This window comes from Desulfomicrobium salsuginis (assembly GCF_054657795.1).
Genome location: NZ_BAAHYA010000001.1, coordinates 226,378 through 284,048, shown reverse-complemented (window position 1 = coordinate 284,048; position 57,671 = coordinate 226,378). Strand labels below are relative to the sequence as shown.

42 protein-coding genes and 2 pseudogenes (1 of these 44 running past the window's edge) are annotated in these 57,671 nt (G+C 53.6%); 19 read left to right on the top strand and 25 right to left on the bottom strand.

Annotated features, from left to right (window positions below; all coding sequences use genetic code 11):
* Window positions 1-295: 295 nt before the first annotated feature.
* Genes brxL through ACYQ3G_RS01185 form a run of 5 tightly spaced genes read right to left on the bottom strand, consistent with a single transcriptional unit; the run spans window position 296 to window position 12,299 of the window.
* A complete protein-coding gene (gene brxL, locus ACYQ3G_RS01205) occupies window positions 296-1,783 on the bottom strand; it encodes a BREX system Lon protease-like protein BrxL (RefSeq protein WP_459821598.1) in 1,488 nt (495 codons plus the stop codon).
* Between the two features lie 12 nt (window positions 1,784-1,795).
* The gene (pglZ, locus tag ACYQ3G_RS01200; protein WP_459821596.1) at window positions 1,796-4,036 is read right to left on the bottom strand and encodes a BREX-4 system phosphatase PglZ; all 2,241 of its coding nucleotides are present in this window, start codon (window positions 4,034-4,036) and stop codon (window positions 1,796-1,798) included.
* 1 nt (window position 4,037) lies between these two features.
* On the bottom strand, window positions 4,038-8,183 hold the full coding sequence (locus ACYQ3G_RS01195; protein WP_459821594.1) for a hypothetical protein: 4,146 nt from the start codon (window positions 8,181-8,183) through the stop codon (window positions 4,038-4,040).
* Complete coding sequence (locus tag ACYQ3G_RS01190; RefSeq protein WP_459821592.1) at window positions 8,176-10,527, bottom strand: phosphoadenosine phosphosulfate reductase domain-containing protein; 2,352 nt, start codon at window positions 10,525-10,527, stop codon at window positions 8,176-8,178. Before ACYQ3G_RS01190 ends, ACYQ3G_RS01195 begins: the two co-directional genes overlap by 8 nt.
* Window positions 10,528-10,529: 2 nt before the next feature.
* Window positions 10,530-12,299, bottom strand: a complete 1,770-nt coding sequence (locus tag ACYQ3G_RS01185) for a hypothetical protein (protein ID WP_459821590.1) — start codon at window positions 12,297-12,299, stop codon at window positions 10,530-10,532.
* A gap of 1,308 nt (window positions 12,300-13,607) precedes the next feature.
* On the opposite strand from ACYQ3G_RS01185, the gene ACYQ3G_RS01180 reads away from it, so the two are divergent.
* The 7 genes from ACYQ3G_RS01180 (at window position 13,608) to ACYQ3G_RS01150 (ending at window position 20,576) form a co-directional block, all read left to right on the top strand.
* Window positions 13,608-14,276, top strand: coding sequence for an ERF family protein (locus ACYQ3G_RS01180; RefSeq protein WP_459821588.1), 669 nt, complete (start codon window positions 13,608-13,610; stop codon window positions 14,274-14,276).
* Window positions 14,277-14,346: 70 nt separating this feature from the next.
* On the top strand, window positions 14,347-15,549 hold the full coding sequence (locus tag ACYQ3G_RS01175; RefSeq protein WP_459821586.1) for a hypothetical protein: 1,203 nt from the start codon (window positions 14,347-14,349) through the stop codon (window positions 15,547-15,549).
* Window positions 15,550-15,624: 75 nt separating this feature from the next.
* On the top strand, window positions 15,625-16,611 hold the full coding sequence (locus ACYQ3G_RS01170) for an AAA family ATPase (protein WP_459821584.1): 987 nt from the start codon (window positions 15,625-15,627) through the stop codon (window positions 16,609-16,611).
* Between the two features lie 388 nt (window positions 16,612-16,999).
* The gene (locus tag ACYQ3G_RS01165) at window positions 17,000-17,281 is read left to right on the top strand and encodes a hypothetical protein (RefSeq protein WP_459821582.1); all 282 of its coding nucleotides are present in this window, start codon (window positions 17,000-17,002) and stop codon (window positions 17,279-17,281) included.
* Between the two features lie 40 nt (window positions 17,282-17,321).
* Window positions 17,322-18,320: a DUF3150 domain-containing protein gene (locus ACYQ3G_RS01160; protein WP_459821580.1), complete on the top strand. Its 999-nt coding sequence runs from the start codon at window positions 17,322-17,324 to the stop codon at window positions 18,318-18,320.
* A gap of 69 nt (window positions 18,321-18,389) precedes the next feature.
* Entirely contained in the window at window positions 18,390-20,132 is a 1,743-nt protein-coding gene (locus tag ACYQ3G_RS01155; RefSeq protein WP_459821578.1) for a cobaltochelatase CobT-related protein, read from the top strand.
* Window positions 20,133-20,390: 258 nt separating this feature from the next.
* Window positions 20,391-20,576 (top strand): hypothetical protein, encoded by a 186-nt coding sequence (locus ACYQ3G_RS01150; protein ID WP_459821576.1) that lies wholly within the window; start codon window positions 20,391-20,393, stop codon window positions 20,574-20,576.
* A 97-nt stretch (window positions 20,577-20,673) separates the two neighbouring features.
* On the opposite strand, the gene ACYQ3G_RS01145 is transcribed toward ACYQ3G_RS01150, so the two are convergent.
* Together ACYQ3G_RS01145 and ACYQ3G_RS01140 are read right to left on the bottom strand one after the other, a co-directional pair.
* Window positions 20,674-21,549: a viperin family antiviral radical SAM protein gene (locus ACYQ3G_RS01145; RefSeq protein ID WP_459821574.1), complete on the bottom strand. Its 876-nt coding sequence runs from the start codon at window positions 21,547-21,549 to the stop codon at window positions 20,674-20,676.
* Window positions 21,550-21,621: 72 nt separating this feature from the next.
* Entirely contained in the window at window positions 21,622-23,685 is a 2,064-nt protein-coding gene (locus ACYQ3G_RS01140; protein ID WP_459821572.1) for a hypothetical protein, read from the bottom strand.
* Between the two features lie 679 nt (window positions 23,686-24,364).
* Here ACYQ3G_RS01140 and ACYQ3G_RS01135 point away from each other — a divergent pair.
* The 4 genes from ACYQ3G_RS01135 (at window position 24,365) to ACYQ3G_RS01120 (ending at window position 27,463) form a co-directional block, all read left to right on the top strand.
* On the top strand, window positions 24,365-24,991 hold the full coding sequence (locus ACYQ3G_RS01135; RefSeq protein WP_459821570.1) for a S24 family peptidase: 627 nt from the start codon (window positions 24,365-24,367) through the stop codon (window positions 24,989-24,991).
* Between the two features lie 112 nt (window positions 24,992-25,103).
* Entirely contained in the window at window positions 25,104-25,586 is a 483-nt protein-coding gene (locus ACYQ3G_RS01130; RefSeq protein ID WP_459821568.1) for a LexA family protein, read from the top strand.
* On the top strand, window positions 25,586-26,875 hold the full coding sequence (locus ACYQ3G_RS01125) for a Y-family DNA polymerase (RefSeq protein WP_459821566.1): 1,290 nt from the start codon (window positions 25,586-25,588) through the stop codon (window positions 26,873-26,875). Before ACYQ3G_RS01130 ends, ACYQ3G_RS01125 begins: the two co-directional genes overlap by 1 nt.
* A 45-nt stretch (window positions 26,876-26,920) precedes the next feature.
* Complete coding sequence (locus tag ACYQ3G_RS01120) at window positions 26,921-27,463, top strand: thermonuclease family protein (RefSeq protein ID WP_459821564.1); 543 nt, start codon at window positions 26,921-26,923, stop codon at window positions 27,461-27,463.
* 78 nt (window positions 27,464-27,541) lie between these two features.
* On the opposite strand, the gene ACYQ3G_RS01115 is transcribed toward ACYQ3G_RS01120, so the two are convergent.
* The 4 genes and pseudogenes from ACYQ3G_RS01115 to ACYQ3G_RS01100 form a co-directional block, all read right to left on the bottom strand.
* Window positions 27,542-28,234, bottom strand: a complete 693-nt coding sequence (locus ACYQ3G_RS01115) for an SOS response-associated peptidase (protein ID WP_459821562.1) — start codon at window positions 28,232-28,234, stop codon at window positions 27,542-27,544.
* A gap of 102 nt (window positions 28,235-28,336) precedes the next feature.
* Entirely contained in the window at window positions 28,337-28,738 is a 402-nt protein-coding gene (locus ACYQ3G_RS01110; RefSeq protein ID WP_459821560.1) for a Ros/MucR family transcriptional regulator, read from the bottom strand.
* 116 nt (window positions 28,739-28,854) lie between these two features.
* Window positions 28,855-29,007: pseudogene (locus tag ACYQ3G_RS01105) on the bottom strand (helix-turn-helix domain-containing protein); the annotation flags it as partial.
* Between the two features lie 33 nt (window positions 29,008-29,040).
* Window positions 29,041-29,349 (bottom strand): annotated as a pseudogene (locus tag ACYQ3G_RS01100) (recombinase family protein); the annotation flags it as partial.
* A gap of 446 nt (window positions 29,350-29,795) precedes the next feature.
* On the opposite strand from ACYQ3G_RS01100, the gene ACYQ3G_RS01095 reads away from it, so the two are divergent.
* The 3 genes from ACYQ3G_RS01095 to ACYQ3G_RS01085 all read left to right on the top strand — a co-directional run bounded on the left by ACYQ3G_RS01095 (window position 29,796) and on the right by ACYQ3G_RS01085 (window position 32,168).
* Complete coding sequence (locus ACYQ3G_RS01095) at window positions 29,796-30,641, top strand: phosphoribosyltransferase (protein WP_459821558.1); 846 nt, start codon at window positions 29,796-29,798, stop codon at window positions 30,639-30,641.
* The gene (locus ACYQ3G_RS01090; RefSeq protein ID WP_459821556.1) at window positions 30,617-30,937 is read left to right on the top strand and encodes a hypothetical protein; all 321 of its coding nucleotides are present in this window, start codon (window positions 30,617-30,619) and stop codon (window positions 30,935-30,937) included. Before ACYQ3G_RS01095 ends, ACYQ3G_RS01090 begins: the two co-directional genes overlap by 25 nt.
* A gap of 214 nt (window positions 30,938-31,151) precedes the next feature.
* Window positions 31,152-32,168 (top strand): reverse transcriptase family protein, encoded by a 1,017-nt coding sequence (locus tag ACYQ3G_RS01085; RefSeq protein ID WP_459821554.1) that lies wholly within the window; start codon window positions 31,152-31,154, stop codon window positions 32,166-32,168.
* Between the two features lie 532 nt (window positions 32,169-32,700).
* Here ACYQ3G_RS01085 and ACYQ3G_RS01080 read toward each other — a convergent pair.
* The 5 genes from ACYQ3G_RS01080 to ACYQ3G_RS01060 all read right to left on the bottom strand — a co-directional run bounded on the left by ACYQ3G_RS01080 (window position 32,701) and on the right by ACYQ3G_RS01060 (window position 42,445).
* A complete protein-coding gene (locus ACYQ3G_RS01080; RefSeq protein ID WP_459821552.1) occupies window positions 32,701-33,978 on the bottom strand; it encodes a tyrosine-type recombinase/integrase in 1,278 nt (425 codons plus the stop codon).
* A 313-nt stretch (window positions 33,979-34,291) separates the two neighbouring features.
* The gene (locus ACYQ3G_RS01075; RefSeq protein ID WP_459821550.1) at window positions 34,292-35,146 is read right to left on the bottom strand and encodes a pirin family protein; all 855 of its coding nucleotides are present in this window, start codon (window positions 35,144-35,146) and stop codon (window positions 34,292-34,294) included.
* A gap of 691 nt (window positions 35,147-35,837) precedes the next feature.
* Window positions 35,838-39,833: a PAS domain S-box protein gene (locus ACYQ3G_RS01070; protein WP_459821548.1), complete on the bottom strand. Its 3,996-nt coding sequence runs from the start codon at window positions 39,831-39,833 to the stop codon at window positions 35,838-35,840.
* 840 nt (window positions 39,834-40,673) lie between these two features.
* Window positions 40,674-42,152, bottom strand: coding sequence for a sodium/pantothenate symporter (gene panF, locus ACYQ3G_RS01065; protein WP_459821546.1), 1,479 nt, complete (start codon window positions 42,150-42,152; stop codon window positions 40,674-40,676).
* Window positions 42,149-42,445 (bottom strand): YhdT family protein, encoded by a 297-nt coding sequence (locus tag ACYQ3G_RS01060; RefSeq protein WP_459821544.1) that lies wholly within the window; start codon window positions 42,443-42,445, stop codon window positions 42,149-42,151. The genes panF and ACYQ3G_RS01060 overlap by 4 nt, the downstream gene beginning before the upstream one ends.
* A 1,282-nt stretch (window positions 42,446-43,727) precedes the next feature.
* On the opposite strand from ACYQ3G_RS01060, the gene ACYQ3G_RS01055 reads away from it, so the two are divergent.
* Genes ACYQ3G_RS01055 through ACYQ3G_RS01045 form a run of 3 tightly spaced genes read left to right on the top strand, consistent with a single transcriptional unit; the run spans window position 43,728 to window position 46,672 of the window.
* Window positions 43,728-44,717, top strand: a complete 990-nt coding sequence (locus ACYQ3G_RS01055) for a TRAP transporter substrate-binding protein (RefSeq protein WP_459821542.1) — start codon at window positions 43,728-43,730, stop codon at window positions 44,715-44,717.
* Between the two features lie 12 nt (window positions 44,718-44,729).
* The gene (locus ACYQ3G_RS01050; RefSeq protein WP_459821540.1) at window positions 44,730-45,278 is read left to right on the top strand and encodes a TRAP transporter small permease; all 549 of its coding nucleotides are present in this window, start codon (window positions 44,730-44,732) and stop codon (window positions 45,276-45,278) included.
* Window positions 45,275-46,672 (top strand): TRAP transporter large permease, encoded by a 1,398-nt coding sequence (locus tag ACYQ3G_RS01045; RefSeq protein WP_459821538.1) that lies wholly within the window; start codon window positions 45,275-45,277, stop codon window positions 46,670-46,672. The genes ACYQ3G_RS01050 and ACYQ3G_RS01045 overlap by 4 nt, the downstream gene beginning before the upstream one ends.
* Window positions 46,673-46,781: 109 nt before the next feature.
* On the opposite strand, the gene ACYQ3G_RS01040 is transcribed toward ACYQ3G_RS01045, so the two are convergent.
* The 7 genes from ACYQ3G_RS01040 to ACYQ3G_RS01010 form a co-directional block, all read right to left on the bottom strand.
* Window positions 46,782-48,518, bottom strand: coding sequence for an alpha/beta hydrolase (locus ACYQ3G_RS01040; protein WP_459821536.1), 1,737 nt, complete (start codon window positions 48,516-48,518; stop codon window positions 46,782-46,784).
* 3 nt (window positions 48,519-48,521) lie between these two features.
* On the bottom strand, window positions 48,522-49,478 hold the full coding sequence (locus ACYQ3G_RS01035) for a T6SS immunity protein Tli4 family protein (RefSeq protein ID WP_459821534.1): 957 nt from the start codon (window positions 49,476-49,478) through the stop codon (window positions 48,522-48,524).
* Between the two features lie 62 nt (window positions 49,479-49,540).
* On the bottom strand, window positions 49,541-49,861 hold the full coding sequence (locus ACYQ3G_RS01030; protein WP_459821532.1) for a hypothetical protein: 321 nt from the start codon (window positions 49,859-49,861) through the stop codon (window positions 49,541-49,543).
* A complete protein-coding gene (locus ACYQ3G_RS01025) occupies window positions 49,854-50,762 on the bottom strand; it encodes a DUF4123 domain-containing protein (RefSeq protein ID WP_459821530.1) in 909 nt (302 codons plus the stop codon). The genes ACYQ3G_RS01030 and ACYQ3G_RS01025 overlap by 8 nt, the downstream gene beginning before the upstream one ends.
* 326 nt (window positions 50,763-51,088) lie before the next feature.
* A complete protein-coding gene (locus tag ACYQ3G_RS01020) occupies window positions 51,089-51,526 on the bottom strand; it encodes a Fur family transcriptional regulator (RefSeq protein ID WP_459821528.1) in 438 nt (145 codons plus the stop codon).
* Window positions 51,523-52,332 (bottom strand): metal ABC transporter permease, encoded by an 810-nt coding sequence (locus ACYQ3G_RS01015; RefSeq protein ID WP_459821526.1) that lies wholly within the window; start codon window positions 52,330-52,332, stop codon window positions 51,523-51,525. The genes ACYQ3G_RS01020 and ACYQ3G_RS01015 overlap by 4 nt, the downstream gene beginning before the upstream one ends.
* The gene (locus tag ACYQ3G_RS01010; protein ID WP_459821524.1) at window positions 52,329-53,210 is read right to left on the bottom strand and encodes a metal ABC transporter ATP-binding protein; all 882 of its coding nucleotides are present in this window, start codon (window positions 53,208-53,210) and stop codon (window positions 52,329-52,331) included. The genes ACYQ3G_RS01015 and ACYQ3G_RS01010 overlap by 4 nt, the downstream gene beginning before the upstream one ends.
* 238 nt (window positions 53,211-53,448) lie before the next feature.
* Between ACYQ3G_RS01010 and ACYQ3G_RS01005 the strand changes: the two genes are divergently transcribed.
* Together ACYQ3G_RS01005 and ACYQ3G_RS01000 are read left to right on the top strand one after the other, a co-directional pair.
* The gene (locus tag ACYQ3G_RS01005; protein WP_459821522.1) at window positions 53,449-54,288 is read left to right on the top strand and encodes a nitroreductase family protein; all 840 of its coding nucleotides are present in this window, start codon (window positions 53,449-53,451) and stop codon (window positions 54,286-54,288) included.
* Window positions 54,285-56,090 (top strand): bifunctional homocysteine S-methyltransferase/methylenetetrahydrofolate reductase, encoded by a 1,806-nt coding sequence (locus ACYQ3G_RS01000; RefSeq protein ID WP_459821520.1) that lies wholly within the window; start codon window positions 54,285-54,287, stop codon window positions 56,088-56,090. The genes ACYQ3G_RS01005 and ACYQ3G_RS01000 overlap by 4 nt, the downstream gene beginning before the upstream one ends.
* A gap of 61 nt (window positions 56,091-56,151) precedes the next feature.
* Here the strand turns inward: ACYQ3G_RS01000 and ACYQ3G_RS00995 are convergent, their stop codons facing one another.
* Together ACYQ3G_RS00995 and ACYQ3G_RS00990 are read right to left on the bottom strand one after the other, a co-directional pair.
* Window positions 56,152-57,198, bottom strand: a complete 1,047-nt coding sequence (locus ACYQ3G_RS00995; RefSeq protein WP_459821518.1) for a DUF6515 family protein — start codon at window positions 57,196-57,198, stop codon at window positions 56,152-56,154.
* Window positions 57,199-57,370: 172 nt separating this feature from the next.
* Window positions 57,371-57,671: the end of a sigma-54-dependent transcriptional regulator gene (locus tag ACYQ3G_RS00990; RefSeq protein ID WP_459821516.1), read on the bottom strand. The gene runs 1,040 nt beyond the window's last position; 301 of the gene's 1,341 nt are visible here — the last part of the coding sequence; the start codon falls outside the window, past its right edge; it ends in the stop codon at window positions 57,371-57,373.

Genomic DNA, 57,671 nt, shown 5'->3' with positions numbered 1-57,671 from the left:
TTAATGATTGGATCTCTGATCTGGTAATCTATTTGCCGTCGTTGGATTTTTCATTGCCTTGGGTTGATAACGTTATTCACGACTTCGCCATTCTCAGAATAGTGTGCATCCCTGCTCTTTGAGTTCCGCAACCCTAGCGTGCAGGAAATCAGTGTCGACCTCTAAATACTCAGCAAGGCAATCAAAGCAATAGAACCGCTTTGAATCCTTGTTGATCAGTATCTTGGTCAGCCCAATTTCGTTTTTGCTTAAGTTCCCCCTCCGACAAATATAACAGCTTCTATTGTTCATGTAATCACTCGACTTCTTCCCCGCAAAGTCTAACGCAAAATGCAGGAATATCTTTTCCTCGATATTCAACATCGAGAATACCTAGTTGATACTTAATTGTATCTCGCATCTTTCTAGCTCTGTCAAGGCAATAACGCTTGAACTCACGTGCGGTAATATCTTCTGAACTACGGACTTGCGGGAATAAAAGTTTTAAATAAGCTGTAGCAATACGCTTAACTGCTTCTGTGTCACGGGTATCTGCAGCTTCAGGGACTTCAATTAAATCATCGACTATTGCGCGATAACTCATGTCATCGCGAAGTTCATGCATGATCGAGCAGAAGTATTCTGAGTTTAATGCCCAACCCGCAATTTTGAGATCATCATTCATGCGGGGGATATTCCAGCCTTTAATAAAGCCGTGAAAGCGTTCGATCAAGGCTGACTCATGGAATACAGATGGTAATTCCTCAAACATATTTCCGAAACCATCCTCATCCATTGTTTCTTTTTTAATGTTACCACACAGAATAACACCCGCTTCGGCGGTTCCCTCATAGTTGCCGACTGTAAAGATTCCCGATTCAAGATAACCCTTCAGCGCAGCGCGCATTTCGTCCATATCGGTAAATGAAATGGTCTGCACTTCATCAAGAGTGATAAAGTCGTTGCCTGACACTAAACCCTCGACACGCTTGTTCTGGTCATAGAACATTTTTGCACGGCTCATAACACCACCGCTTGAAAGCCACCCGAAGCGACTGACGCGACCGAATAGATATGACTTTCCCGTTCCTTTTGGGGCTAGTTCGATGAGATTTAGCCTTTTTTCAACAAACGGAAGTAAGCGGGTAAGCATTGTAAGTTTCTTTTCCTCATCGCCGAGGTAGCCGCTTGCATTGTAGTCTACAGCACCAAGTAACACATCAAGCCATTCCTCTGTACTGAATTCTCGACGTGCATCTTTGTAGTAATCAAGATCAATGGTATACGGGCAAAAAGTCTTAAATCCAGTCAGCTTGATTTTACCCCAGCTAGCACTCTTTGCCCTATTTCTTGAAGAGACCATGCCGTAGTCATCAGGCTGACGGTGCGCGATTTCTAGCATTCCCCAAATTTCACGACCGCCCAGTAAGTCGTTTTTGCAGGTTTGCCACACGGAGTCTTCAATGATGGTATCTTTGTGTGACAACCCGAAGTCTGGCAATGCAAATGAAACCTCGCTTGTCCTGATGTCGATATCTACCGACACTTTGGCAAGGAACTTCACTCGTTCTTGTTCGATTATTACCTTATCCTTTATTGTCTTCCAGTCGTCCTTTCGCGGCAAGTACGTTCGTACAAAGTTAACCAACTCGTCTGAGTTGAAGCGACCGTTTTCGTCCTCAAACTTCTTTAAAAGCCAGTCACGCATGAAGGAAGGCAGGCTCAGAGCGGAAAAGAAGTTGCTTTTCTTGAGGTCTTTATACACGACCATCTCGTCAAAGCAATTTCTGAGTTTTTCAATCATCAATCGTACCTCCTAAAACAAGTCATCAAAAGCGTCATTGATCTTACCGCTCTTGCCTTGTGCCTTAATCATAATATTTCCAATCAGGTTGTCCCCTGCGTATACATCCGCTTGGTAGCCGCCAGCTCGTTTTATATCTGGTAACTTCACGGAGTAGTGGTTTATGTCCATCTTCGTAGCCAAGTAGGACTTTCCATTCAGGATGACAGAAACATCTTGCATCGGCGAATTGAGGAACAGCTTAATCTCCGTTCCGGTTCGGAAATCTACGGTCACAGTTTCGTCGACCAGCTTGACTGTTACGCTTTCGGCTTTCAGCGAAAGTTCAATAACTGGAACTACGACCTCTTCCAACGACGCCCCGCCATGAACCTCCACATTTGCCGCACGGCTTCCCTTGAAGCGTCCGTAATCGGCAAGAATAAGATATCCGTTTTCCTCTGCGGCGAACGGGAGTTCATAGGGCTGGAACAGCTTACAGCAACGCCCAGAATGTTTGCCAGTGGTATCCGTGTCATATTTTTCCTCTTTGCGACGCAGTACTGCAAGTCGAGATGCGCCATGATCGCTTACAATCAAGAAGTGCTTACAATGCCTTAGCGTAAGTTTTGTAGCTGCTTTTTCAATTAGTGTAGTGATGATATTCAACTCTTTGGCAAGATGGATAGGTAATTCATTATTGGTGAAGTTAAAGCCACCGGAGTCACTGTGCTTGATATCATCAAGTTCATTGTTTTTTTCTTTCAAACCATGCCACGCATCAAAAAAGTCACGGTTTATAGCTGTTATTGTCGGAAGCTTCGCACGAGCAATTTTAACCTTGAACGACAAACCGCGCTTTTGTGCCAAGTCTTCAATTAAAGCTAAATATTCAACACCTAGGGCGTCAAGCCAGTAGAGGAATGTGTCATTATTATCCGCGCTATCCAAAATTTCATTTCGCGTCGGTAATCTGTTGAACTCCCGCGAAAGAGCAAGTGTATCGACTTTATTTAAGAATTCAGGCTCGAGTTTGTTAAATAGTTTTTGTCGTTTATATGCTTCGAAGTACTCAGTCAGCAAATCAGAGAGCTCAGAGCCTTTAAAAACGTATTTTTTAAGGTAGGCTGCCAGTACAGGATAGATGCGATCAAGTACAGAAACAATTCCGTTTCTTGAGATCCAAGCGATAATCTCTTCACGTTCTACACTAGTTCTATCCGTCAGCTTATAAATGCTTTCGGACATTGTTTGTCGATTATTTACGACGAAGTCTGCGATATCTGACTCTGGGAATTTGTCGACCAACGCCTTGCGCTCAGAATAAAACGAGAGAAATCGCTTATCCATGTGTGAGACATCAATTATTGTGTTCAGGATATTCCGAGTAAATTCTTCAAAAAGATTTGTTTTTTCTAGTACGAACCGTAGATATCCATTTTGTAATACGCCTACGTTACTCTTCAGGCAAATAAAATAGAGCCAGTTGCGGTAGTCGCTCCCTGCAATGCGGGTGTAAAAATCTGACTCCAAATTGTTGCAAAAATCGTGTTTTTCGAAAACTTTTTCAAGCGAGCAGTTGCTCTGGTTGAGCTCTATCAGCAGCTCTGCCCAGTGTTCATCGTTTCCGCAGCAACGCGCCAAGGTAAAGCCCTTTGTTAAGAACTTAACGCCTTCGTAAGCGTTGCTGATTTGATGTATGGTGAATAATGCCTTATCTAGTTTGACAGATGTGTTCACGACAACGTTGCCACAACGTCCATCTTCGAGTTCAGCAAGCATTGCTTTGAAACCACATAAAGTCGACAATCCGACAAATGGTGCTGCAAGGGTAAATGATAAATCGCATTCAGCCTGGTCAACGATACCGAGCCGACGGCTGTCAAAGCGTGGGTCGGTTTGCAACCCGGCAATCATCAAGGAAAGCCCTCTTAGTAACAGCACAACTTTTGCGTTGCCGACATTATAGTCTTTCAGTCGTGACAAGGTGCGTGTTGCCTCATCACTCCCGCGAAGCGCGAGAAACTCGCCAAGTCCGGTTATAACAAATTTTTTCCCGTTAGAGTTTGCGCCTACACCCTGTATGAAGGTGAGGAGTTCGTCGATGTCAGGTATTTTGTCGTCATTGGTGCAAAAACGACTTATAGGGGTGAAATCAAGTCCTAACGCCGATAGCTCATTTTTTGCAGTTGCATACTGGCCGTCGCTAATAAAAAGAAAATATGGTGTATTGACGGAAGATGTCAGATATTTCTTTATCATGTCAATTTGCATTCTATTTCCCGGCCTCACTCGCCAGTATTTCAATACCAACTGTAATGCTGTCTTTAACGAGTCGTTTGAGGTATTGTTTTGACTGAGCATCGTCCATCTCATCGATCTTCAAAAGAACTTTATTGCTGCCGCCAGCGTTGTATTCAGCTTCGGCTAATTGCTTCACCTTGCCTTTGACGCTTGGATTGTCACGCCAATCGTAAGTGTCGACGCTGAGGCGGTCGAGTGTGTCTCTGACCTTGTCAAAATCTGGAAGCAAAATACTGTATTCGCCGATAATATCTTTATGAAATGCAGAATTAATTTTGCTTTCATCTGTAATAATATCAAATAGAGTAGTGGATTCAAGGAATGACAGAGCTTCTTTGATTTCGGAGTCTGTTCCTTTATTCCTGTTGAGTGTTTCAAATACTTTTTTTGCTTTTTCGTATTCAGTTTCGGCTACACAGCATAGAATAGGCGTTCTGTGACGGCTAGACCATTCACGCGGGTTCTTCGTCCCTGTTTTGTCCGTCCATAGGCGGAAAAGTTGCGATTTTAGCTGATTCTTACGGTACTCATCGGCAGTCTCTCTAACCTTGATGTTGCAATCAGTTTTCGATAATTTAAACATGTCTGTTTGGAGCTTGCTCTTTACGTCAGCAATGTCGATATCGCTCAGGTCTTCAAGGTACGGCTCATAGATCTCGGTAAAAACACGTCTGTTGTTCAGCAATTCCCTAGTTTCCGCGCCGTGTTCCACCAATTCTGTATAAAACTCTTTCAACTGTTCGATCAGGATATCTTCTTGCTTATAGATTTTCAGGAGTGAATCGAGGACTTTTGCCAAGGGGGGATACTTTGCCCGCAAAGCTTCACACGAGATGCCAATAAATTTCAGCTGTTCACGCCATTCTTTGTAAACTTCGGTCAAGGAATGCGCAGCAATATTCAGAATTGCATTGCTCTCTTTGACCACTCCATACTCTGTCAACAGCTTACGTATTTCATCCTCGCCTGTTTGCTTATCCCAAAGGCAAGAGTGCTTAACTCCGAACAAGCGCCGGATGTCGGCAAGCACATCGTTTTCAGCGCCGATTTCCGTTGCAAGCTTCATGATCTTGCCCCCCTCAAAGGAGCGAAGATACTTGCGCATACCTTTCTGGCAGTTCTCACTAGTGAGTAATGTGAACAAGCTATCGCTAAGCGAAGGCTTGGCGGTCGCAATTTTTCCGATTTCAACTGCGACCTTATGAGCTTCAGTGCCTTCCTTTTGAACAAGTGCAATGTACTTTTGAACCACATCAAAAATGCCGATCGTGTCCACTTCTTCCAGGCACCATACCGGCAGGTTTAGACCTCGCATTTTCTCAGATACGGCTCTTGCAGCCTGGCTTGCGGAAGAACACGAATTTTCAGGTATCATCCACGCCTTTCCAGTAAGATCATAAAACGCCATTTCGTCGGCGGTCATCTTGACTATGTATGTCGGCCTTGGAGATTTACCGATATAGTTCCCGAGCATTTCCGCAAGTTTGTTCTGCGTCATCGGTTCGTGTCCGCCGGAAGAATCGCTGTAGCGGAATGGCTCGTTGCCGTACTCTTTCAAAAGAAAACCGGTAATAAACGACGAGAGGTTGCATGGCGCAAAGCCATAACTTTTCTCAAGGATGTCGTAGACTTCGCCGATTGAAATCTGCCCATCGCGGGCAAAAGCGGTCTCAATGCGCTTGTCTACTTCGACTTTGATTTTTGAGATAGGCAAGAACGCTGTTGTTGTGTTATTCCAATAGCCATCAATTTTCCAAACAGTCGGAAGAACGTGCTTCTCTATTCCACCAACAACACCGCTCGTATTCTGCGAAATACCAGATTTTGCTGACTGCTTCATCGCAGGAGTTATTTTTAGCTGACTCTCAGTAAGATTCTTGGCAAAATCGAACACGTAGGGGAATTTAGTCGTCACGATGGTCTGAAGGACGCTGGCTACTCCTTGTCCGTTGCCTATTTTTTCGCCTTCTTGATTAATGTACGTGTATACTATAAACTGGCCATTGTAGATACGGTTTTTCCATTCTTGATCCAATACGCGCTTTGCTTTATCCCAACATTCTTTTGATGACGAGTTGTTGCTTCCTTGATAGTACATTGCCATAGCGGAAAAGTCTAGATACTGTTCTAAAGCTTCCATTCCAAGCGGAGTAGAGAGTGCATCGATGAATACGATACTCTCATACTGCTTATCCGCAACCGCCGCTCTGAGGGTCTTCCGGAAGATAGCCGCTTCTGCATCGTCCTTGGCAAAGGCGATAACGCCGTGGAAATTCCAGCCCGTGGCTCTATCGCGGAGGATATTGATTGTGCGCGTTAAGTCAGCGGTGGTCACGGGTGTGATTTTGCCTGTTCCCGGTTCTGATTCAAAACGAAGACGCAACGCAGGTGAAAGAGGTAGTACGGTAGAAAGGCCTCCTTCGGTTACGAGTTTCAAAGTTGTGCTGGTTAGCCGTATTTCTTTCTTATAGTTGTCGATTTTGGCTTGGTCTCCCGCAAGCACTGCGGCTGCGTAGGCATATCGCCCACCGCTTATGGGATTTGATACCAGGACTCCTTTTTCTTTGAGCCCTTTAGCAAGGTTGGCTGACTTCGTTCCTTCTAAGTTCGGGATGCCCTCAAAGACATAGCTGAGGTTCTGCTCTGTGGCTTTTAACAAGTCGATCATGCCCCCCCGCCGTTGGTCAATCGCCTGCATTATAAGGACAGCTTTTAAAACAATTTTCTCATCTTCGCGCAAATTCTGTTGCTGCGGAAAGGTGTCCAGTATCAGGCGAATGTCTGACGTGAGGTGATCCCTGCCTTTCTCGTAGAAAAAATTCCACAACATATCCACCGTGAGAAGCGGGTGGTCGTCAAAAGGCCCTGTACTCTCAATGTACCATTGGAAGGCCTTCACATCGTCCGTGTTAGAGGATTTGATAAAATCGAACATGCTACGTTGGTTGGACTTAAATGCTTCCGCTATGTTTCTGAGCAGTAGTGCCGCCATCGGGTGAAGTGGCATAATATCCTTCATCACCTGTGGGTTATCGATCTTCGCAACCGCCATCACCTTGGAGCGGGAATTCTTGACTCGGTCGTTCAGGTCGTCGGCGAGAATGTCCCACTGCGGTTTGGCGGCAGCCTTCACGCTGAAAGCGTGACCGATGAGGTTAAATGCGATGTTGTCTGGCAAAGCTATCCGCGCAGGAATAAAACGGTCGCGGACCTTTGTCCAAGTTGTGTCGGCGGCAGTGAACAATTGGCCCGATTCGTGGGTAACGACGATGAAGTAAAACGGCTTCAGGTTCACCAACTCCGCGAGTTTCTGGAACTCCGAAAGGCTCTCCCGGTTGTTCTTGAAGTAATCGGAGAATTCGTCCCAAATAAAGACAATCTTAACATTGTTGCGATCGATAATGTCTGTCAGCCAAGCGATGAGTCTATCAGCGTCAATATTAAGCGCGGTGATGCCCTCTTTGTCAGCAAGACGAAAGATGTTACCCATCAATATCTTGACGTCTCCGCCCTTTCGAAGGGAACTAAGTACTTCATCAGCGGTGGATTGGCTGAACAGAGCCGTCCACTCCGGCTTTTTCAGCAGTGCGTCAACGAACAACTTGTGTGACGGTTCGTCAATCCAAGCGATGACGCTCTCCTTCAAGGTGTTCTCGCCAGCGTAAAGTTTATGCTCTATCAGGGATGCCTTTAGCGATTCCTGAACAGCAAGAAAGAGGTCGCGGGGCGAGTCAATCATTCCTGAAGCGTATCGGTAGGCGGTTACGATGCCCTTTTGTTTGTGACCGATTAGTTTTTCGAGCAGATCAGTCTTCTTTCTAAGTGGCTCGTATCTATCCCAGTAAGCGCGCAGTTCTTCCTCCGGTACTTCAAAAATTTTCTTAAGCGCATAGGCGCACTGCGACTTTCCTGTACCGTAAGCCCCCTCAATCCAGAGTGAACGCCTCTCTTGCCGTGCTAATACACGCTCCATGTTGTGCAGCATTTCTATGAACGTACAATGTGGGTATGTCCTCGTCCAAAAATCTGGACTGGCTGCAGCAATAGAAGAATCGTTGACTTGAGGGAAATATTCTTCGTCAATTTCAAAGTATTCTCTGTATTTATTATTAGACATAAGCTGCATCCGTTTTGAACAAATCAAGTACATCCTGGGATGATTTGTCCTCTGCTAGCATTATCTTTTCAAGGTCATGCGTGAACGATGCAGTAATAAATTCAGGATATTTTGCTGATAGTCCCAATAAAAGTGGCGTCATATCATCGCGGTCAAGTCCAAAAATGCGGGTTGGGCTGACTCCGCTACGATCAATACTGTCATTCAGGAGTGTCCCAAGCGTGAATTCCTTATAGTCGTTACACTGTTCTGCAAACTTGAACAGGCCGTATAGTGCCACGCGCGAGTCGCTTATTGAACATTTCGTGCGGACGAGGTCGCCATCATCTGTAACAAAGCCCCAATGAAGGTTTGTACCGAGCGGTGTCTCGACTAGACGTTTGTAAGATTTAGTGATTGATTTAGCATCTTTAGGCTTGACATCAACCGCGATTAACATGTCCTCAACGGTTTGGCGCGCATAAATTCTGCCGATGTCAAAATTGTTTACATACCATTGCATCTGCGGGTTTTCGGCAACCAGATTGATAAGAATCAGGCCTTGCGCCGTGTCTGTTTCCCAGCCAATCTGAGAGATTAGCTCGGCAAATGAAGTGAAGTGGTTCTTTGTATTTAGGGAAGCATCTCTCAGGAATCGTCTAAACATGTCGAACATCATTGGGCCCAGCGTATGCTCCGAAAAAAAAGCCTCCCTCAGTTCAAAGAATGAACGTAACCATTCCGGTTTTGGTGCGTGATCGGCGAATGAGTTTAGGCTTTTCATTGGGTTACCTCCCCCCTGTGAATGGCGTAGCGAGTGAAACAACAGACATCCACTGTCGATTGCGTGACACTCGCGACACCTGATGCAGCTAGTTATTTTGATTTTACCGTCAGTAAAACTGATGCTACCGTTCCGACAGTTCGCTTCACAAACTTGGCAACCTTTGCAATATGAGGCTTTTCTAAATACCTGTCGGAACATCTTCCCGAATGCAGGTTGCTCTTTAAGTACAATTTCTGGGATTGTTACTATGTAGCCGGTCTTTATCTCTTTAACAGAAAAATGAATGTATTCTCCGTTAAATTGAATGGAGTATTCACCATTTTCACTATGTAAATCTCCAAGTGTTTTGATCCATTCCAGCCAGTCTGAATCTGGATTTGTAATTTTTATCGTCAAGATTTTGTTGGTAATTATTTCTATGCAACGAGAAGCATTGTTAGATAAATCACGACCATTCTTTCTAGCGTTCCATCCTCCATTTATAATGTATGATTCTGTGTTATTTTTTTTGTTTTTGTCATCATTATATGAGTTTTTTATTGAATCAATATATTTATCAATATCTTTTGGATAGTTTTTTCGGCGTAAGTAGTCGCTTGTTCCGCCAGACATTGGGCAAAACAAGCATCCAGCACGGCTATTACCTTTCTTGTATGTTTCATTAATCAGCAGATTATTTGCGAATATATAAAGCCATATCTCAGCAGACGTCCATTCAAGAATTGAATTATGGCTGAACTGTCCCTTTTGCTTCGCTCCATAGTTTTCGTACTTGTAGGTGCTTCGAGCAACGCTTTCCTGTGCTCGAACTCCTACAAAATCAAGACCTACAAGATCCTTCTTGCCAGTAACCTCTCTCAATTTCAACGTTTGGGGGGCGCTTTTATGCACAGAGCAGCACCAACGGAGGGCGCGTGATGGAGGGCCGAACAAAATCCACGAATCTTTTGGGTCAAGGTGCGACTTAGCAGTGTAAAATGGTATCTCTTCCTTGGTACATTGCTGCTTAATCTCTTTGATGATCTCGTATGTGTCGGGGAACTCCATGCCTGTGTCGCCAAATACCACCACAAAACTGCCTTTTGGCAGGGCTTTTTTGACGAGATCGAGCAGGACGCAGCTGTCCTTGCCGCCCGAAAACGCTACGTGGAAGCAGTCAAGTCTCCCCTTGTACTTGGCGTAGATTGCCAGTATTTTCTTGACTGTGCTCTGTTCAATGATCTCAAGCATTTCACGGTTTGCTTCCACCATAGCATCTATGTCAACGGGGCGAAGCGATTTGCCATTAGGTTCTGGCATTGTCGGTTTGCCGTCTTCGTCATTTGAAATGATTATCTCGGGTGCAGTGTAGACATTACCACCTCTTAGCTTTGCAACGAGCGTTCCGCGATAGTAATAATAATTTGCTTCCGCCCACATATAGGGTTTTGCTGTCTGTTTATTGTACTTCCAATATTTATCAAAGCCCAATAAGTCCAACTCGGATGCGTAAACCGGACGGGGTTCTTTGGAGAACCCCGTTGGCGATGAGTTAAGAAGTATCCCGCCTGTATTTTTGTCGTAAGTATACGAGTACATTTTCAGTCTATCCTTTTCCGTATGGCCTTCGCCTTATCTATAATTTCATTAACTTTTGCGGCAGTGCTTCTGCCTGTGTAGCCGTTTTCATACAGGAACTTGCCCACGGCGTTGTCCTTTAAGGGGACATTGGTATTCGCTACGGCATCGGTCATAATTTCCGTGTAGTTCATACCACAGGTTATGCGGATGATCGCTCCGGCGTTCCGTGAATTAACCGAAGGGGTATCAAACCGAAAATTCCGACTAAAGCGGCGGCAGTAGCTTTCAAGCAAAAATAAATTCCATGTCTGACCGCAATCGGGAAATGAACCGAATGTCGTGAAAGACTTGAGTGGAAGATAATCTCCCTTAACGAAAAGTTCGATCGCTTCGTCAATAGTTTCAGTGTCGAATTGAACATATCTATCCGCTACATATGTGTTCGCATCAATGCGAACTAGAACGGTGTTTCCCGCTTCCATCGGAATCCAGCGATGAACTTCGCCTGTTAATTCTTTCTCGTAGGTTAGCAGGTCGGTTAAAGAACATTTATCTATGGTTCGGCAGTAATTTTTCATTATAGTCAACGCATCAAAGACATTTCCTTTGTGCGCGATGATTTTGCCTTTTTTCTCGAATTTGTCCGAAAGGCAAATGCGGTAAATCGCATTATGAATTGCTGAGGTGGATAGTTCGTAGTTACGTTCCTGAATTTCCCCAAAGGGTAATTCTGTAATTGAAGCATACCCACGCTCGCGGCATTCCCGCACGGTGGTTTCACGAATTATTTGCCGCTCCTCATCGGTAATTTCTATTCGACTGACGTGTGAGAAGGTCTCCGCGCTGTTCCAAATGAAGTCACCGTTATGACTAAGGGCGAACTTAATCCTTTCCATGGGTATGTAGCGCAGCCGTTCTGCAATTTGGCTGTAGTTAAGAAGAACATTGTCGCCCCAGACGCGCAGGATTTCGCCCTTCAGAACGTCAAAGACGGATGCGTGCATATGGCCAAAATAGGTTTTCGTGAATGAGAACCTAGGGAACATTCTACGGAGGATGCCGATGAGCATATTCTCAGCGACCACGTTTGCTCCGAAAAGCCAATTTTCGTTTTTTACATAAAATTCGGCAAAAAAGATAACTTGAGCTCCTTCGGAGAGGTATTTCTCTATTAATTCTTTGATTCGCTTTTTCGTTTCTTTTGAAACGACATATACCTTGTCGTCATAGGTGGTTCCGCAAGCTGAAATGTGCCTTATAAGTTCCTCGTGAGGTAGAGCGAGTTCCTCACCAAAAAGAGTCGTGGCATAAGACCTTAAGCGCGCCAACTCAATCGGGGAGTTCAGCCTGTATCCATTGACGAAATGCGCCGAAAGAACATGAGTCAGTTTTTCAATGATCTCAGGGGCAAGAGCAGATTTAGATGATTTCGCAGGAGTAATATTGTCGGAGCTAGTGAAGTCAATTCGCTGTACTGAATTCGAGATACATTTCGTCTCTTTATAGATAGGCTGAGCGCCTTCCAATGCTTCGAACTTTTTCTCATTTAGCGTTTCTGAAAGTATATACCACCAAGCATCTCTGTAATTGCTACTTCGCCCTCCTCCAATTTTAAAAGCGAAAGGAAAGCCAAGTTCGTTAAGTTTTAGCATTGTTGGCGTAAGTTCTATTCCGCCAATCACCCATAATGCCCCTCCTGAATTTCTTTTATCTATATAATCTAAATTATAATGCTGAATCATGTTGATAACATCTTTTTGTTCATTTAAAATTTGTTCCATGTAGTTCATTTTAGTTTTTTTGCGTCTATGATGGAATTATTATGATATTGATGTTAACTTTATGTGAATTTTTTTTATTTATGTTGCTTTAATGAGCGTATTTGTTTCATACGTATGGATAAATAAATCTTTTTAAAATTTTATATAGATTTACAGTTTGTTATAATCTTTATAAATGTATTTGATATAATGCAGCTGTGAATTGCGTAGATATTACGAATGATAACATTGTGCTGTGTAACAAGCCAACGATTACATCTTTAATGTCAATGGCGCTTTTTGACGGATTTTTAAATTCAATAGCCACTTCTTATTATTGGGGTAGATGGTGGCCTTTAGCTCATCTCGTAGCCCAAAAACGATGTCATCGTTGATCTTTATTCTTCCGATTCCATTCTGTTGCGGCCCGCTGTGTTCAGTCTGGACACGCGCTTCGATCTCGTTAGTAACTTTCAGAGGCGTCTGACCATTTGAGAGTACATGCTGCGACACACTATTTAGTGGTAGTTTGTGTCGATGCTGTACAGAGAAGATGTCCGGCGATTACTTCGGCCGAAAGCCTACGATGCTGCTTATTAACTCCCCTTCGTTCATGGTTCGGCAGGATCACCGTGAACGGAATAAATGAGTTGCCGTTTGTTCTGAGCATGTCAAGGGAGCTAAGTGGGCAAAAAGTGACGAGTGAAATAATCACCATGAAAAAGCGATTTTGCCTGCAGATCCGAAGAGCTGCTCTATCAATCATGTCTAATGATGTTGGTTCGTGTTATTTAGCCTATGAGCTTGAGCACTCCCGTTCCTACCCATTTCAATCGAGGAGCGATGAGAACTGTGTAGAGTCCAGATGGTCTTGTTTCCACATTATATCTCCACATGATCCCATACAGGTGGGACGACCTCGATATTTTAAAGCATAAACTGTTGCTACTTTTTTTGCCAGCCGTATTAAGCCCCATACGTTGGAAAGTGTCAAGAATAATAGGGTGTAAGACAATAGTCAGGATGGGAAATCGAGGGTGTATTTGTTTGAAATTTGTCATACGGAATTTTGTTGGTCTCGGTAGTTCCATCCATAAGAAGTCAATGATTTAAGAATATGGTGGATTATTCATGACTGTTTGAAAGCGTGCTGTAATACAGGAAAGCCTCGAATGTGTGACTTATGAGCGTATGGCATTACTGCCCGCAAATATATCGTCGTTCAAATATTTTCAGATATATATCACTCCCTCGAAGGCCTACCAAAATCCCCGCTCAAGCCATTTGTGCGCTTGAGCGGGGATCTTTATTCTTTCCCTTGCCCATAAAGGAGTGATCATGCACGAACAAAATTACTGCTCATTGGAAACAACCAAGCTGGCCAATGCCCTGATCCAGGTGCAGCGTATCCTGCAGCCTGCGACCAAAGACCGCCTCAACCCTTTTACCCATTCCAACTACGCCACCTTGAACAGCGTCATGGATTCCTGCCGTGAAGCGTTGCTGAGTAATGGCATCTGGCTCACTCAGTATCCGATCCCCGCCGAGCCGGGCCATCTCGGGCTTGTGACCAAGCTGGTCCATGCCGAATCCGGCCAGTGGCAATCGTCCCATGCTGTTGTCCCCTTGCCTAAGAACGATCCCCAAGGCCTTGGCATCGCTATGACCTACATCCGGCGCTATTCAATTTCCGCCATGCTCGGGATCGTGACCGAGGACGACACCGACGGGAACTTGCCAAAGGACTCAGGCAAGGGCGGGCAGCGTCAGAAAAGGGCTCCCGCCATACAGGACTCTGCACCGTCTTCCCATCTTCCCAGCCGATCACAGCCAACCCAACTCCCAAAACTCGATGGCATCGCCTACCAGGAAATCACCGCTACTGATGGGCAGGTCTGCATCGTGGCCACCGGCAATACCCAGGCCAAAAAGGAACTCCTGGCCGGTGCCGGCTTCAAATGGAACCCTCAGCGAAAGATGTGGTGGAAATATGCTCAGGCGTCTTGAAATTCAGGACACAAAAAACAAGCGAAGGCTGCTCCACTCGGGCAGCCTTCGTCATTTTGGAGGGTAGGTAATGAACGATCCTGTTCAAGTTCAGGTAGACAGATCCCACGGTCTTATGGCTCTCTTGGCCAAAGGGCTTGTTGAATCTTCGGCGCAAAGGACAGCGTCTTCGCTGGGAGACCGAAGCAAGTATATTGGCATGTCGGATATTGGTCGTGCCTTGGAGTGCCCACGTGCAGCGGTGGGGCGCAAGCTCTTCGGGAATGGCGACGACCTTGCCCATCAACACGACCTCCCGTCGCTGCTAGCCAGACAACTGCGCCTGCAGCGTGGGCATTGGTTCGAAGCGGGTATTGCCCATGTCTTCAGGCAGCAACGCATGCCCGTGATCGAACAACTCGAAATCGTGACCAGCCACCACGGGGTGCCGATCCGGGCGCACTTGGACTTCGTTTTTGCAAGCACAGTAGGACAACCCACGGTGCGGGTTCTTGAGCTGAAAAGCTGCGAAAATATCCCCTCAACGCTGTATTCTTCTTACGAAACTCAGGTCTACGGCCAAGTCGGCCTTTTGCATGCGCTTTGGGACCAACCGGCATTTGGGGTTCATGGTGAAGCGGATAGGCAGGGGGGCTCCGGGCTTACGTTCCCGCAGATCTGTCGGGAGAAGTTTGGCGTCGAGATGCCCGTCAATCCATCAGAGGTCGACATCGAGGCCTGGGTGCTCTGTCTCTCCATGTCAAATGCCAGGGCGTTCGGACCATACCTGCCGGACGACACCATGCTGTCCCTCTGCCTTAATAAAGCCAAAGAGTTATGGCTCAAATTCGACGCGTCGAAGGTAAGTGGCGCAGGCCTCGACGGTGTGGCAACTGCCAACGGCTTCCATCCTCTCTGCTCGTGGTGCGAATTCAACGCCGATTGTCCGAAATTCGATGGGATCGACCAGCCGCAGTGGAGCGACACGCTGGCCCGGCTCAAGGATTTGAAGGCCAGACAGGACGAGCTCGAAGTCGAGATATCGGAAATCGAGGAGGGGCTCAGGACTGCTTATGCCTTGAGCGATGTCAGCGGATCCTGGATCAACGCAGGAAACCATCGGTTCCGGGTCTCGGCTCAAAATGGCAGGCGCACCCTGAACAAGGAGCAATTGCGCTTGGAACTCTCGGCTGCCCTTGGCGAGGAAGAGGCGAATGCGCTCATCGCTAGGTGCGAATCGGAGGGAAAGCCCTTTGACCGGCTGACCGTCAGCAGGATCAACAAGCGTTCGTAGTTCGGAAAATTTCAACCAGCAGATCCCGGCAACCCGTAACAGGGCGGCCGGGATGTTCATTTTATGGAGTACAACATGACCAAAACCATTCGTGACGAACTCGAAAAACTCCAGGCCGTGGAACTAGACGCAGGCACAGTCTTCAGCGGTAGCCCCTCGGGCAGGATCATCCGTGGCTATGCCAGTCCCTGCAGCTACACGCCGACTCCGGATCCCGGCTACATTTTCCACGAGACGAGCCGCGATATTGCGGTCTGGCTCATGAATATCTCCGACCCTCTGTATGTCTTCGGTCCCACAGGCAGTGGCAAAACCTCGGCTATCAAGCAGCTCGCCTCCAGGCTCAACTATCCCGTCTTCGAGGTCACTGGACACAGCCGCCTGGAGTTCCCCGATCTGGTGGGCCATCTGTCGGTCCGCAATGGCAGCATGGAATTCGAATATGGCCCTCTGGCTCTGGCCATGAAGCATGGCGGTTTGTTCCTCCTGAACGAAATCGATCTGCTCGAACCGGCTACCGCCACGGGTTTGAACGGCGTCCTTGACGGCGAGGCGCTGTGCATCGCGGAGAATGGTGGCGAGCTCATCATCCCGCACCCGATGTTCCGTTTCGCAGCCACGGCCAATACCAATGGTGGATCCGACGAGACGGGTCTTTATCAAGGCACACTTCGGCAGAACCTCGCTTTTCTCGATCGTTTCTGGCTGTGCGAGATGGGGTACCCTGCTCGTGACGCCGAGGAAAAACTCCTGGGCGGATGCTGTCCGAAACTCCCTGAAACAATCCGAAAGAAAATGGTCGAATACGCCAATGAGGTCCGCAGGCTTTTCATGGGCGAGGCCGGCGTTGGGATTGCCAACAGCATCGAGGTCACGTTTTCGACCCGGACGCTTCTTCGCTGGGCCGACCTGACCGTGCGTTTTCAGCCCCTGTCCCGGCAAGGTGTGCAGCCTGTGACCTACGCCTTGGACCGGGCACTGGGCTTTCGCGCCACCAGGGAAACCAGGGCCATGCTCCACGAACTCGCCCAGCGCGTCTTCCCGCAGTCCATGGGGGAGTAGAGAGGAGTGCAGCTGCTGAAACGCAAAAAGATGCGACCACTCCCGACGACCTGACCAAAGTGCGCCAGGCCATGACCTCGGTCCTGCAGTCCATGATTGCCAATCCCTCCTACCTGTCCAACTGCGCCCACCCTCCATCCGTTCTCCTGGAAAAATCCACGCCACATGGCGGCAAGTTCTGGAAAGTCGTGGTTCATCCAAACGGCCTAGCCCTGCATTGGGGGAGGCTCAACACCGCCGGTCAAGGCCGCGTCCTGGACATGCCCAGATGCGCCAGGGGCAATCCGGTGCAGGAGATGATGGATAGGGCTCTGGCCAAGATCCACGAGGGATACCGGCTTTGCTGGGTCACATTTTGAAAATCAACATAATCAAAGAGAGCATTTATATGGATATAGCTCACCCGGATTTCCCCTTTCGCCAGTCCATCGAACTGGCCAAGCAGGTTCCCGAGACGGGATTCCGCTATCACTGGAAGGCCGAGGTCAATGCCCCGGGCCTGATCATCAGCATGTGGCTCGGAGGCTCCGACGGCACGCCCTTTGAGAGGAGCGTCACCCGCACCATCAAGAGCCAGGAGTGCAAGAACGAGTGCCCCATCCAGGAGATGTGGCGCAGGGTGCTGGTCAAGATCGACCGGCAGGATTTCATCATCGTGAACGGAAATTAGGGCGCCGCACCAGGCGCTCTTTTCTTTTGAGGAGAAGAGCATGAACACGCACACCGACATCAAGGTCCTGGACAGCCTGCTGGCCCTGCACCTTGAGGTGAACATCTGGACCGCACGCAAGAAACTGAGCCCCGAGGACTTTGCCGGAGCCACGCTTCCACCCGAGGACCTGGCTTCCCTGGGCAGCAAGAGGGTCTGTGATCCGGAAGCCCTGCGGGTCTTCGGGACCTTGAAGGCCAGGGCCGTGAGCCTACTGGACAGGCACGGTGTCCGCTTCCTTGGCGGATGGGCCATCCCCGAGAGCCAGGCGGACGCCATCGTAACCGAGCTTGAGCAGATCCTGCAGGACTTCAACGCGGCCAAGGAGGATTTCCTGTCGCGCTACGATGAATCCGTGCGGGACTGGATCGCCAAACACTCGGGCTGGGAGCAGATCATCGCCGACTCGACAGTCAGCGCCGAATATGTCCGAAGTCGCATGGGCTTCATCTGGCGGCTCTACCGCATCGTTCCTCCCGATCCGGCCGATCCGGTCATGGAAGGGCTCAAAGACGAGGTAGTGAGCCTGGGACAGACCCTGTTCGGAGAGGTTTCCAAAGCGGCCACCGAAGCCTGGCACAAATGCTTTGCCGGAAAGACAGAGATCACCCGAAAGGCTCTTTCGCCCCTGCGGACTATCCATCAGAAACTCGCAGGCCTGAGCTTTGTCGAACCTCGGGTGTCTCCGGTTGCGGACCTCATTCACACCGCGTTCGAACACCTGCCCAAACGCGGCAGGATCGAAGGTGCGAACCTGCTCATGCTTCAGGGCCTCGTCTCCCTGCTGCGGGACACAGACGCCCTCATCGAGCATGGGCAGAAGATCATGGACGGTACGACTTCCAAGGACCTTCTGTCCCTTCTGATCGAGGGGCAGGGGGAGATGCCGGAGTTGGACATTCAGGAGGAGGTGGGCGTCGTGTCTACGGTGGACGATTTGCCGCCGATATTCCCTGACATACCCATGCAGCCGGTAATGCCCAATTGCGGGCTTTGGTAATGACGAACTTATACAGCCGATCGGCCCTGGAGTCACAATCTCCGGGGCTTTTCGCATTTGGAGGAACAGATGATCGACACACGGGCCGTGATGCGCTCGCTGCCACTCGTGGCCAGCGTGCTAGGCCGAAAATACGGAGTGAAAGTCGAGATAGGAGGTACTGACGCCTATACGGACGGAACGGTCATCCGGCTGCCGTCCTTGCCGGGCGATGTCCCGGATACCCTTCTGGCCACGGCTCGTGGATACCTGGATCACGAGGCCGGGCATGTGCGGGATACGGACTTCCAAGCTTTGAAGGCTGCCGCGCTAACGCCACTCGAAAAGCATGTGTGGAACACCCTTGAGGATAACAGGGTCGAGCACAAACTCGCGTCCATATTCCCTGGGTGCCGCCAAAACTTCGATTGGCTGATTGCGCATGTCTTCGGATCGGAGGCGTATGACGAGCCTGCACAGCCTGCGGCCATCATTCTCAACTGGCTCTTACTCGAAGTCCGGTCCTGGGATGTCCAAAGCCTGTCTAGCAAACGGGATTTTCTGGCTGGACAGGTGGACATGGCCTTTCCAGGTGTGAGGCCGAAGATCGAACATGTGCTGAAATCGGTTCGAACCAGATGCCGATCAACCCAGGACGCCATAGATTTCGCCCGCGAAATAGTGCGCGTTCTGGATCAGTACGCGAATTCAACCGAGAAGCCGGTGTCGCCTGACCAGGACGAACCATTGGATGCCGGGTCCGAACCGAATGAACAAAGCCCTAACGGACGTTCCGAACAAAATGACACCGACCCCCAAGAGGAAAACAGCACCCAGTCCGAATGGGGAGGGGAGTCACAGCAGGACGAAACCCCGGCTGATGGAGATGGCCATGATGGTGGGGGCAGCTCGGATGATACCGATGTCTCGACGGCACCTACGGCCAACGAGAATCATGACCAAGTTAGAGAGTTTGTCCGCGATCTGCTCGGGGCAGGGGAGGACGGCCTCCCGCAAAGCCTCGGCGATATCCTGGCGGATGCCCTGCAAGCCACCTCTCGGCAGTCCCAGGAAGGTGCCGTCACAGTGGCCATACCCACACCTAAAAAAGCAGCCCCCCTGACCGAGGCTGATGTCGTGGAGGCAAGGCAGGCGTCCATGGCACTTCGGACTAGGATGCAGGGCCTCTTGCAGACAAAGACCCTGGCACGAGCTTCAAGCGGCAGAAGAGGGCGTCTGGATACCGGGCAACTCCATCGTCTGGCTGTCTCGGATCCTCGGTTGTTTCGGACCAAGGCCGAGCGAACGGGGATCGATACCACCGTGCACATCCTGATCGACTGTTCCGGGTCCATGGTGCGCAGGATCCGCTTGGCCTGCTGCTCTTGCTACGCCGTCGCCTCCGCCTTGGAGGCTTCAAAGATCAACGTCGCCGTGACCGCGTTTCCCAGTTCGCAGTTGCCTAACGGTTCCTATTCGACCGTCTCCCCCGTCATCACGCACGGCCAGAAGGTACATGCCAATCTGGACCTCGTCCCTGCAGGCGGAACGCCCATGGGGGAAGCCTTGTGGTGGGTCATGCAGGACATGCTCCCTTTGAACGAGAGGCGAAAGCTCATCCTTGTCGTGACGGATGGCGAGCCGGATTCTCTGGAGTGCGCGACTCAGGCCATTGAGCAGGGGGAAAAGGCAGGGTTTGAAATATACGGCATCGGAATCACCAGTTCCGGAATAAACGTGCTCCTGCCAGGGCGCAGCGCCGTGGTGAATTCCGTGGCGGAACTGGCGCACGCAATGTTCACTCTGCTTGAGGGCGCGATTCTTGGGCGCTGATTTATTTCAGCCAGTCAACAACCGCGCGGGGGGCTAATGGCCCCCCGTTTTGTTTCAACCAATCAATAAGGAGATGCTATGAAAGCAAGGAAATTCCAAGGACCGATCCTCGGACCGCCTGACCGGATCATTATCCGTTTGGGGCATGTTCGCCGCAACCGCTCTCGCGGGCACAACAAAGGAGGGAAGGCTATATGAGTTGGGGACCAGCCATAGCGATCGCGATTGCGGTGCTCGAAATCGTGAGGGAGACTCTCGATGACTGAAGAAATCATGCCCAGGGAGGACAGAATGGGAAAAATACTGAGTTTTATTGGCGGTTGCATCGCCGGAGTCGTCGGCGTGTTTGCGGTGGCAGTGATGTCGGAGATGTCGCCAAAAGAGGAGGATGTGAGTTTCAATAATACAAAAAGTAATTGTAAAGAAGAGGATAGTGTGATGTGAATATGTCTTGGGTGGATATTAATATCCACCCAAGATTAATAATATATTTATAATTATATTTATATATTTTCAATATAAGTATAATTATATTTGATATTTATCTTGTCCAGTTGTACGAGCCTCCACGATCGATAAATTTAGTTGTATCTAGAATGATATCCTCTAAAGCTGCATCGAATCCAACGTTGCAAATAGGTCGGCTAAAACGATATCTACCTGTCGTATTGTCAAAAAGTCTTCCATCAGGGGACACCATTAGGTAGCTTCCGATCATATCTGATGAAGACTCGACTACAGCTTGAATTCCATTATTAGTATGCCGGTTAACAAAAGCTGCAAATTGTTCATCTGATACAGAAAAAGAACGGGACTCCGCATCGTTTATCCCATCTATAGTCAAAGCTTGAAAGAACTTAAGACGTTTTGGTGCAGCGCGACGATAAAACCAGGTCATATTCTCAGTAAAATTCCAGTAACAAACTGTAGTATTTATCTTAAGTTGAATTTTAGAGTCGTGAATCGAATCTACTAAGTCAATATATGTAAATTTTGATATTGGTTTGTTTTTTACGACTCGGCCAATTTTTTTGTTTGTTTTTGCAGACAGGCTGTCAATGCTAAGCCCAATCCAGTCAAGCGATGGTGAAATATTGAAAAGCCATTTTTTGCTAACTAAAGCGCCGTTCGATACGACGCATGTAGTTAATCCAAGGTCATGGGCAAGTTGTATTGCGGTGTCCAGTCCAGAATAAAGTAGTGGCTCGCCACCAACAAAAGTGACTTTTTTTATTCCGTAATAGTAGCACTGATGGATGACGTCATTCAAAATCCGGCGCTGTTCGATTGGCGTAAGTATAGATGGGATTTTGCAGGATCCAAAGCAAAAACGACACCGCATGTTGCAGTGATTTGTAATGAAAAGGTTGATTGCGGGGATGAATTCTTTAGTGATTAAGCCGTGAGTACAATCCATTATAGACCTCCATGGTGTTATGAGTTCTGTCAAAAGACAGTTTCACGGAGGGCGTGTGGATTATGCGGCAGGCTAGATTACGTAGTGGACTCTATCTCCATTTTTAAGAGTAAGGGTGTGTTTAACTGGTCCCCTGATAATTGCAGGATTCGACTCCAGTTTCTTCCAGAAAACTCGCGATTTAATAGCGTTCACGAGTTTCTGGGGGTGCTTAGCGATCAAGTTCGCCTCTGAGGAATATTGCTCTTTTGCTCTTTTTATTTCAAGAGAAAAATTTTGCTCAATTAAATTTTGCGTCTCCTGATTATTTATTATTTGATTAGTAGTTGAGATAAATTCATTACTTTTGTTGTATAATTCAATCAATGCCTGGACATTAATGAGCATTTCGGGGAATAGTAAGCCTTTTAGCTCGAAAAAGCTTGTCTTGTAAATATTTGAAAATTTATCAAAATCAAATTCCGGAGAGCTTGATACGATTAATGGGAATATAGATAGCGAATCATAAGAACATTTAATTTTCAACTTATCTGATATTTCATCATAGTTGGATTTAATAGCTTTTAAAGCACGTTCAAGTTGTTGTGCTCCAGTAAAAAGGTTATCGCGATGTTCATAAATAGAATGTGTTTGATTTCTAAAATATGTTAGCTTTGCTTCAATTATAATTAAATGATTATCTTTGTAGGCTAAGACATCAATTTCTCCATTGCATAAATTGTTTTCAGATGAATAATTAAAATTTAATATTGTAGAATAATCTTGTGATCGAAACATCGACTCGATGCTCTTTTCCATGTTAAGGCTGAATATTTTGTTATCTTCATTTTTTCGGATCAGACTGTTGTATAATGTAGTCTTGACATCTCCATGATATAACCTTGGCATAACGATAAAACTTTTATCTGGGGCTCTAAGAAACTGGGCGTTGTCCATTGCTTTTGAGTGCGGAGGGGAAGAAAATAGACTAAGGATGACTTCACACGATTTTTCTCTTGTTGAATCGGGTTCAATAGGGTCATATTGAGTCATCATTGATGTCATTTCTTCTTGCGTTCGAGAAACAATGCAAGGGAAATGCACCATCTTAAATATTTCGCTTTTGTCTACAAAACGGATGTTACCATTTTTAATAAATTTAAAAATATTATTTTCAATCTGTTCTTTTTCTGATTCAATTATGGATTGTTCATATGGACAACCATCATCCTTTATTTTCTTCATATAAGGAATGTAGTTGTTTTTGTAAAAATCGTCGAAAATTTTCATGAAATAAATGGCTTCGCCAAGATCAATTTTTGTACCATCAATTGTGGCATCAAGTTCGCCTATCATGTCCATAAGAAAGGCTTTGCCGCTGAGTCCGTAAATATGAGAAAATGCACTCTCTTTGTTTGGACTTTCTTGTTGGATGGTTTTGACTATATCTTGAAAAGCAAAAAAAGGTAATAACTGATAAAATAAATCTATTATTTTAAATTTATGATTTGTAATTTCCCATTTTTTCCAAATAGAGATATTGACAGGTTGGATGACGATTTTGCTATTATGTGCTAACTCCCATCCTTTAAAACAGTAGCTGTCGATAATACTTTCAACCTCTAGGACATCGTTCCAGGCATCAAAAAGAACGTATGCATCTAAAGGTCTGTTTTGGGATAACCTCTTTTTTACCAACTCAAATGCTCTATTCAGCGCTTTCTTACCTCCCCATTGTTCTCTATTTGCTTCTACTTTCTCTTGAGATACTCTCTGAAGAGTTGACACCAAATTTGAATGATTCGTATCAAAAAAATTATCATCGGGAGATTTGAAATAGTTGTATTCTAAGTAGCAAGAAAAGCTTGCTAAAATTGTCTCCCAGCTCATACTTAAATGATTTATATATTTATTTGCATTATTTATGGCATTTTCATGAATATTTCGAAGAATGTTTCCTTCTTCAATAAATTTTTTGATATTTGAATTACAATTTTCGCTAAATAATTCACAGATCATTTTCCATAGCTTTGGATCAGTCATTGCTGAGCTATGTTTAATTATATCAATTTGTGTTTGCGGTTCATTTATATGTATTAGAAGTTTGTTGATTATTTCTTTGCGTTTTTTTTCGATATTTTTTTTATTGAGCGTCATGGGTAATTATTGGATAGTCGTTAGATTGATATTGTGATTACTATTTAGAGTTTATAAATGTATATTAACATGCGGTGTAAATTTTTACATTCATTTTGTAATCATTGTACAATAGATATTGGTTGGCAATATAATGAATAAGCTGGGTTCTTGTGTCAAGGTGGCTCATGTGCCACAAGATGTTTGTTTTGCTATCGATTACCCGGATGTGACGATTTTCTTGGGATTGGTTTTAGAAATATGCACGACACGGGGTCTTTTGTCTGTCACGGATCAGGAATTATTCGATAATGGAATTTTGATATCAGAGACACCGTATTTCCTTGCGTTGTTACAGACTTAGGCCATGGCAGCAGAACACATAGCCAGTCCTATCTATTTGTAATGCTCGAAATTGTCGACAGCCTTGCCTGATTGCACTTGGCTCGTTTGTCGTTGTGTACGTAGCTCAGGGTTATGACAGGGGATTACCAACCGCCAAGGGTATGCAGGTCTGGCAATGAGGTGTCTACTTGGGTGAGCCTTATTGCCGCCGTATGGCGCAAGGTGTGGTGCCTCACCCGATCACGCTTGGCCCTGCCCCTATTTTTGACCCAATTATTTTACTGTGCCTCTCCTGAAGTTGATGTGACCTGCGTATTTCTTGACACCAGATTGACTCCTGTTAATTGATGGCGGCATGAGTTTCGACGACTTCTTCCGACGCGCAACCCGAATAGCCGGCCTTTCCACCCAGAAGGATCTGGCCAGGCTTCTGGGCATTGATCCCGCGGCCATCACGATGGCCAAGAGGAGGGGGGTGCCTAAGGTTTGGGTGCTGACGTTGGCGGACAAGTTCGGCGTCAATCCTGAATGGCTGCGCACTGGCCTCGGGCCGGAGAGGGATCGGGATGATGCCGGGATTGCCCTGGTGCCCAAGGTTTCGGCAAGGGCCTGTGCGGGCGGCGGATCCTGGGATGTTGGCGAGGCCGTGATCGATGAATTGCCTTTTGAACGCTCCTGGCTTGTCAGGAAGGGCAATCCTGAGCGCATGGTAGCCATGGACGTGATCGGCGACAGCATGTCTCCGGAGATTGAGGCCGGCGACACGATTCTCATCGACCAGGCGCAGGACCAGGTCGCCGACAACAGGATCTATGTGATCGGATTGGGCGAAACCGTTCAGGTCAAACGCGTTCAGGTCCGTCCGGGCCTGGTCATCCTCTTCAGCACAAACCAGCGTTACGCTCCGGTCACGCTGCAGGGCGACGAGATCGACACCCTGCGGGTCATCGGTCGGGTTCTGTGGAGCAGTCGGGACTATTAGCGGGATTTTTTTGGTCTATTGCATTAACTTATGTTAATTTTGAAATGTTGGAAATCCATGCGCCCGGTTTCAACGCTGGAACCGGGCGCTTGCCTTCTGAGGACGGACGAAATTGAAAACTGTTTTGGATCATGTCGGACCGCTGGACCGCTCGGGCGAAGTCAGCTGCAGCGTGGACTTCATGGGCCGCGTGTCGCAGCACTCCGAGGTGCTTGCTTTGCCGTTCTATCTGCATCGCATTCCGGCCGGGTTCCCATCTCCGGCCGATGATTATCTCGAAACGGGCCTGGATCTGAACGGCTTGCTGGTCAGGAACCCTGCGGCGACCTTCATGGTGCGGGTCAGCGGTGACTCCATGATCGGTGTGGGCATTCACGATGGCGACATCCTGGTGGTCGACCGCTCTGAGACGGCGGCTCATGGCAAGATCGTTGTCGCGGCCCTGGATGGGGAAATGACGGTCAAGCGCCTTCACCTGAAAGGCGGGCGGTGCCGGTTGGTTCCGGAGAACAAGGCTTTCCAGCCCATCCAGGTCGGCACGGAGCAGGATCTTCAGGTCTGGGGCGTGGTCGTGGGCGTGGTTCGGAGGGTCTGATGCTTGCCGCCCAAAGCCGGGACTTTTTCGCGATGGTGGATTGCAACAATTTCTACGTCTCCTGCGAGCGGGTGTTCCAGCCTGCGCTCGAAGGCAAGCCGGTAGTCGTGCTCTCCAACAACGACGGCTGCGTCATTGCCCGGTCCAACGAGGCCAAGACTCTGGGCATCGCCATGGGAGAGCCGGCCTTCAAGCGCAAGGCCTTCTTCGAGGGCAATGGCGTGCGGATATTCTCATCGAACTACGCGCTCTATGGCGATATGTCCGCCCGGGTCATGCAGGTGCTGGCCGGGTTTTCCCCGGAGGTTGAAATCTATTCAATCGATGAGTCCTTCCTGCTGTTCAGGGCCATGAGGCCGGACAGGCTCGTTCAGATCGCCGACGACATCAGGCGGACGGTCCATAAATGGACGGGGATTCCGGTCTGCGTGGGAATTGCCAGGACGAAAACCCTGGCCAAGGTCGCGAACAGGTTGGCAAAGAAGACCCCTGCCAGTAATGGGGTCTGGCTGCTCGATGAGGCGCAGGACATCGAACGGCAGCTGGCGAAGATCGATGTGGGCGACGTGTGGGGGATTGGACGCCGCTATTCGCGTTTTCTGAAGGCCTCGGGCATCGACACCGCCGACAAACTTGAGCGGGCTCCGCGGGACTGGGTGAAGAAGCATCTGACCATCGCCGGGCTGCATACGGTGCTGGAGCTTGGGCAGATACCGTGCATCGCCTTCGAGGAGGCTCCGCCCCCGGCAAAAAGCCTTGTCTGTTCCCGGTCCTTCGGGGCCCGGATCGCCGAATTGGAAAGCCTGGAGGAAGCCTTGTCCGCGTATGTCCAACGCGCCGCCGAAAAGCTGCGCGCCAAGAGGCTGTTGGCCGGGGTGGTGCAGGTGTTCGCCGAGACCAGCCGCTTCCATCCCGATCCGCAGTACACCGGCAGCGGGAGTCAGGCCCTGGCCGCGCCCACCTCGTACACGCCGATCCTGCACGCCCAGGCGCTGCGCATCCTGCGGCGCATCTTCCGCGAGGGGTACAGATACCAGAAAGTCGGGGTCATGTTTCTTGAGCTCGTGCCGGAGAACAACCGCCAGCTCTCCTTCATGGAGCCAAGCGGGGAGGACCGCAGGAAACAGCAGGCCCTCATGACCATGCTGGACAAGGCCAACGACAAGTACGGGCACAGGATTCTGACCCTGGCCTCGTCTGGAGTCGGGCGCAAGCCGTGGCACATGAGGCAGGAGCGGAAATCGCCCCGGTACACGACGTGCTGGGCTGAATTGCCGCTGGTGAAATAACCGCAACCAGGGACGGCGGATCCGGAAATGAGGTTTCAGAGGCGGATGGGTACGATCGCGGCCGGGGCGGCGCTTTTTCTTCAGCTCGTCCTGCTCCAGGCCGGAGCAGGGTGGGCCTGGACCGGCAAGGTTGTCGGAATCGCCGACGGCGACACGATCACCGTCCTGCGTGACGGGCACGACCATGTAAAAATCCGGCTTTACGGCATTGACGCCCCCGAGTCTGGCCAGCCGTTCGGCAAGGCCTCGAAGCAGAATCTGTCGTCCATGGTGCACGGGCAATCGGTGCAGATCGAAGTCATGGATACGGACAGGTACGGACGCACCGTGGCGCGGATCTTTGTGGACGGAGAGGACGTCAATGCCGCGCAGTTGCGATCCGGCCACGCCTGGCTGTACAGGCAATACTGCAAGACCTGGGTGTGCTGCGAATGGGCCGGACTCGAAACCGAAGCGAGGTCGAACGGGACAGGACTGTGGGCCGACAAGGATCCAACGCCCCCGTGGCAGTGGCGGCGTGATGAAAAAGGGTCATCGACGTCGTGGATCGAGAAATTTCTGCGCAAAGCGGTTCGGCTGCTGTTTTGAAGGCCATCGAGCCGGGCAACGCCATCGGTGACTGTCTGTGCGCGAAGCCGCCTAAAACGTTTGCGTGGCGCAGAAAGGTCAGGCCTGGAGGGGCACGAGCAGTTCCGGGGAGTCGTTGCGCGTGTTGTTGACCTTGGTGCTTACGGGGTAGCTGTCGAATTCGTTCCGTGAGTCGGCGATGATATCCTGGACGGCCGGCCCGGGTGAGTTCGGGTCCAGCCAGGCATCGAAGTGTTCGGGCTTGAGGACCACGGGCATGCGGTCATGGATATGCACGATTCCCGGCGCTGCCGTCTTGGAGAGCAATGCGCAGGAAAGCACCTGGATACCATCCGGTCCTGTCCAGATGGACCAAAGTCCGGCAAAGACGATCGCCTCGGATCCCAGGGCAGAGATGAAGTAGGGTTGCTTTACCTGTCGGCCCGAGTCGCTCCTGACCAGCTCCTTTTCATTCCACTCGTACCATCCGCGTGCCGGCATCAGGCAGCGCAACCTGCGCAGGCTGTGGCGCCAGGTCGGCTTCTCCGCCGCCTCTTCGGACCTGGCATTGAAGGTCAGGGAAGGCGGCGCATCCTTCTTCCACCAATGGGGAATGAGCCCCCAACGCGCGCCGTTCAGTTCCAGCAGAGCATCATCGGCCCTGAAGACCATGGGCACACGGGTTGTCGGAGCCACATTGAAACGCGGTTCCGGCCAATGCCAATTCCAGCGGTCGATTTTCAGGATATGCGCAACCGCTGCTTCGTCTGTAAGGGAGAATCGTCCGCACATGGGTATCTCGTGCGCTTGGGTTCAGCAGAGGGAGTGTCCGCCGATGATAGGAAGCAAGAGGCCGGCTCCCTTGGTGATGGGAGGCCGGCCTGATGAAGCAACTTACTCGGCCTTGGGTGCCTTCTTGCGTTTCTCCCAGAGCTTCATGCCCTGCATGGTCTTACGGCGGTCTCGCGCCAAGGACTTCGCCACAAGGGACGTGCCTTTCTTGTAGCCATATTTTTCCTTGTACTGTTCCGGCGTGAGGCCGTGTGTAGCCAAGTGGCGCTTCGTCAAAACTTTGAATGACTTTCCACACTCACAGCAGATGACGCTTTTTTCCCGGATGGCGTTTTTGGGATCGACAGCAGCTTCAGTTTCAACGGCAGGTGCGACACCTTCCGCTACTGCGCGAATGCTTCCAGCCAAGGATTTGATCATGGAAGTGATCTCTTCCTCGTTCATGTTGCGGACAGATGCTTGTGCTTTGACGATTTCGATAGCTTGCTTGAGATAATCTTCCATGTTTTCTCCTGATGGTCTGAGGTAATTTCGTAGGCGTTACTCAAGCATAAATCGTGCCTATGTCAATTGCCGTGCAAAAAAATTTTTCCAAAAGGAATTCATCGGAGGCATATTCGTCATACCTTCACATTCACCGCTGGAGTAGGTAACTGCGCTTCCCCGAAAATAACACGCTGAACACTAGATAGGCTGCACCCGAGTTGTTCAGCGATCTTGCGAAACGATATGCCTTGCTCCCTCAGGGTGCGCGCCTTGACCCGGTCCACGCTTGTTTTCCTGCCGCCTTTGCCATGGGCATATTTTCACGCAGCTTTGGCTTTTTCGATGCCCTCGCGTTGACGCTCCCTCAAGATATTGCGCTCGAATTCCGCGAAGCTGCCCAGGACATCGAAAAGCAACTTGGTGAAAGGGTCGTGGTTATCTTTGGTGAACGTCAGGTTTTCCTTCACGAATTTTACCGTGACGCCTTTTGCGATCAGCTGACTGATAATGTTTTGCAAATCCTGGAGGCTGCGGGCTAGCCTGTCGATGGAGTGGATCCACAGGGTGTCGCCTTCATCCAGGCGCGAGAGGCAGTCCAAGAGCTCAGGCCTGTCAGTATTCTTTCCGGAGGCCTCATCTTCCTAGATCTTCCAGAAATCGACCTTGCAATCGGCCAGCTGACGGATTGTATTCTGGTCGTGCGTGCTCACCCTGACATACCCTACGTGACGTCCCTTCATCGGCATCCTCGAAATTGAAATTCGCGATCTGTAGGACCGAACGTGCCCAAAATGATCTAGATGTAAACAATCAGTGTGCCCAAAATTTCAAAAATAAATAGTTATAGGCGCGATTTCCCTTGCCCATAGCTGTGCCTAGAAGGGGTGTGCTTATATTTGAACGAAAGGTAGAAAATAACAAAATTACTTGCATGTTTTGACAAAAAGAACTAAATAATCCATTATAAGAGTAGGTTGGGGTGTTGTAATAATAATTTGAATTATTGATCTAGGTTGTACATGCTGTCGATAATATAATAATTATCACAAATCTAATTAAATATGAAAATTTTACTGTGCTTGACGTTAAAATTGTAACACAGCTTTTTAATATATTCCAAAAGAAAGGTTGGAGTTCAAGCTCTGATCTTTCTGGACATTATAATAATGTCTGGGAAGCATTTTGTAAAATGTTTGAAGTGATGGATAAAGATCAGGTTGAGCTGATTATTCAGTTAATGGATAGTTATTTATACTGTAATTTTAGAAATTACCAAAATAAAATTCAAGATGTTATTAGTAAGTATGAGCGTCAATACTTAAATAATTTTGATCAAATATTCATTCTGCCTTTAGTAGATTTCGAAGATACAAAAAAAAGAATTGCAAAAAGTGGATCTTCTTTAGTTTATGCGACAGCAAATGAGATTAGAACTAAATTTCCAGAAATACGTAATGTGAATCCTGGTGATAGTGTAGAGATTCTTGATAGGTTTATAGACCGTGAAAATTCATTGATAATTTTTGTTGATGATTTTATTGGGACAGGCAGTACAGCTATTAAATGTTTAAAACATTACAAAGACAATTATTATTCTAAGGCAGATACTGTTAATATATTTTCCTTAGTAGTTCATACAGCCGGTTTGGTTGCTTTGAGTGATCTGGAAGTAAAATTTTATTATTCTGTTCTGGTTAGCAAGGGGATAAGCGATAACGATAAGATTATTGATAAGGAAAAAGCAATTGAAGTAATGCTTGGGATTGAAAAGAATCTCTCTATATCTGAAAAGTATAGTCTAGGATTCATGAAAAGTGAAGCATTGGTTACAATGGAGAGGACTCCGAACAATACATTTCCTATTTTCTGGTGTAATAAGCTTAAAAATGGTGATAAATGGAACGCTCCATTTCCGAGATAAGTGATTTAAACATCATAATTTTACTGCAATTAATTAGGTCAAATTCAAACGTAAAATTTTTATTTGATCGCGGATTGTCTTATTTGCAAATTAATCATTTGGTTTCTCGGGCTATTAAAGAAGGCTTGATCGTGGTTGGTGACGATGCTACGATAATAACTGAAAGAGGAAATGGTCTATTGCGTTCACATTATGCTAAACACCGCTGGATTTTTCCTGAAGAAAATTCACGAATTTTAAAAATTGATATTTCGGACATCTATATTCCAAGCCGTAATTCAATTAAATTTTTATAGAAGCTGGCTAGTTAGTATCTACACGGATTGGCCGTGAAGAATGGCGAGTCGCCATTCTGAGGGGAACTGGCATTCTAGCCTTATCCAACAGGTCCGCTGACTCAAGTGATTGACCCAGCGGCCCTGTTGGATCGCCTTCGGCCCAGTTTTCTGAATAGGAATTCAGAAAACTGGCAGATTTGATAACCTTCGTAACTAGCCAGCTTCTATATTAATGCAAATGGAATGGAAATCTTACAAGCGTAGTTTTACAAAAGAAGCTCTTAAGAGTGGGCTTAGTATATCTGATATAGATCATGCTTTGAACTATGCCTTTATTTTATTTGAAAAAGGGTTACCAATAATTTATGATGTAAATCATTTTTCGTTGTTGGTTGGTTATTCGCAAGATTATCTATATAGGGCTTCAAATGATAAAGCGAAGCTTTTTTATAGAGAATTTAAAATCCCTAAAAAGCGTAAAGATGAATATCGCATAATCAGTGAACCTTTACCATCTTTGAAAGAGATACAGCGTTGGATCTTAGATAATATACTTTATAATGTTAATATTAGTAAGTACGCGAAAGGATTTGCTCCTAATAGGTCGATTAGAGATAATGCGCGATTTCATTTGCGACAAAGATTAGTCTTATCTGTAGATATAAAAGATTTCTTTCCTTCCATTGGTATTGGCTTTGTGAATCTATTCTTTAAAAAGCTTGGCTACTCAAACTCTCTTTCGATGCTATTCTCGAATTTGCTGACCTTGAAGGGAGAATTGCCTCAAGGCGCGCCAACTAGTCCTGCGTTGTCGAATTTATTTATGCGAATTATCGATGATCAAATTGCAAAATATTCCGTTGTGCGGAAAATTCGATACACAAGATATGCAGATGACCTCACATTTTCAGGTGATTTCAATCATGCGCATCTTCTAGCATATCTAAAGTCGATATTTAGAGATTATAATCTAACGATTAATGATCAAAAAACAAAAATTATGAAGACACACCAAAGACAATATGTGACTGGTGTGATTGTCAATGATCAATTACGTGCTCCTAGAGAGATTAGGAGGAAATTAAGGCAAGAGATTTACTACATTAGCAAATTTGGGATAGAAGGTCATATCAGAAAAATTGGTGAGACTAGAACTAATTATGTGGAACATTTGAAAGGTCTAGCGGATTATGTTTTATTTATTTATCCTGCTGACAGGGATGCTTTATTTCTTAAAAATACTCTTTAATGGCTCAATAATATGGATCGAAAATTCTGATATGATGGCGTTTATAAGTGACCATATTGAATGGTTATATAATTTTCTGCGTTGTTTTGGCTTGCCCTCTAATCAAACGAATTATTGAATCGCTGCAGGTGTTTCTGTAGCGGCTTTAATATTTATGCATTTTTTGGATTATCAATATCTATCGATGTGTCTGGCTTTTCAATATTTTCAAATAAATTTCTCACTACTTCAGTTTATCTTTTTAGGTCTTCATTGCGAAAATGTGCATAGTGCTGTGTCTTTTGCTGAGAGTTGTGTATCAATGGCTTCTGTAGTTCATATATATCAACTTGACCAGAACTCGCTAGCATTGAAGCGTATACATGCCTGAGTACATGCTGATTTCGAAAATCTTCAGGAATAACGTCGCGATGTTTTATTCGGGCCATTTGATGTTCGTCAAATTTTCTCAATCCGCCGTTTTGGTCAGAGAAAACAAAGTCACTGTCTGTTCTAGGATGAGGTAATGCCTGAGATTTGAATCGGGTGCAGATTATTTGTTTCCATCTGATATGTCGATAACCTTTCCAGATTGCACTTGAGTCATGGCTTCCAAGGCGGCCATGGCTTTACGCTTGGCTCGTTTGTCATCATGCGCGTAGCGCAGTGCCATGATTGGGGATTTCCAGCCACCAAGAGCCTGCAGGTCAGGCAATGTTGTCCCTGCCTGTGCGAGCCTTGTCGCCGCTGTGTGGCGCAAGGTGTGGAAAACCACCCGATCCCGCTTGTCTCGTCCTTCATTCAGGCCCAACGTTTCGACAGTGTCTCTGAACGGCTGCGGAGGTTGTGTGTAGGGCTTCCCGGCTGCATTTAGAAACACAGGCCCAGTTAAGCGGCCTTGCCTGCGAAGTTCAGTCAAGAAGTTCACCAATGAGTCAGGTAGAGGGACTGTGCGATTCGTGCCGTTTTTCGTATCTCGGAATGTTGCTTCCCCCAATGATAGATCAACGTCTCGCCAGTCCAATCCTGCAGCTTCCCCGAATCGACATCCGGTAAGTGCGCAAAATAGTGTGATAGCGTAGGCGTTTGGGTCGCGTTCGGCCAAGGCCTGCAAGATGGCTTGAAGTTCTGAAGAGGTCAGCGTCCTGGTCCGTCGGTTTCCTCCCTTGCCGATAGTCGCGCCCACGTCCCTTGCGGCAGGAGGAGGTGTTGGAACGAGCTTGCGGGAATACGCATGGGCCAGGCACTGTCTGAGAACCATGGCTACATATTGTCGGGTTCTGGGTGCTAGCCCAGCATCCACCATGACGCCCATGAGTCGGTCCCAGTGGTCGAAATCGATATCCTTGATCGGTTCGTTCCCGAGAACGGGCTTCAGCCAGTTTTCAAAAATGCCTTCCTCAACCGCCCACGACTTGGATTTTTTTTTGTCTTCGCCTTTAATCAATTTGGCGCTATTGAGATAAACCGGCCAGTACTCAGCTAAGGTGACGTTTCGGGCAGATTCGAGCTTCCGTTGGCGTTCAGCTTCAGCTTTTGCTTGGTTCGCCAAGATCCGCTTTTCTTCCAGAGTGGCAGGGCCTTGGCCTTCACGATGAGCCTCTTTCAGTCTTGCCAGAGTCGCCCGTGCAACTTCCAGCATGGAAATTCTCACGCCATCCTTATCTCGTTGGTCATTTTGGCTTTCCCAGCCCAGACCTTCCTCCTTGCGCTTCCCATCCACGCGGTAGCGGATAGAATAATAACGATCCTTCCTGCTACCGAACATGCGGGTTGGATGTTCGCGGAAACGGATTCCCTCGTATTTGGTGGTGGTCCACTGGATCGTCACGTGGCCTCCGCTAGTTGAATTTATGAAATCAGTCGGTCGAAATTCTGTCCCCCATCTGTCCCCCAAAAACATGTGAAGCAAGGGGATGCGCAAGGAAGGGCTGGGAAAATCGATAGCCACTAACACATTGATTGTATAATACTTTTGTGAAGGCTAGGGAAGGTGTCGGAAACTATTATTTCAGATTCGTAATCAGTAGGTCGAGAGTTCAATTCTCTTTCCTGGCTCCAGTAAAAACAAGGGGTTAGCTTTTAATAGCTGGCCCCTTTTTCTTTGTGCGCACGGTAGGGCGCACCTCTTTGGCGGCCTTACTTCAGCGGGCGGCGTCGATCCGGTGCTTGAGGAACGTTTCGTCCCGCAGTTCCTGAAAGGCGAGGTCCAGTTCGGCCTGGGTGTTCATGACGATGGGGCCGCCCCAGGCAATGGGTTCGTGGAGGGGCTTTCCCGTCAGGAGCAGCAGGCGCAGGGGGCCGTTGCCCGCTGTCGCCGCCAGTTCGTCCCCGTCCTCGAAGAGCACCAGGGTGCCGTTGGCAACGGCGCTGCCGTTGATGGTCCCGTCGCCGCCGTGGACAAAGGCGAAGGCGGTGTGACCCCTGCGGGTCGGGAGGATGAATTCCCTGCCCGGGGCGATGGCACAGTCCAGGTACTGCGGGTCGATGACCACGTCGTCCACCGGCCCGGTCACGCCTGCGACGGTGCCGGCGATGACCTTGACGGAGGCCTCCGGCGTTCTGACCTCGGGGATCGCGGCGGCTGTGATGTCTCGGTAGCGGGGCGGCATCATCTTGCGGCTCGCGGGCAGGTTTGCCCAGAGCTGGAAGCCGTGCATGGCCCCGGCCTCGTCGCCCTTGGGCATTTCCTGATGGATGATGCCGCTGCCGGCGGTCATCCACTGCACGTCCCCGGCGGAAATGACCCCGCTGTTGCCGAGGCTGTCGCCGTGCTCGACGTCGCCTTTGAGCACGTAGGTGATGGTTTCGATGCCCCGGTGGGGGTGCCAGGGGAAGCCTCTGATGTACTCGTGCGGGTGGTCCGAACGGAAATCGTCCAGCATGAGGAAGGGGTCGAAAAGCGCGGCTTCCCTGCTGCCGAACATCCGGCGCAGGCTCACGCCCGCGCCTTCGGTCACCTTCTGGCCATGGTAGATGTGCCTGATCTCCCTTCTCATCGTGTCTCCTTCGGCCCTTCGGCCGTCGTTACCGCGCATCCCTGTTCCCCTGTGGGCCGTATGCCCGCCGATCCGTGCCGCGTCATGGCGCCGCGTCCGGCGACCTTTCCGCTGGCCCTGGGGCGGTCCTTCGCGCGCCACTGCGTTGATGGGGGCTTCGTGGCCTGTCGCTGTCTCGTCCCCGCCCTGATCCGATGCCGCGTCAACGACCATGCACCGCGGCTTTTCTTCTCTTTGTCTCGGCACAGACACGCGTGCATGTCGAGCATGAGACCTATTGTCCGTTGCCCGGTCCTGTTGATGCCGGGGCCTTTCGGCTTCAGTCTGGTATTTGAAAATTTATGCGATTTGCAGGTTTCCTATTCAGTTTGTTCATAAAGTCTATTAGCTTTCTCCCATGCCAAACATGAGGTGGAAGATCGTGCGGAAAATAGTGGCGCAGTGCATGGCCGCCTTTTTTTTGTTTACTGCTACAGCAGGATTCGCTTTGCAACAGAGTCCTGAGCAGGACGCGCACCTTCGTTCTCTCGGGTCGGTCAGCGTGTGCGTTGATCTGACCTGGCGGGAAGCGGACATGACGATGCGTTCGCTGACCATGGCCGCATACACCATCAAGAAGGAAGGGTGGTTCAACCTGAAGACCGCCGGCGAGATTCCGGCGTACGCCAACCGGATGCGCATCGGCGAGCCGTCATTTTTTCGTGCGCTTCATGACCCTGTCGAGGGCTTCCCTGAGATCGTCCAGATGGACGGGTTTGCTGAGATAGTCGGTCATGCCGGCGGCGAGGAATTTCTCCCGGTCTCCGGCCATGGCGAACGAGGTCAGGGCGATGATGGGAATGTCGGCTTTTGCGCCGGCTCCTGATTTCCGGATTGTCTTCGTCGCCTCGATTCCGTCCATGACCGGCATTTGGATATCCATGAGGATGCAGTCGAAATCCCCTGATTCCCATCGTTCGACCGCCTCGAGTCCGTTCTCTGCCGTGAACGGGCGCACCCCTGCCTTTTCCAGAAGCTTGCGCATGAAAAACTGGTTGGAAAGGTCGTCTTCGACCAGCAGGACATTGCCTGACGGGAGGCCGTTTGCGGCTTCGCTCGACTGCACGTCATTTTGCGGGATTGCCGTGCCGGTGCGCCCGAAGGGCAGGATCACATGGGCGGACGTCCCTTCGCCGGGCAACGTGTCCATGACTATATGCCCTCCCATGAGTATTACCAGACGCTTGACGATGGCCAGGCCGAGTCCGGCGCCCTGGTGTGCCTTGCTGTACGTCGCATCGACCTGCACAAAGGGGGTGAAGAGATCCTTGAGCCTGTCCTCCGGGATGCCGATGCCCGTGTCATGGACGGAGAAGGCGATGCGGATGTCGTCGGACCTCGGTGAGGCGATGGGGTAAATTTCAAGGGTGATGGCGCCCTGGTCGGTGAATTTGAAGGCGTTGCCCACCAGGTTGAACAGGATCTGCCGAACCCGCGCCTCGTCGCCGATGAGGGCTTCAGGCGTGGCCGGGTCGATTCGGCACAGCAGGGGTACGTTCTTTTCCTTGTAGATGATGTCGAAGAGTTCGGAAACCGACTGCGCGAGATCGCAGACGCGGAACTCCCGCCGTTCGAACTCAAGCCTTCCCGTCTCGATCCTGGAGATGTCCAGGATGTCCGTGAGGAGCCTCGTCAGGCGGTGCGTTGAACGGATGGCCATGTCGATGTATTCCGCCTGCTCCTGATCCGGGTCGGTTGTCTGCAGGAGCTGCATCATGCCACTGATGCCATTGAGTGGAGTGCGTATTTCATGGCTCATGTTCGCCAGGAATTCGCTTTTGGTCTTGTTCGCGGCTTCGGCCTCCAGCCTGGCCCGAATCAACAGGTCTTCCATGGTCTTGCGGTTGGTAATGTCGTCCACGACCCAAATGACGCCTTTGTTCAGGTCCGTGGGATCCAATGCTTTTCCGGACAGCATGCACCATACCGTAGCGCCGTTCTTTTTCTTGAGTTGAAAGTCAATCTGCTTCTGATTTTTTTGGGTTAGCTTGTCGTAGTATCTGCGTCCAAAATCGATGAAATGCTCTTGGTCGACATGCAGTTCGCGGACGCTCAAGCCAACCATGCTTTCCGGGGATTCATAGCCGCATATTTCGGCCAGGCGTTGATTGGCTCTGACCAGACGCCTTCCTCCCCGTAAAAGCATGATGCCGACCTGAGAATTTTCGAAGATGCTTTCAAAATCATTTTTGATTTCCGCTAACAGTTTTTCCGCATTCTTGCGTGACGAGATGTCGCGAACAGCAGAGAACGCATATTCCTGATCTGCGAGTTGGATGGGAACGGTGATGACTTCAACCGGGATTTCAGTTCCATCTTTGTGCAGGTCGATGCCTTCGAAACTTGGTCGATTCAACTCCGTGAGCACGGTTGACCCGAGTTTTCCCCGAACCGAAGGGGCCTGGATGTTCGTCAATGCGAGTTGCAGAAGCTCGTCGCGGTCATATCCCAGAAGCGTGCACGCGGCCATGTTGGCATCAAAAAGCGTGTCGTCCTTGCGCCAGATGAATAAAGGGTCTGGCGACTTTTCAAAAAGGACCCGAAAGCGTTCCTCGCTTTTTTTCAGCGCTTCTTCAGCGTGCTTTCTTTCCGTGATGTCCTGGTTGACGCCGATTGTTTTGATCTGTTGCCCACGAGTGTCCTTAATCACCATGAAGCGCACTATGATGTCGCGCACCTCTCCGTCCCTTTTGACGATGCGGTGCTCGATCTGCGCCGTGCGGTTATCGTATACTCCCGCCCTGATCATCCCGATTTCCGATGCTACGAGTTCCGCCGACTCGGGGTGCACGAATTCACGTGCGTAGGTCTCGGCGGGCATGAAAAAACCACCTTCACGTTCGCTCGTTGTTCCGTACAGGGAATAGAACTGGTCGTTGAAGGCGAATGTCATTGTCGATAGGTCCAATTCCCAGTGTCCCATGTGAGCCATTTCCACGGCCAGTGACAGACGCTCCTCGCTGACTTTCAGTTCGTTCTTGATGCGGCGCTGTTCGAGCAGGAGTATGGCGCTGTTCACGAAGGCCGTGATCTGGTTGATGTCGTCGTGCGAGTATGCCGATGGTTTGTTGGCCACCACGGCGAGGGCAACGACCCTGTTGTCTCTGAGAATCGGTACGGAGAGGAGGTTTTTGATGGGGACGTGTCCCGGGGGGAACCCACGCTTTCGCTCCGTGGTCTGGTCGTAGTCTTCGATGACGACGGCTTGCCGTTCGGACACCGCCCTGGCCCAGACTCCAGCCCTGTCCAAGGGGAAGTGGAGGGGGTTCTCTGCGACCGCGCATGCATGCATCACCTCCCGTGACCAGGAGTGGATGACCATGTCGCTTTCCTTGTCGTCAAGAAAGCCGAAGAATGAGTATTGGCTGCCCGTCAGGGTCTGAATTTCTTCGAGCACCAGGTCGCAGAGTTCGCGATAGCCCGCCTCGACCATGCGCGAGATATGCCACAGGGCCGTGAGCCTGGCCTTGAGAGCGGCCTGTTCTTCCATGGCCCGCCGGATCTCGGTGATGTCGCGGAATTCCACCGCGCGGACCAGCCTGCCCTTGTAGGGGAAGTTGCGGGCCTCGAGGCGTACAGGGTATTCCTCTCCGTTCTTGCGGACCCCGAATGCTTCGTAGGGCTTCTCGTAACCCGTGATGATGTTGCGCATGACCTCGCTTCTGGAACCTTCGGCGATGAGGCTCAGCCCGTCCATGCCGATGAGCTCCTCGACAGCGTATCCGGAGATCTCGGACAGGCCGAGGTTGCAGTCCAGGATGACGCCCTGGTCATGGATGGCTATCCCGCCGAAAGAGGCGTTGTGCAGGGCCTTGAACCTGGCTTCGCTCTCCTGGATTTCCCGCTCTTTCTCCCGGAAGGGGGAAAGGTCCCGCACGAAGGCGTAGATCTTGCCTCCTTCGTGCTCGGCAAAGGTGGCGTTGACCTCGACATCTATGATTTTTCCGTCCTTGCACCGCTCCTTTGTTTCAAATCGGACTTGTTTCAATCTTTCGATGTCTTTGATGCGCTGTAGCGAGGCTTCTTTGTCTTCAAGGCAATCGATGTCCCATATGCTCATTCCAAGGAATTCTTTCTGGCTGTACCCGAGCATTTCCGTGCCGCGTTCGTTAATTTCACGGATCCTGCCTTCCATATCTATAACAAAAAAACAGCTGAACGCGATTTCAAGTATCGCTGAAGATCTTTTCTCAAGAAAGTAACGTTCTGTAACGTCTCTTGATATATTCAAAATTCCTTCGATTTTTCCGTTACGCACAATTCTTGGGGCATAGAGCACATCCATGTATCTTCTTCCCATGCTTGGATAATCGACCCATATGGAGAAGGAGACCTGTTCTCCGCCCAACGCCTTGATAATTCTTGGCTTTATTGTTTCTTCGAAGGCTTTGACTCCGGTAATTATGGCAGGAGTCTTGCCGATCATCTGATTTTTTTGGACTCCGACATATTTTTCATAGGCGTTGTTGACGTATTGATATCTGAAATTTGTATCGAGGAGCGATACTGGAAAATCCATTGCATCGAATAGGGCACGGCAATCGATATTGGCCTGATCAAAATCTGAATCCAAAAAAGAATCACAACATGAGTTGTTTTCCTTTACATGGATTGTATTCATTTTATCTACTCTTTTTGAATCAGGCATAAATTCTCCAGTGGAAACGTGGATGAGAATTTGTTTTTTGAGGACGTTGAACGTTCTGTCGTGCGCCTTGCAGACGGTTGTTTGGACGCTGGCAGCATTCGGAGACGGTGGGTATCGGCCACGTTGCGTTCACGCGAGACCATCCGCAGGCGGTCGAAATACCGTCGACTCCGAGGTGAACTCGTCGCCAGTCATTTGGTCAGCGGACGTCATGCATCCCCCAAGGGTTCAGGGTGTCTGACGGTGGGGGCGGCATGACGTCCGATCTGGCGGCGGCCGGGACGTTGTATGACAATATGCCGTTATGGTTAAAAAATATAAATAGTTGCGATTTCATTCTGCCGTATGGCGCGAAATTTTTCAAGTAGCCAGTGGGGAATTGCATTGTGGCTATGAGTCTGTAGCCTCGTCCTTGCGGCCGGTTCCGCTCCTTTTCCCCTCACGCCGCAGCGGGGCGTCTCCGTGGAAGGTCCTTCTTGGCGAGTCCGCGTGGCATGTCTGCACGGGAGTCCCCATCTGGTCATTTCCCGGAATGAATCTCGCGTTTTGTGCGACGACTCTTCGCGTGCTCTGCTGACGAAACGGGGGGCTGGTTGTCGCATGTTTCCAATGGCTTGCCGTCTCCACGCCGCTGCACGGATGCCGGGGCGCGGTCAATGGATGTGCCGAATCTTTGTCTTGCTGGAAAACCGGAGGAAACGGGGGCGCGACTTGGGCTGCGCCGAATGCCAGGTGCTTGAGGCTTTCCGGATGGAAATGCGCAGACGAGGCGTGAGCTGTCTGAATATCAATGAAAGGAAGATGCGAGCCGTAAACGGCTGACCCCGAAGGCCGGGGTTTTCACGTGGATCTTGAAGAATCCCGAAGCGCTGGGGCGCGATGTCCGAGGTATGATCCGAGCATGTACGCGGTGACGCTGACCAGCGTTGTCGGGACGATGGCGTGGATGCCGCCCATGGCGGGTTTCATGATGGAGAGCGCCATGAAGGCGGTCACTCCGCAGACGATGGAGGCGACGGCGCCGCGGGAGTTGCCGGACTGACAGTACAGGCCCAGCACGATGGGGCAGAGGAATGCGGCTTCAAGGCCGCCGAAGGCGAAGAGGTTGATCCAGACCAGGAGGTCCGGCGGTTCGAGGGCGGCGACGAAGACCAGCAGGCCGACGACGGCCGTGATCCAGGTGCTCGTCCTTTTGAGCGTGGCCACGGGCATGCGGGAGGCGTCGCCCTTGAGCCGGTAGTGGATGTACAGGTCCTTGATAATGGCGGCGGAGACCAGCAGGAGCATGGAGTCGACCGTGGACATGATGGCCGCCAGGGGGCCGGCGATGAACACGCCCGCCCACACGGGGGAGAGCAGTTCGAGGATCATCGTCGGCATGGCCAGGTCGCCGGCGGGCAGGTCCGGGAAGACGGCGCGGCCGAACGTTCCGGCGAGGTGCGCGCACAGGATCATGAAGCCGATGAGCAGCGTGCCGATGACCATGGCGTCGTGCATGGCGCGGGAGTCCCGGTAGCCCATGCAGCGCTGGGTGGTATGCGGCAGGCCCAGCACGCCGATGCCTACCAAAACCCAGAAAGACATGGTGAAGGCTTGCGGCACCGCGTTGTCCGGCCCGGTGGGCGTGATCAGGCCGGGGTCGATGCCCTTGAGCGTCGAGACGCATTTCGCCACGCCGCCGCCGGCGTTGATGACGGCCAGCAGCACCACGACCACGGCCACGACCATGACGATGCCCTGGATGGCGTCCGTCAGGACCACGGCGCGGAAACCGCCGACCGCCGTGTACAGCACCACGCTGATGCCGAAGAGGGACAGGCCGACGGCGTATGGGTAGCCCGTGACGGTCTGGAAGAGGCGCGCCCCGCCGATGAACTGCGCCAGCATGGCGGCCATGAAGAAGACGATCAGGGCCACGGAGCACAGGATGACCACCGCGTCGCTGTTGTAACGGGCGCGCAGGTAGTCGGTGATGGTCACGGACTGGGTCTGGCGCGCCACGATGGCGAAGCGTTTGCCCAGCACCCCAAGCGTGAGGAAGGCCGTGGGCACCTGGATCATGGCCAGCAGCACCCAGCTCAGGCCGAACCGGTAGGCCACGCCGGGGCCGCCGATGAAACTGCTGGCGCTGGTGTAGCTGGCGATGATGGTCATGGCCAGGACAAAGCCGCCCATGGTCCGGCTGCCGATGAAGTATTCCTCGATGAATCCCTGCGAGGTTGTTTTCGCGGACTTTTGGCGAGCCCAGAGCGCAATGCCTATGGATACGGCCAGGTACGCAATCATGGGAATGATGGTCTGGATCGAACTGGATGTCATTTGTCCTCGCCGTGTATTGGGGGGATGTTCTGGACGTCGGCATCAAGCGGTATTTCCTTGAAGAACAATCGAACGACCAGCCAGAGGAGGACTGTGGTGAGAGGGTAGCCAAGAATGCAGCTGTAAAAGAACCATGCAGGAAAACCGAAGATGTACGAATATGTTTCAGGGTCTTTGTTTCCCAATCCGTATCCGGAGACGTACCACCATAAAAAATACAAGGCATAAACTGCCAAAACTGTCAGGGCTTCCCTGTTAGCCTGTCTGATTCTATGGTCTTGATGTGTGTCCATTGTGCTTGTGTCCGTCGCGTTCAGCAAAATTTCCAAGGTATGATGGGAGGTCTCACTCGTCACTGCGCGCGCTGCACGGCAATCCATGTCTTGACATGATCTCACTGCAAAAAGTCGTCATGCCCTTGCAGAAGGGGCGGGAGACTTTTCCAGGGCTCTTCCGGTCACAGCGCCAGACTGTCATCGGTGGCACACTGACGTAATTGAACGTTGATCCGGGCGCATCACCGCAAGTGAGCCGTCATCGCGAGTGCAGCGAGGATGTCCCCTCCTCGACGTGCTGGAGTGCAATCGGAAAAGATCTTGAGAAACTGGATTGCCGCGTCGAAGACTCCTCGCAATGACAGGCGTCCACATTGATCCATCCTGCGTGAACGCGTCCAGAGTTTGACCTGTCGCGGCCCACAAGCGTCATGGACGCTCAACCCGAATGATCCTTTTTTAACTATCCGAAAAGAATGGATTCCCGTCTTCGCGGGAATGGCACCCAGGTTCGTTCGCGTTTATTGCGGAGGTTTTCTCGGAGATCGCGTGTTGTCTCAAACGAGGACGATAAACAGGATCGTTGCATGCAAACTACAAACAATGCCAGCGATCTGCAACTCATTTGCAATGCGCGTGGGCCGGGTCGATGTTTGTCAGCCGTTCCGCAATGGCCCGTGGCTTTGTTTGAGGCGACGTGCGTGGTGTGCTGTTGCGGCGGCGGGTTGAAGGGGCACTCGCCGCATCCGGAAGTGTGCGTCCTCGCCGCGCGGCGGGCGCGGGTTTCGCCGACCTGGGCGCAGCCGGCATCCGTGGGAAGTGTCATCCCGGATGGCGTCCTTCCTGCGCTTTTCTGCCCATGGCGAATAAGTTTCATTTTCCGGAATGAATCTCGTTCGTCTTGTGATGATTCTTCACGTGACGAAGTGTCGTAATGGAGACTGGATTATCGATTAGTCCGGAAAATCGGACATAGAGAATTGGTCGATGTGGATAATACGCACTCTATATTATCAAATAAGATTCCGAATATTTTATACATGTCAAACATACTGTTCTGAAAATCAATATTTTTCTGATATAATATGGAATAAATGTAGAAAAATATTTCATATCGCGCTTGTTTTTATGTTTTGATAAATTTGTCACGAGTTCTGATTGGTTGTGCGAACAGCTTAATGAGCGTCTCTTTTATTTTCGTAAGCGAAAAAAAACCATGATTATTTCGGAAATTCTTGCGCAGACATGCTGCAATGGATACACAAGCGCAAACAAATTAACCGTATGGAGGGTATGAGGAATGTTGAAAGTGAAGACCATTCTTGCGTTTGCGCTGGTTGCGGTTTTTCTGTGTGCTGCTTCCGCCTTCGCTGCTCCCATCGTGATCAAGTACTCCCACGTCGTGGCCGAGGACACGCCCAAGGGCATCCAGGCCAACAAGTTCCGCGACCTCGTGGCCGAACGCCTGGCCGGCAAGGTCGTGGTCGAGGTCTACCCCAACTCACAGCTCTTCGGCGACGGCAAGGAACTCGAAGCGCTGCTGCTGGGCGACGTGCATCTGCTGGCACCGGCCCTTTCCAAGTTCCAGAAGTACACTCCGCTGCTGCAGATCTACGATTTGCCCTTCCTGTTCAAGGACATGGCGGCCATCGACAGGTTCCAGCAGGGTCCCAACGGTCGCGCGCTGCTCACCTCCATGAAGGACAAGGGCATCATCGGCCTTGAATACCTGCACAACGGCATGAAGCAGATCTCCGCCAACGATCCCATCCGCGTCCCTGCCGATGCCGCCAACAAGAAGTTCCGCATCATGACCTCCGACGTCCTGGCCGCCCAGTTCGAGGCCGTGGACGCCATGCCCCTGAAGAAGCCCTTCGCCGAGGTCTTCACCCTGCTGCAGACCAAGGCCATCGACGGACAGGAGAATTCCTGGTCCAACATCTACTCCCAGAAGTACTACGAGGTGCAGCCCTACATCACCGAGACCAACCACGGCATCCTCGACTATCTCGTGGTCAGCACCACCGAGTTCTGGGAGAGCCTGCCCGCGGACATCCGTCCGGTCATCGAGGAGTGCCTGAAGGAGTCCATCGCCGTCGGCAACGAAGCCGCCGCCAAGAAGGACCTCGAAGACAAGCAGAAGATCATCGACTCCAAGCGTTCCGAGATCATCACCCTGACCGAGGCCGAGCGCGGCCAGTGGGTCGAGGCCATGAAGCCGGTGTGGAAGAAGTTCGAGGACGCCGTGGGCAAGGAAAACCTCGAAGCCGCCATCGCTTCCAACAAATAGTCTCCGGGAATCATGAATACCTTCATCAACAAGCTGGAGGAGGGGATCATCTCCCTCCTCCTGGCTTCCATGACGCTTCTGGTTTTCGTGGAGGTGGTGTTCCGTTTCGGCTTCAACGTGGGCATCCAGTGGGCCCAGGAGCTGACGCTCCTGCTGTCGGGCTGGCTGGTCATGTTCGGCGTGTCCTACGGCATCAAGGTCGGTTCGCACATCGGGGTCGACGCGCTGGTCAAGCTCTTTCCCGGCGGCGTACGGCGGGCCGTGTCCATCGTGGCCGTGCTGCTCTGCCTGGTCTACTGCGGACTGTTTCTCTTCGGCAGCTGGGCCTACCTCGGCAAGCTCAGGAGCATCGGCATCCACCTCGAGGACATTCCCGTGCCCAAGTGGATGGCCAACAGCATCCTGTTCATCGGCCTGGTCATGATGGTCGTCCGCCTGCTGGATCTCCTCTGGGCCATCGTCCGGGGGCGCGCCGAAGGCTTCAAGCTGCTGGATGAGGCCAAGGAGAGCATGTACCTGGTCCAGAAAGAGGGCACGGCCCTGGATGGAGACGACGAATGACCACAGCCGCCCTGTTCTCCCTGCTCTTCCTGTTCATCGCCACGGGCATGCCCATCGCCATCGCGCTGGGCCTTTCGAGCATCACCACCATCCTGTTCTTTTCCAACGACTCCCTGGCGTCCATCGCCCTGAAGCTCTTCGAGTCGGTATCCGAACACTACACCCTGCTGGCCATCCCCTTCTTCATCCTGTCCTCGCAGTTCCTGTCGACGGGCGGCGTGGCCAAGCGGCTCATCAACTTCGCCCTGGACTGCATCGGGCACGTCAAGGGCGGCCTGGCCATGGCCTCGGTCCTGGCCTGCATGCTCTTCGCCGCCGTTTCCGGCTCCTCGCCGGCCACGGTGGCGGCCATCGGCAGCATCGTCATCGGGGGCATGGTCCGCTCGGGCTACCCCGAGAGCTTCGCCGCCGGCGTCATCTGCAACGCCGGGACCCTCGGGATTCTCATCCCGCCGTCCATCGTCATGCTCGTGTACGCTGCTGCCACCCAGGAGTCGGCGGCCAGGCTGTTCATGGCCGGGTTCATCCCCGGCATCTGCCTGGGGCTTCTGCTCATGCTCGCCATCTACATCGTGGCGCGGATCAAGAACTATCCGGCCCTGGCCTGGCCCGGCTTCCGGCAGGTCTTGCGTTCCGGCGTCAAGGCCCTGGGCGGGCTCATGCTCGTCATCATCGTGCTGGGCTCCATCTACGGGGGCATCTGCAGCCCGACCGAGGCGGCCGCGGTTTCGGCGGTTTACGCCTGGTGGATCGCCGTCTTCGTCTACCGCGACATGGGCCCCCTCAAGGAGGTGCCCCTGCGCAAGGTCGGAGAAAGCCTGGGTTCGGCCCTGACGCGCGGCCTGTGGCAGACCCTGCTGGCCATACCCAGGTCCTGGGTGCACCCCGAGGTGCGCCACGTGGTCCTGGACGCCGCCAAGGTCAGCATCATGCTGCTCTTCATCATCGGCAACGCCATGCTCTTCGCCCACGTACTGACCACCGAGCGCATCCCGCACATGATCGCCGAGACCATCGTGGGCTGGGGCCTGCCGGCCTGGGGCTTCCTGATCGTCGTCAACCTGCTGCTCCTGGCCGCCGGCAACTTCATGGAGCCGTCGGCCATCACCATGATCATGATCCCGATCCTCTTCCCCATCGCCATGAAGCTCGGCATCGATCCCATCCATCTGGGCATCATCTGCGTGGTCAACATGGAGATCGGCCTGATCACCCCGCCCGTGGGCCTGAACCTCTTCGTCACGGCGGGCATCACCAAGCGCGACCTGACCTGGGTCGTGCGCGCGGCCTTCCCCTGGCTGACGATCCTGCTCGGGTTCCTGGCCATCATCACCTACGTCCCGCAGATCTCCCTGTGGCTGCCGGAATTCATCGACAAGCTCAAAGGGTACTGACGACCGTCCTGCTTGCAAAAACGAAACGGCCGGGTCCCGCGCAGGGACCGGCCGTTTTTCATGGAACGCAGGACGGTCGGGTGGAAGGATGTCCTTGAATGATTTGCAATCAAAATTCTCCTTTGAGCCAGCCCAGGCAAATGTTGTGGATGGCGTTGATGGTGGCCTGGATGGCAGGCTGGTCGTAGAATCGCGAGTGTTCGCGTTCATTGGTGCAGCCCGTGGCGGCGCAGAGGCGGCCCGTCGGACCTTCCCAGAATGGCAGGCAGGCCGTCGCGCCGCCCCATGCGTTGCAGTCCGGGTTCAAGCCCGTGGCCGAACCGAGCGGTACCGTGCCGTCCCCCAGATGGCAGACTCGTTCATCCTTCACGCCCGGGCCATCCTTGCCGATGTTCGAAAGCCTGAGCAGCCACAGGGTTTTTCCTTCCCGAATGCCACGGTCAAGCTCCGCAAAGGGTGTTTTCCAGGAGACCCGCTTGCCGAGATTGCCGTCCGTATCCCGCCAGCGGACTTCGCTGTATTCGCCGCGGCTCTCCTCTCTGATGCCCTGGATGTCCCGCAGGAAGCGGTAGCCGCCCAGAGGGGGCTTCGCGCCGCGCGCCGGGTCGGGCCTGATGTTCACGGTCTCGGTCACGTTTCGAACCAGCCAGCAGATTTCGGCGCACGTGTCATGATCGCCGCTGCTGAAATACTGCACGGTGCGCGGGTGGCTGTACCGGCCGATCCTGCCGTGGAACTCGCGGGCGCTGCGCAGATGCTTTCCGAGCTTGAAGGCCAGGGAATGGCGGTCCCGGGGCTGCATCGGGGCCGCGCCATACAGCACCCGGTCGAGGGCCTCAGCGTCCTCTGGTTGGGGCTGGAACCAGTCGCCGTGAATCATGCCCCAGAAGTCGCGGTTGGAGCTCTTCAGGTAGATCTCCTCGTAGGGGTCTCCGTTGCGGGGATAGGACACGCAGGCGTCGGGGTTGTCGGGGTCCTGCAGATGCAGCCACGCTTTCCTGCCGTCGTTGGTCCGGTAGTGCTGGCTGGGCAGGAGTTCCAAGGCGCCGGGGGCGTGGGGAAAGATGGCCGTGATGGCCGGGCCGTCCTCCCCGAGGATCTTGGCCCCGATGAGTCCCAGGATGTTGAAGAACCCGTCCACCTCCTGCCCGGCGATCTGGCGGCGGTAGGCCACGGGCGCCCCATGCACGGGTTGGGCGCCGTGGATGACACCCAGGACCTTGTCGGCGATGGCCTCACCGCCGTCGCCCCCCAATGCGTAGCGGGCCACCAAGCCACCCATGGAGTGCGTGACGATGATGACCTTCTGGACTTTCTTGAGGGACAGTATGGTTTCACGCAGCAGGACACCCGATTCTTCGTTGGACTTGAGCCAGTTGTAGCCGAAGGCGTACACGGGCAGGTCCAGCAGGACCTTGAGGGGTGTGGCCCAGTCCTGCAGGGAACTCAGCAGGTCGCCGTAGAACGTCCAGGCCACACTGCCCCAGCCGCGCTCATGGGCCTTTGGGTGGCGTTTCGGGAGTTTCGAGGTGTCGTGCATGACCTCCAGCGGGTCCTTGATGAGGAGGTCGTACCGTTCTTCGGGGCTGGCTTTCAGGTATCTTTTCAGCATGAATCCTGAGGTGTCGGGATCCCAGACTGGCTCACGTTTTTCACTCTGTTTTTGCAGTTTGGAGCCCATGATGCCCGGGACAAAGACTATGGCGACGGTATCGCGGCGGACTTTGAAGATGTTGTCCCGCCCGGCGTCGCATTCCGTGGAGAGGGGATTCTTGAGCATTTCGCGTGGCGTCTTCCTGTGCCACAGGGGTGCTTCGTATTTGACCGTGGGTTTTTGCCTGGGCATATCTTATCTCCTTTTCATTTTCGATTCGTGCCAGTTCCGTACGGACGTGAAACTGTCCATGACCGTGTCCCAAAGGTGTAGGGCTTCGTTCTCGGCACTGGCGTCGCAATTGATCTCTATATGTATGCGTGGCCTGTCCAGATTGTTGGCTTCGCTTTCGCTGGCCCACTCGGCAGAGAATTGGGCATCAACCTTTCCATTTTTATTTTCCGACATGATGAACGCCGTTTCCCGTCCAGGAATGCTCGCAACAGTCCTCTGTCGTGAGCGCACTACCTCCAGTTCGATCCCGTGGGCTTTCAGGGCCTTGCGGAAAACGGAAATACTGAGACGTTCTCCAGGCGGCCTAGTAAGATAGGATTCGGACATGCTCAGCACGATTTCGAGCTGTTCCTCGGCCGCGGGGCGGTAGGATGAGGCGGAGACGTATTCGTCCACGATCTCAAGCCCCTCGAGCCTGCCCCTGGGGGTCAGGAAGCTGTCGGGAGAGCAGTTCTCCCAGTTCGGCCGGTAGTGGCGGTAGAAATCCAGGATGTAGTCCGTCATGTCCGTGCACTCCTCGCCGACGTCGTAGCCGCAGTCTTCGGTGATGCGCAGGATGTGTTCGGGCAGGGCGATGAAGACGTCGATGTTGTGTCCGCCTTGGTCGTTGGCGTAGCACAGCAGCACGGCCTCATGCCCGAACAGTTTGCTCACGTCTTCGTGGGCCAGGCCTCCCTGAGATGAAGGGCCAAGTGACGCCCGGCGATTGTATTTGTCCGTAGCCGTTTCCAGAACCTCGCTCCAGAGTTCCTGGAATTGGCCGGCCCTGTCGCCCCGTTCCCACGGCGTCTCCTCCACGTGGATGTAGTTTATGGTGTGGTACATGCCGGCATATTTCATGCCCTGGGGCACGGGGAGGAGATAGCGTCCGGCGGGGTGGTAGGACACGGGAAGGGGCGGGCTGGGGGGCGTGTTCATGGTGCGGCAACCTCCGATGAAGATAAGTGATGCGAGGATCAGGGCGCAAAGGACGCGGGGCATCACGTGCCACCCTGTCTGCCGGGCAGCAGGGGCACGAACCCGAGGTCGGCGGTTTGGTGGACCGTGACGGTGTGGTCCAGGGTATAGTCGCGCCAAGGGTGTCCTTCGGTGGTCGCGTCCGGGTCGGCGGACGCATCGATCCAGACCACGGTCCCGAAGAGGTCGAGGGTATGCGGGACGCCGGGGTCGTCGGCGCCGAAGCTGAAGGTGTGCATGACTCGTGACGCGAAGGGCACGGGCGCTTCCTCGCCCTGGGACTCCAGGGCGAAACCGATGCGCTTGGGTCTGGGGCATTGGGCAACGAGGGAGGGGTCAGTCACGGTTTCCTCCGTGGTTCAGGGTGCGGCGCATGGCCAGGATGGCCATGTCCTCGTCGACGGGTCTTCGAGAAAATGGGCCGGGTGCGGACTGCGCCTCGGGGAAGGATTCCCCGTGCAGCAGGCAGCAGCGCACGAAGAGTTCCACTGCCTCGGCCCGCCACAGTCCCAGCGCCAGCGCACGTTCCACGTGCCGGGCGGTGAAGGTGTTGAGTCGTACGGTCGGGGGCAGGACGGGCCCGGCCTGTTCGCGCAGCAGGGTCTCCATGACGGTGTGGACGAGATTGGCGGGACGCTGGTCGTCAAAGGCGCGTTCATGTCCCTTCGTGATGCGGTACCAGGGGCGCGGCAGGGGGCAGGCTGGCCGGTGCGGGGCTTCCATGAAGGCCTGGCCGTCCCGGTCGATGCAAGCCCATGACCGGGTGTGCGTCCTGGCCGCCACCCGACGCACTGGCCCCAGAAGAACGGGGATTTCTTCGGGCAGGGCCATGCACATGCGGCTCAGGACCGTACCGTCCCAGACCCGGAAGATGACGTCGCTCTCGTCGGTCCTGACCAGGAGGAGGCTTCGAAGGTGGTCCAGGATCTCATCCCGGGGAGCGTCCGATGCGAGGACCATGCCCCAGTTGGGCGGTGCGGCCTCGCACAGCCAGCGCAGCATGGAGGATTCCGGCGCGATGGAGCACACGCGGGGCGAGGCCGCGTGAGCGGAAAACAGGGGGGTCTTGCGAAACAGTTCCTCGATGTCCGCGCCCTGTTCGTGCTCGTAGAGCTGCGCGAGGGCCTGCTCGTGGCACAAGGGGTCCAGCACGATCCAGAGTGCGCACCCTCTGGCCACGGCTTCGCGCAGGCACGGCCCGATGTCCTCGACGATGCGGTGCGCGGGGCGACCGGCGTTATCCATTCTTCCACCTCCAGTGTTCGGAGTTGCCCGGCACGCCGAGGGCGGACAGGCGGGTGCCCGAAAATCTACAGGATAAGCAGGGAGATGGACATTGGGTCCAGCGTGTAACGCCGCGACATCGGCGCTACGCAGTTTGTGGCATGCGCGTGGGGGATCCGACGGAATGCCGCGGCAAGGACGCGGGGACGTGGCGGGGATGAGTGGAAGGGCCTGGCGATGTTGGAGGAAGCCGCAGTTTCGGAACTCGTCGCATGCCGGATCATATGCAGGTGAAGTGGATGCCCATGGGGGTTATCTGCGTTCCCGCGGCATGGCCCGGCGATGTATCAGGTGGTCGAGCGGCAGGCGGGACACACGCCTTCGAGGCGGATGTCCACGTGGCGGATGTCCGCCTCCAGGCCCTCCAGGCCCTCGGTGTTCAGGATGCCCTGGGCGTGACGCAGGCAGAGGTAGCGGTCGCAGCGCGTGCAGTGGAAGTGCGGGTGCTCGTCGTCGTGATCCTCGCGCAGGCAGAATCGGCGCGATTTGTCGCCGAGGTCCAGACGGTTCAGGACTTCGTGTTCGACCAGCAGGTCGAGGATGCGGTAGACCGTGACCCGGTTGATGTCCGATTTGGCGCGCACCGCGTCCAGAATCTCCGGCGCGCTGGACGGGTAGGGGGTGCCGCCCACGGCCATGAGCACGCGCACGCGGTGCTCCGTGGCCTCCAGTCCCGCGGCGGCGAGACGGTGTTCCGCCGCCTTGGCGGTCATGCGGGCCTTCACCCGAGCCTCCGCAGGCTGCGCACGCCCCAGGCCAGGACATACCCGCCCGTGGCCATGGCGATGATGGACGCGCCCGAGGTGATGTCGAAGTGGTAGGACACGGCCAGGCCGGCCAGGCAGAAGACGAGGCTCGCCAGGGTGGCCAGGACCATCATCTTCCACAGGGAGTTGGTGAAGAGTTCGGCCAGCATGGGCGGGATGGTCAGCAGGGCGATGACCAGGATGAGTCCGGCCACCTGGATGACCATGATCACGGTCACGGCCGTCAGGACCTGCATCAGCGCGTAGAGCAGGCGCACGGGCACGCCCATGGAGCGCGCGAACTCCATGTCGAAGGACAGGGCCAGGAAGTCCTTGTACCAGAAGAAGACCACGGCCAGGATGAAGGCGTCGAGGACCGCCATGAAGACGATGTCTCCGCGGGGGACGGCCAGGATGCTCCCGAAGAGGTAGCTCATCAGGTCGACGTTGTAGCCGGGCGTGAGGTCCATGAGGATGATGCCGACGGCCATGCCCGCCGCCCACATGATGCCCACCACGGAGTCGCTGCGCTCGGCGCGGCCGAAGGAGGCCATGGCCATGGCCAGGGCGGCCAGGACCGTGAAGGCCACGGCGCAGGGCAGCACGGGCAGGCCCAGGAAAAAGGCCAGGCCCACGCCGCCGTAGGCCGTGTGGGCCACGCCCCCGGCCATGAAGACCTGGCGGTTGACGACCACGAGGGTGCCGATGACGCCGCAGGCCAGGCTGGCCAGCAGCCCGGCCAGCAGGGCGTTGCGCATGAATTCCATGCCGAGGAGGTCCATCATTTCGTCACCCCCCGTCCGCCGGCGGTGAAGATCGAGGACATGCCGCGGATGTACTCGTCCAGGGGGCAGGTCGCGTCATGGGTGCCGTAGATGAGTTCGAGCATGGTCGGCGTCAGTTCGCGGCCGCGGTTCTGGATGAGGCGGTTGTTGACCACGGCCACGCTGGTGATGCGCGTGGAGGCCGAGATGAGGTCGTGGCTGACCATGACGATGGTGATGGAGGCGCTCAGGGCCGAGAGCAGGTCGAAGAGGCAGACCTTGCCCTGGGGGTCGATGTTGGAGGTGGGCTCGTCGAAGAGCAACAGGGCCGGGTCAGAAATCAGGGCCCGGGCCACGAGCACGCGCTGCTTCTGGCCGCCGGATAGGGCGTCGAAGCGGCGTCCGGCCAGGTCGGCCATGTCGACCATGTCCAGGGTGTCCAGGGCCTTGCGCTTCTCGTCCGCCGAGTAGCCGGGCCAGCGCCGGGTCGAGAAGAGTCCGCTGCCGCGCCGCAGCCCCAGCAGGACAACGTCCCGGACCGTGACGGGGAAGCTCGGCTGGACAAGGGCGTGCTGCGGCACGTAGCCCACGGCGGGCCGCGCGACGGCCGGGTCGGCTCCGAGGACGCGTACGGTGCCGCGCGAGGGGCGGAGAAGTCCGAGGATGATCTTGACCAGGGTTGTCTTGCCGCCGCCGTTGGGCCCGATGACGGCCAGGAAATCCCTGGCGCCGACGCTCAAGGTCACGTCCGTGAGGACCTCGCGGTCCGCGTAGGCGAAGCTCACGCCCGAGAGTTCGATGACGGGGCCTTCGGCCAGCAGACGGTGGAAGCGCGGCCCGGGTACGGCCGTGTGCTCGTGGCCTGTGCAGGTGGAGCAGATGTGGTCGGGTGAATGCATGTCTTTACCTTGCGGGCCGTTTCGTTAGCCAGGCCGGCGGGACCCGGGCGGGAGGTCCGCCGGCGCCGGGCGAGGTCCCGGATCGATTTTTCCCATGATTTGGAATGCATGTTTATGCAACAGGATTGCATCTCGTCAAGGGCGGCCGGCGCGGGTGGCGGCCCTTGTGCATCGCCTCTTCAGGCCGTAGGAAAAGGGGGCGGCCGCGCCAATGGCGGTCCGGATTACAGGAGGAACCATGCTCGATTTTGCCATAGACGAGTCACGCTGCATCCAGTGCGGCGAGTGCGCGGCCGACTGCCCCGTGCGCATCATAGACATGAGCCAGGGGCTGCCGCGAATCAGCGAACAGCGGCAGGGCCTGTGCATCAGGTGCCAGCATTGCCTGGCCGTTTGCCCCACGGCGGCCCTGTCCATCTTCGGCGTGGACCCGGACGCGAGCGCCGAGATCCTGCCGCCTTCCCCGGACGGTCTGGAGAACCTGATCAAGAGCCGCAGGTCCGTGCGGCGTTACCGGCCCGAGGCTGTGGAGCGGGCCGTCCTGGACCGTCTCATGGACGCCGTGGCCTACGCCCCCACGGGCAAGAACGAGCGCAAGGTCCGCTTTACCCTGGTGGACGACCCGGAAGTCATGGCGCGCATCCGCGTCCTGACCATGGATGGCATCCGCCGGGCCGTGGACGAGGACGGCCTGCCCGACGGCATGGAGTTTTTCGCCAAGTTCCTGACCGCCTGGGACCAGGGCCGCGACATCATCTTCCGCGAAGCCCCGCACATGCTCATCGCCTCCTCCCCCCGCGAGGCCACCTCCGGCGAGGCCGACCCCTTCATCGCCCTGTCCTATTTCGAGCTCATGGCCGCGAGCCTGGGTGTGGGAACGGTCTGGTGCGGGTACGCCCGCTGGGCCCTGCAGAGCGTGGTGCCGGAGCTGGGCCGCAGGCTGGGCATCCCCTCGGACCACCGCTCCATGTACGTCGTCATGTTCGGCTACCCGGCCGTGCGCTACGCCCGCGCCGTGCAGCGCGAGGTGCAGGGCCTGCACCGCGTCAGGTCCGGCGACCTGGAGGGCGGGCTGTGAGGCGCGGCATTCTCGATGTCCTGCGCGAGCGCGTGGTCGTGGCCGACGGGGCCATGGGGTCGCTCCTTTTCGAACGGGGCGTGGACAGCTCGTCCTGCTACGACGCCTTGAACCTGACGGACCCGGCCCTGGTGCGGTCCATCCATCAGGCCTATGCGGTGGCCGGGGCCGAGGTCCTGGAGACCAACACCTTCGGCGCCAACAGGGCCAAGCTCGGCCGTTTCGACCTGGGGCACAGGGTTCGCGAGATCAACCTGCGCGGAGCCGAACTGGCCCGGGCCGAAGCCGGCGAGGGCCGCTGGGTGGCCGGGGCCATGGGCCCGCTGGGGCGCCTGGGCGAGGAGACGGCCGCGCCGGGAGAGATTGAGGAGATTTTCGCCGAGCAGGCCCGGGCTCTGGTCGAGGGCGGAGTGGACTTCATCGTGCTCGAAACCTTCGCCAGTCTCACCCTGCTGCTGTCGGCCCTGCGCGGGGTCAAGGCGGCCGTTTCCGTGCCCGTGGCCGCGCAGATGGTCTTCACCCAGCGCGGGCGCACCCATTCGGGCCGCTCGGCCCGCGAGTGCTTCGAGGCCCTGGTGGCGGCCGGGGCCGACATTGTCGGCCTCAACTGCGGCATCGGCCCCAAGAATTCCCTGGAAGTGGTCCGCGCCCTGGGTCCGGTATCTGTGCCCTTGTCGGTGCTGCCCAACGCGGGCTTTCCCGAGGCAGCGGGGGACCGGCTCATGTACGCCTCGTCGCCGGAGTATTTCGCGCGGCAGACCGCGGCCTGCGCGGCACACGGCGCACGCCTGTTGGGCGGGTGCTGCGGGACCGGGCCGGAGCACATCGCGGCCCTGGTCAAGGCGCTGGGATCAGCTTTGCCCGAAGTGCGGATCGAAGCCCCGTCGGCCGAGGAACGCACGGCCGGGACTGCGGTCCCGACGCGTCTGGCGCGCAGGCTGCAGGAGGGCAAGGTCGTCCTGGTGGAACTCGACCCGCCCAAGCACCTCGACACGGAGCCCGTGCTCCGGGCGGCCGAGGCCCTGGCCGCGGCGGGCGTGGACGCCATCACCATCGCCGAGAACCCCCTGGCCGTGCCGCGCCTCTCGAACATCACCCTGGCCGGCATGGTCCGGGCCAGGACCGGCGCGGACGTGGTCGTGCACCTCACGGGCCGGGACCGCAACCTGGTGGGCATGCAGTCGACCATCATGGGCCTGGCCGCTTCGAACCTGCACAACGTCCTGGCCGTGACCGGGGACCCGCCATCGGCCGGCAGCGCCGAGCGGGTTTCAGGCGTCTACGACCTGCGCTCCATGGAGCTCATTTCCCTGCTGGCCGGCTTCAACCGGGGCCGCAACCACTACGGCGACGACATGCGCCTGCCCGTCAACTTCTGCATCGGCGCGGCCTTCAACCCCAACACGCGCAACATGGCCCTGCAGGTCGGCCGCATGGAGAAGAAGATTGCGGCCGGCGCGACCCACTTCCTGACCCAGCCGGTCTATTCCCGGTCCAGGGTGGACGAGATCCTGGCCGCGACGGCCCACGTCAAGGCCCCCATCGTGCTCGGCATCATGCCCCTGGCCAGCCACCGCAACGCCGAGTTCCTGCACAACGAGTTTCCGGGCATCGAGATTCCCCTCGAAGCGCGCGAGCGCATGGCCCGGGCCGGGGATGCGGGGCAGCGGGAGGGCATCGAGATCGCCTGGGAGCTGCTCGAGTACGCCTGGCCGCATTTCGCGGGGGTGTACATCATCCCGCCGTTCAATCGCCACGCCATGGCCCTGGAGCTCATGCAGCGCCTGGGGCTGAAGCGCTGAAGGCCGGCCCCGGTTTGCGGGAGCCGGCCTTCAGCATTGATTCCAGGATAAAAGAGGGGGGTCAGCCCCGGCCGAGGTCCGTCGAGACGTAGCGCTCCATCACCCAGCCGCGCACGTCTTCGCCGTCGATCTCCACGTACAGCCAGCCAGGGGCGCTGCCGATGACGTTGAGGATCGTGTAGCGCCCCGCCTGGGCGATGATCTCCTCGCTTTCCTCGGGTCCGTAGCGCAGGTTCAGGGTGTCCGTGATGACGGACACCTGGGCGGGCCACTCGCGGCCCGGCGCGCGGATGGGTTCCACGACTTCGTATCCTGCAGGCACGCGCCGGTAGTAGACGTCGCCGAAGACGTGGTAGGTGATGCCGGCCGAGATGACCGTGTGGCTGCCCAGGGGCAGGCTCAGGACGATGAGCCCCAGCGGGGGGCGCACCAGGATGAAGCCGGCGTTCCAGGGCCGGTAGAACCTGCCGCCATGGTAGTGGTAGCGGTCGCGGCCGTGCAGGATGACCGCGTGCCTGGGCGGCAGGTAGTGCACGATGTGCCTGACCTCGTGTCGCGCGTAGCGTCCGGAGTCATGCCGCGGGCCGTCGTCATGCCCCGGGCGCCTGTAATCCCCGCGAGGGGGTTGCCGGATGTACGATGGGCTGCCGTGCCTGCGGCCGTCGTCCTGGTAACGGTCGTCCCGGCGCCTGTCCCCATCCCGGTCATGGTCGCGGACGCGTTTCCGCGCGTCCGGCCGGTCGTATCCACCCTGCGTGTCGACCCGCATGAAGTTGCTTCCGCCTCCGGGTCTGTCGTCGGTTCGGAAATGCTTCCCGTCCCTTTGTCCGTCGTCCTTGGGGCCGTCATGCCTTCGCCCATCCCGTCGATCTTCGCTGCGCTGCCCGTCGAGGCGGAAAGGATCGTTCTGCTTCGTGCGGCCGCCGTCGAGACGGAACGGGTCGTCACCGCGTTGCCCGCCTGTCTCTTGTCCGCCGAGCGTGAAGAGTTCGTCGTGGCTGGCGCGGCGGATTTCCGAGCGATGGCCGTCGCCGCCATGCGCCTGCGTCGCCCATGCCTGCAGGCAGAGCAGGGCGATGATCGTCAGTCGTGATATGTAGGTCGTCATGGTTTTCCTCCTGGAGTTGTCCCATGCGGCAGGCAAGGGGCGTGCCATGCGCTCATGCGCAGCGGAGCCACGGCCGTGGCCGGTTATCCGCCCGTCAGGGGGGCTTGCGCGTGAAGCGTGAAAATCGCCGTCCCGTGTCGGCTGAGAAGTCTTTGCACAACGGGGTGGGCGGTCAGCCCAGTCCCAGGCGCTTGAGCTTGTAGATCAGCCCGCGCCGGGTGATGCCCAGGAGCTGGGCCGCGTGGGTGCGGTTGCCGCCGGTCTGCTTCAGGGCCGCGGCCACGGCCTCGAATTCCTGCTGCTCCAGAGTCTTGGTTTCCTCCGGGAGCTTCGGCCGGGCGACGGCTGGCGCTTCCGGGACAGCCTTGGCCGCGGACTTGCGCACCGCCGGGGGGAGGTGTTCGGGCAGGATGACGTCGGTCTGGCTCAGGAGGCGCACGTGGGCCATGGCGTTGGCCAGTTCGCGCACGTTG

Coding starts and splice junctions, on each gene's coding strand:
- brxL (WP_459821598.1), bottom strand. CDS start 1,783: ATGATTGAAAAACTCAGAAATTGCTTTGACGAGATGGTCGTGTATAAA.
- pglZ (WP_459821596.1), bottom strand. CDS start 4,036: ATGCAAATTGACATGATAAAGAAATATCTGACATCTTCCGTCAATACA.
- ACYQ3G_RS01195 (WP_459821594.1), bottom strand. CDS start 8,183: ATGTCTAATAATAAATACAGAGAATACTTTGAAATTGACGAAGAATAT.
- ACYQ3G_RS01190 (WP_459821592.1), bottom strand. CDS start 10,527: ATGTACTCGTATACTTACGACAAAAATACAGGCGGGATACTTCTTAAC.
- ACYQ3G_RS01185 (WP_459821590.1), bottom strand. CDS start 12,299: ATGAACTACATGGAACAAATTTTAAATGAACAAAAAGATGTTATCAAC.
- ACYQ3G_RS01180 (WP_459821588.1), top strand. CDS start 13,608: ATGCACGAACAAAATTACTGCTCATTGGAAACAACCAAGCTGGCCAAT.
- ACYQ3G_RS01175 (WP_459821586.1), top strand. CDS start 14,347: ATGAACGATCCTGTTCAAGTTCAGGTAGACAGATCCCACGGTCTTATG.
- ACYQ3G_RS01170 (WP_459821584.1), top strand. CDS start 15,625: ATGACCAAAACCATTCGTGACGAACTCGAAAAACTCCAGGCCGTGGAA.
- ACYQ3G_RS01165 (WP_459821582.1), top strand. CDS start 17,000: ATGGATATAGCTCACCCGGATTTCCCCTTTCGCCAGTCCATCGAACTG.
- ACYQ3G_RS01160 (WP_459821580.1), top strand. CDS start 17,322: ATGAACACGCACACCGACATCAAGGTCCTGGACAGCCTGCTGGCCCTG.
- ACYQ3G_RS01155 (WP_459821578.1), top strand. CDS start 18,390: ATGATCGACACACGGGCCGTGATGCGCTCGCTGCCACTCGTGGCCAGC.
- ACYQ3G_RS01150 (WP_459821576.1), top strand. CDS start 20,391: ATGACTGAAGAAATCATGCCCAGGGAGGACAGAATGGGAAAAATACTG.
- ACYQ3G_RS01145 (WP_459821574.1), bottom strand. CDS start 21,549: ATGGATTGTACTCACGGCTTAATCACTAAAGAATTCATCCCCGCAATC.
- ACYQ3G_RS01140 (WP_459821572.1), bottom strand. CDS start 23,685: ATGACGCTCAATAAAAAAAATATCGAAAAAAAACGCAAAGAAATAATC.
- ACYQ3G_RS01135 (WP_459821570.1), top strand. CDS start 24,365: ATGAGTTTCGACGACTTCTTCCGACGCGCAACCCGAATAGCCGGCCTT.
- ACYQ3G_RS01125 (WP_459821566.1), top strand. CDS start 25,586: ATGCTTGCCGCCCAAAGCCGGGACTTTTTCGCGATGGTGGATTGCAAC.
- ACYQ3G_RS01120 (WP_459821564.1), top strand. CDS start 26,921: ATGGGTACGATCGCGGCCGGGGCGGCGCTTTTTCTTCAGCTCGTCCTG.
- ACYQ3G_RS01115 (WP_459821562.1), bottom strand. CDS start 28,234: ATGTGCGGACGATTCTCCCTTACAGACGAAGCAGCGGTTGCGCATATC.
- ACYQ3G_RS01110 (WP_459821560.1), bottom strand. CDS start 28,738: ATGGAAGATTATCTCAAGCAAGCTATCGAAATCGTCAAAGCACAAGCA.
- ACYQ3G_RS01090 (WP_459821556.1), top strand. CDS start 30,617: ATGGAACGCTCCATTTCCGAGATAAGTGATTTAAACATCATAATTTTA.
- ACYQ3G_RS01085 (WP_459821554.1), top strand. CDS start 31,152: ATGCAAATGGAATGGAAATCTTACAAGCGTAGTTTTACAAAAGAAGCT.
- ACYQ3G_RS01075 (WP_459821550.1), bottom strand. CDS start 35,146: ATGAGAAGGGAGATCAGGCACATCTACCATGGCCAGAAGGTGACCGAA.
- ACYQ3G_RS01070 (WP_459821548.1), bottom strand. CDS start 39,833: ATGCCTGATTCAAAAAGAGTAGATAAAATGAATACAATCCATGTAAAG.
- panF (WP_459821546.1), bottom strand. CDS start 42,152: ATGACATCCAGTTCGATCCAGACCATCATTCCCATGATTGCGTACCTG.
- ACYQ3G_RS01060 (WP_459821544.1), bottom strand. CDS start 42,445: ATGGACACACATCAAGACCATAGAATCAGACAGGCTAACAGGGAAGCC.
- ACYQ3G_RS01055 (WP_459821542.1), top strand. CDS start 43,728: ATGTTGAAAGTGAAGACCATTCTTGCGTTTGCGCTGGTTGCGGTTTTT.
- ACYQ3G_RS01050 (WP_459821540.1), top strand. CDS start 44,730: ATGAATACCTTCATCAACAAGCTGGAGGAGGGGATCATCTCCCTCCTC.
- ACYQ3G_RS01045 (WP_459821538.1), top strand. CDS start 45,275: ATGACCACAGCCGCCCTGTTCTCCCTGCTCTTCCTGTTCATCGCCACG.
- ACYQ3G_RS01040 (WP_459821536.1), bottom strand. CDS start 48,518: ATGCCCAGGCAAAAACCCACGGTCAAATACGAAGCACCCCTGTGGCAC.
- ACYQ3G_RS01035 (WP_459821534.1), bottom strand. CDS start 49,478: ATGAACACGCCCCCCAGCCCGCCCCTTCCCGTGTCCTACCACCCCGCC.
- ACYQ3G_RS01025 (WP_459821530.1), bottom strand. CDS start 50,762: ATGGATAACGCCGGTCGCCCCGCGCACCGCATCGTCGAGGACATCGGG.
- ACYQ3G_RS01015 (WP_459821526.1), bottom strand. CDS start 52,332: ATGATGGACCTCCTCGGCATGGAATTCATGCGCAACGCCCTGCTGGCC.
- ACYQ3G_RS01010 (WP_459821524.1), bottom strand. CDS start 53,210: ATGCATTCACCCGACCACATCTGCTCCACCTGCACAGGCCACGAGCAC.
- ACYQ3G_RS01005 (WP_459821522.1), top strand. CDS start 53,449: ATGCTCGATTTTGCCATAGACGAGTCACGCTGCATCCAGTGCGGCGAG.
- ACYQ3G_RS00995 (WP_459821518.1), bottom strand. CDS start 57,198: ATGACGACCTACATATCACGACTGACGATCATCGCCCTGCTCTGCCTG.